Raw genomic sequence first — 57,671 nt, forward strand, 5'->3', positions numbered from 1 at the left:
AAGATTGGTTAAGTATTAATGGGGAACCTCCACTTCAACATCCAACCATACCATTACCTGTTGAACCATATCTTATAGGTGGTATCATTGAGCCAGATTTGAATGAGCAGGGATGGAAGGATACTATACGGATGAATCCAAATGAAATCACTAGGATTAGACTTCGTTTTACACCACAAGATATTCCATCAGAGGATTCTAAACCAGGTGTAAACCTATTTCCATTTGATCCTACTTTTGGTCCTGGATATGTATGGCATTGTCATATTATAGATCATGAAGATAATGAAATGATGCGACCAATGAAAGTTGTATCATGTCCTATTATTGAAAGTAATCCACAAACTTGTTGTCAGGTTGTTGTCGAGGGGAATACTCAGTTGGTACCACCTGCATTAAATAACATGCCTATTTGTCAAAGTAAGACGGTCTTCGCAGAAATAGAAAAAGTTTGTCCTGAAAAAGTTGTTATTAGTGGTTTCCTTCGCAAAAAGCTCTGTTATACTGCAATATCTGATTGCGGTATGAAAGGAGAAAATATAATTACTGACGATCTTCCTTTCCAATGCATTATTGATAGAGAAGATGCTAATGAGAATGACTCTTTCATGGTCACAGGTTCAACTGTTTTATGTGAAGTATTTGCCAAAACTCAGAATTTTGGGACACATCCTGTAACGAATGACCAAGTAGCTTATAAGTTTGTTGAAAAAGATATAGTTAAGATATGTATTAGAAAAAGTTGTTTGAATAAATAATTTTTGTTAGATAAGTAAAGATGATGGGACTGAGGGAAAATAAAAGTCCCTTTTTTTATGCTATATATACCAAATTTTTGATAGTAATTCAACATTGGAGAAATTGAGAGCTATTTACATAAATATAAGAATAGATGTAATACAATTATTGAATCTTTAGATGAAAATGATAGAGAATTCATTCCAGAATATACAAGAAAACAACTATATGAGATATCTTGTGTTACTGATTGTTTGTATTTGGAAGGTTATAAAGATTACGTTAAACTATTAGATAATTTAGGTGTAATTTAAATTATTAAAAACAAAAACATAACTAAATAATTTATAAGTTGACATTTTTCATACTTTGTGCTAGTGTGAAACTGTAATTTTATATATTTAGGAGGATTAAAAAAATGAATCAAGGTACAGTAAAATGGTTTGATGCGAAAAAAGGTTTTGGTTTTATTTCAGTTGAAGATGGTGACGATATATTTGTACATTTCTCAGCTATCAAAGACGAGGGTTTTAAAAGCTTAGAAGAGGGTGACACTGTTCAATTTGAAGTTGTTAATGGTGGAAAAGGACCTCAAGCAGCTAATGTAAGTAAATTATAATTATATATATTATAGATTGACGTAAACTGGCTGTTAATAATTCGTAAAGGTGAAGGTTATCTTAGAAATAGGATAACCTTTTTTATAATTCAGGGAAAGTCTAAATATATTAAACAGATACTTAGGCTTTCAATTATTATTTAATGCATTTCTAGTAAAGATAAATATATAAAATCATGAGCCTGTGGACTTATAGTGTTTAACCCCTATGTTCCATACTATTAGACAAGGTACAATAAATAAAATTCCAACTATAGGTGAAATCATATATAGTAGGTTGTTTGATGTATTTTTATCTAGTAAATACATAAGCGGGTAATAATTAACACATCCAAAAGGAATTATATATGTGAAGAAATTTTTAACCCACTTTTTATAAATCCCTAAAGGATATTGCCCCATTTCTCTTCCTCCATCTGTGAGTACGTTAGCAATTTCCAACCCTTGAATAGTCCAAAAGCATAAGGTAGCTGTAAGTATGAATATTCCTGAGAAAATAAAAATACCACTTATGATCATTAATAGGAATACAATTAGTTTTAAGGGACACCATCTAATAGAGACATTAAAAAGTGCCCATATCATAACTATGATACCTTGTAAGAGACGACCTATCCTGGTAAATTCAAATTTCGACCCTAACACTTGGATAATAGTTCCACGAGGTCTTACAAGAATTCTATCAAAATTCCCCGTTCTTATAAGGGCAGAAAAGTTATCAAACCCTCTGACAAAACATTCACTTATAGAAAAAACTATGTGGATAATAGAAAAACACAGCATGACTTCATAGAAACTCCATCCACTTATATTATCAAATCTCTGGAACATAAAATATATTCCAGCAAATAAAGAAAAAGGAACAAAAAATTGACCTAAGCATAACAATATAAAAGAAGTCCTATATTGTAGCTGAGACTTCAATAATATTTTTAAGTATTTTAAGAATAGTTTCATAGCAACCTCCAATCTTAACCACCTTGTACAATCACTTTTTTTAATACTTTTTTCATGCAGAATCGTCCTAGTATCACAAGCACTCCTAACCATAGTATTTGAGTTAGTATACCAACTATAGCTTCGTTCTGAGGAATATGACCTGAATAAATACGGAAAGGCATATCACATGTTACATGAAAAGGAAGTATATAAACAATACGCTTAATCCATTCAGGCATAAAAGGAATAGGAATAATTATTCCAGCAAGAAATTCTCCTAATACTCCAAATAAAAGCATTGAACCTGTCGGTGATAGAGTAACAAATACTGAAATATATATGAACATTGTTATAGAAACAACAACCAAAAGCCCTAATATAAGTGAAACACAAAACAATATGAATGTTAGGATATCAGGCGGCAATGACATCTTATAAGGTTCCGGAAGAATAAAAGCAATAAACAATATAGGGAAACTCCTAAGTAGTGCACCCGATAATCTGCCAGCAAGAAGTTTAGAAAACCATAATCCATATATTTTGATAGGTCGTACTAATTCATAAGCTATATTACCACTGGTAATCAGATCAAAGAGTTCAATATCTCTATACCAAAGCATTATGAAAACCAAAAAAGATTGTTCGAGCCAAATGTAGGTGACCGTTTGATTATAAGAAATAGGTTGACTGCTGGTATTGCTGTTGAAAAAAGCTTCAAATACCATTATGAAAATGAATCCGAAGAAAAATTGAGTAGCTATACCTGCAATAGCCGCAATCCTATACTGCATACCATTTATCAAACGCAACTTGAAAACAGATAAATAACTTTTCATATGGCATACTCCTTATATAATTTTACGATTATTTCTTCTACTGGTTCTGATTCTACATTAACGTCAATAAGGTCAAATTTACTGGATAAAGACGATATGACTTGTGATACAGATATTTTTTTCGTGTCAACAGACAGTATATTACGTTCTGTTGATGATGATAGCACAGATACACCTGTTATATTAATTGGTATGTGAGATTCGCCATGTTTGACTGTGACTGTTTTATTACCAGAGTATTTTTTCCTTAGTTCTTCCAGATTACCATCATATAATATGGTACCTTTTCCTATTAATAGGATTCTATTGGCTAGAGCTTCTATGTCACTCATATCATGTGTGGTCAGAATAATGGTTACATCTTTTTCTTTATTTATCGTCTTGATGAATTTCCGTACTGCAATCTTGGAAATGGCATCAAGACCTATGGTAGGTTCATCCAAAAAAAGTATTTTGGGAGAATGTAGTAGGGATGCAGCTATTTCACATCTCATTCGTTGTCCTAGACTAAGCTGTCTCACTGGGGAATTGACGAAATTATCGAGTTGCAGTATTTCCGTAAGCATATGTAGATTATCATCATATTCTTTTGGAGGTATTTTATATATGTCTTTCAATAATTCAAAAGAATCTATAACCGGAACATCCCACCAAAGCTGAGAACGTTGCCCAAAAACTACACCGATGTTTTTGACATGCGTGACTCTTTCTTGCCATGGGACATGACCCATAATATTACATGTACCGGAATCAGGAACCAATATACCACTCATAATCTTTATGGAAGTAGATTTCCCAGCTCCATTAGGCCCTATATAACCAACTATTTCACCTGAGTCTATAGTAAAAGAAATATCTTTGATTGCATTTACTGTAGTGTACTCTCTGTGGAAAAGTGATTTTATGGAAGCTTTCACTCCAGCTGAACGTTTGGCGACTTTGAATGATTTACAAATATCATTTACTTCAATCATTGTTGAACCTCCTCGCTAATATTTAATTTTTACAGGGAAAAATAGTATACTGCTACTACATAATTATGTCAAGTTATCTTTGGTTAAATAAATATTACTAAAACATTACAAAATTGAAACATATAGCTATAATATATACTTTGTATATCTAGGATATAATTATTATTACAAAAAGGTATATTGATATAGCCTAAGTATATTAAGGAAAAGTTAGGAAAAAAGCTTGATATATACAGTTAGAAAGTATATATTATTAGTATTAAGGCAAAATTAAGTGAAAGGAATTAGTGAAATGTTTCAGATTAGTGATATTTCCTATAGTACTAAGAAAGATTTTTACGATGACGTTATCAGTTATGCAAAAGGACTTATGTACGAAGAAAAAGATAAAATTGCAAATTTAGCTAATATATCTGCATTATTATACAATATAATGGAAAAAATAAATTGGGTAGGTTTTTATCTATATAAGAATAGTGAGTTGGTGCTTGGACCTTTTCAAGGGAAACCTGCTTGCATAAGAATTAAGATGGGAACAGGAGTCTGTGGTACTGCAGCAAGTTCTAGAAAGATTCAAGTTGTATCTAATGTACATGAATACAAAGGACATATACCTTGTGATAGTGAAACTAACTCAGAAATAGTTATTCCTATTATTCTTAATGACACATTGTTAGGAGTACTTGATATAGATAGTCCTATGATTGATAGATTTGATTGTGAAGATAGTGAATACTTAAGTAAATTGATTAAGCTTATTACTGATCATTGTGATTGGAATGAATAATAAATTAAGTAAACATTACATTATAAGGAGATGTTAAAGTGGTTTTTGAACTAGAAAAGAATTACCATGGTTTCAAATTGATTGATGAACAAGATATTAAAGAAATCAATTCAGTCGGAAGATTATTTTATCATGAAAAAAGTGGCGCAAAACTCGTTTTTATTTCAAATGAAGATAACAATAAAGTATTTTCAGTGAATTTTAGGACTCCACCTGTAGATAATACAGGATTACCTCATATACTTGAACATTCGGTTTTATGTGGTTCTAGAAAATTTCCTTTGAAGGATCCCTTTGTAGAGTTGGTGAAAGGTTCACTTAACACATTTTTGAATGCAATGACTTTTTCCGATAAGACCATGTATCCAGTAGCAAGTCTTAATGATAAAGACTTTATTAATCTAATTGATGTATATATGGATGCAGTTTTTTATCCTAATATTTATGAAAGACCAGAAATATTAAGACAAGAAGGATGGCATTATGATTTAGCTAATCCAGAAGAAGATATCACTATTAAGGGTGTAGTCTATAATGAAATGAAGGGAGCTTTTTCGTCTCCAGAACAAGTGTTGTTCAGAAAGATTCAGCAATCCCTAATGCCAGACACACCATATGCATACGAATCTGGAGGAGATCCAGATTATATACCTAATCTAACTGAAGAAGGATTCTTGGATTTTCACAAAAAATATTATCATCCATCTAACAGTTATATTTATTTATATGGTGATAGCGATGTTGTTGAAATGTTACAATGGCTAGATGATAAATATTTAAGTGAGTTTGACTCAATAGAAATAGATTCTAAGATAAATAGACAGGAACCATTTGATGAATTTGCAGAGAAAGTTGAATATTATCCTATATCTTCTAATGAAAGTGAAAAAGGTAAAACTTATCTAAGTTACAATGTGGTAGTTGGTAGTGCTACTAATAAAATGGATTATAGATCTTTTGATATTCTTGAGCATGTTTTACTGGAAGCTCCTGGAGCACCTCTCAAAAAAGCTTTATTGGATGCAGGTATAGGTAAAGATGTATTTGGTTCATTTGACAACAGCTTATTACAGTCTAATTTCAGTATAATAGCTAAAAATTCAGACATGAGTAAGAAAGAAGAATTTGTTTCTGTTATAAAAAACACATTACAAGAAATAGTTGATAAAGGACTTGACAAAAGATCAGTAGAAGCAGCCATCAACTATTTTGAATTTAAGATAAGAGAAGCGGATTATGGACGATATCCAAAAGGTATCATATATGATATGATTTGTATGGATAGTTGGTTATATGATGAAGATCCTTTCATGCATTTGTCGTTTGATGAAACCTTCGAAAAATTAAAAGAAGGTTTGAAAACCGATTATTATGAAAAATTGATTGAAAACTGTTTAATTAATAATTCTCATGGTAGTGTGCTTATAGTAGAACCAAAAAAAGGAATTTTAGCAGAACGTGAAAAGCAAATAGAGATTGAATTACAAGAATACAAGAATTCCTTAACAAATGACCAAATCAATAAACTTATAAAAGATACCATTCATCTAGAAGAATATCAAAGTGAACCTGAAACAAAAGAGTCTTTATTAAAAATACCTTTATTGAGTTTGGATGACATTAGTAAAGAACCGGAAAGATTTGATTTGGTAGAAACAGAAATTGATAATATCAAAGCATTATTATTTCCTACATTTACTAATAATATAGCATATATTAAACTACTATTTGATACTAAACAAATACCAGTTGACCTAATTCCATATATTGGGTTGGTTTCAAAAGTATTAAGTAATATGGATACTGAAAATTACAATTACGGAGAACTCTCTAATGTAATTAATATTAATACTGGAGGTATCAATTTCTCTATTAATATATATGGACAGAATGATGAACCTGAAGTATTCTTGCCTAAATTTGAAGTTTATGGAAAATGTTTTAATGATAGGATACCACAGCTTTTTGAGCTTTTTAGCGAAATAATGTTCAAGACAGATTTTACAGACAAAGGTAGGTTGTTACAAGTAATATCCGAAGCAAAATCTCGTATTCAAATGTTATTGACTAGTAGTGGACATATAGCAGCTGCTACAAGAGCAGAAAGTTATTTTTCAAATATTGCATTATATAAAGAAAATACAAGTGGTATTTCATATTATCGTTTCTTAGATAAACTTGAAACCAATTTTGAAGAAATGGCAGAAGAGATTATAAGCAATCTTAAGAAAACTATAAAATATATATTCAAGCCACAAAATCTGATTATAAATATGACATCAGAAAAAGCTGCCTATGGAATATTTGCTGGTGAAGTTAAACATTTCATTAGTAAATTAGATGATGCTACGCTTGGATTAAAAAACGTAAAGTTTGATTTTAGTAAAAATAATGAAGGATTTCTTACATCAGATAAAATTCAATACGTTGCAAAAGCAGGTAATTTCATAACTAAAGGATATCATTATTCAGGTACACTAAAAGTTTTACAGACCATTACCAGCTTAGATTATTTATGGAACAATGTTAGAATTAAAGGTGGAGCTTATGGATGCATGAATGCATTTACAAGAAATGGTAATGTGTATTTCACTTCTTACAGAGATCCTAACCTGAAAGAAACACTAGAGACTTATGACAAAATTGATGGATTCATCTCAACGTTTGACACTGATGATAGAGAGATGACAAAATATATTATAGGTACTATAAGTAACCTTGATAGACCTTTGACACCAGCTCTAAAAGGAGATAAGGCTCTTGGATCTTATATAAGTAATATTTCTTATGAAGATGTATTAATTGAAAGAAAAGAAGTATTGAATACAACAAAAGAAGATATAAGGAAGACAGCTGATTTAGTAAAATCAGTTCTAAAACAGGATAATGTATGTGTATTAGGAAATGAAAATAAACTAGAAAAAAACAAAGAATTATTTAATGAATTAAGTCATTTATTTAATTGATGGGTTCAATTTAACTATAAAAATAGATATTACCATATGCTAACGGTCATTTTATGGCCGTTGTGTATGTTATACAGGAGGAAAATTATTGGAAAAATTTAAATCAGGATTTGTTACGATTATAGGTAGACCTAATGTAGGAAAATCTACATTGATGAATCAACTAATAGGGCAAAAGATTGCTATAATGTCAGACAAACCTCAAACTACAAGGAATAAAATACAAACTATCATTACAAATGAGAAAGGTCAAATTATTTTTATTGATACGCCTGGTATTCATAAGCCTAAACACAAGTTAGGTGAGTTCATGAATAAGACTGCGATTGATACTTTTAGACAAGTTGATATGGTATTGTGGCTGGTTGAACCTAATAAAAAAATAGGTAAAGGTGATGAATTCATAATTGAACAATTAGGTAAACTAAAAACACCTGTTATCTTAATTATCAATAAGATAGATAAAATTCCAAGAGATGAAGTATTAGAAGTCATAGCTACTTATAAAGATGCTTATAATTTTGCTGAAATTATTCCTGTGTCTGCATTGAAAGGTGACAATACTACGGATATACCTGATATAATATTTGAATATCTAGATGAAGGACCACAGTTTTTTGAAAGTGACATGATAACTGATCAACCAGAACGTCAAATTGTAGCAGAATTGATTAGAGAAAAAGCTCTGCATTTATTGCAACAAGAAATACCACATGGTATTGCAGTGGTAATAGATAGAATGAAAGATAGAGATAATAAAGATATTGTTGATATCGATGCTACAATAATATGTGAAAGAGATTCCCATAAAGGTATTATCATTGGTAAGCAAGGTACGATGCTTAAGAAAATAGGAACAAGAGCAAGGATAGATATAGAAAATCTTCTAGGTTCAAAAGTAAATCTGAAATTATGGGTGAAAATCAAAAAGAATTGGCGAGATAGTGATTTCTTATTAAAAAATTATGGATTCAATAAAAATGATATAAATTAAAACTTTTGGATTATAAAAAAATATAACTTTATAGGTCTAAAGTCCTAAAAACATAAAAATTAAAACCCCGTTTTTATGCTTGATTGAGTGGTGACATTTATTTGTCAAGGGTAAAAAATCACTTTATTCATGGGAATATTTGAGGAGTATATAAAATTATTAACAGGTAAACCTATGACTATAATAAAAAATATATTTTTAGGGGGTAATAAAAATGGTTAAGAATATATTATGGAATTTGTTTGAAAATACTGGAAGTATCGATGTTTATTTAATTTATAAACAGCATGAGTCCAGAGAAAGTACTTATGGGAAGCAAAAACTAACAAGAACATATGAAAACACAAAATGTGTCAATAGTAATATTGTGTGATTGCTATGATATTATGCTAGAAGATATATTATTACTATTATTTACTAAAGCAAAAGCTATTATTTGATTTTTATCTAATGAATAAAATTAATAATAGCTTTTTTATATTATTTACATATATCAAATTACAAGGTGGAAAGTTAGAGTCATAGAAAAATCATTAAAAAATAATAAAAGTACTTGCACACGTGTACATTATATGATAGAATACTTGTGAAAGGAAGATTGTAATGAGTGTTACTATTAAAGATATAGCCAAGTTAGCAGGTGTTTCACATGCTACAGTTTCAAGAGCACTGAATGATAGCTCATTAATAAGTGATAAGACAAAAGATAGGATTAAAAAAATTGCGAAAGATAATAATTATATTCCTAATTATAGTGCAAAGAGTTTAAAACTTGATAAGTCTTATAACATTGGAATATTTCTATCAGCTCTAGAAGGTACTAGCCCATCTTTCTTTTACAGCTCAATCAAGGGTGTCAATAGATTGATGAAAGAGAGAAATTATAACTTGGTGGTTAAGGCCATAGATGACCTTAATGGTGATTATAGTATGGTTAATAGTAAACATTATGATGGACTTTTAGTTTTTAGTCAAAAAAGAGAAGATGACAGATTTATTAAATATATAGGCGCACTCAATATTCCAGTTGTAATATTAAATAGAAAAATCAACATTAAAGGTACAGCTTGTGTTTATTCTGAAGATAGGGACGGCGCTTATAAAGCAGTCAAGTATTTAATAGAGCAAGGTCATAGTAGAATCGGATTAATCAAAGGTAAAGAAGATTTCTTGAACAGTAGCGAAAGATTAGAAGGATATAAGATGGCTATGAATGAAGCTGGTCTATTAATTAATACTAAATTAATCGCTAGTGGTAAATTTGATGTAATAAGTGGTTACAAAGGCATGAATAAAATATTGGATAACAATGAGAAATTACCTACAGCTATGTTTTGTTCCAATGACGAAATGGCATTTGGTGCCATAAAGGCTATAATTGAAAAAGGATTCAGTGTGCCAGAAGATATATCTGTAGTTGGTTTTGATGATATAGAGATGTGTAAGTACATCACACCAGAACTTACAACTGTTAGAAGAGAAATAGCAATGATTGCTTATAATGGTACGGAAATATTGTTTGATATGCTTGATAATAATAGTAATAAAGAATTTTCTCATACAAAAGTAGATTGTAAGTTGAAAATTAGACAGTCAGTGCACATATTAAACAATTAATTGATTATAATATTTTGCTAATCCTGCACACGTGTGCAAAGGCGACTTTATTATACGTATAAGAAATATTTTTGGCAAGAACTTAAATATACTATTGTGATCGTTAGTTCACGTCAAAATGATATTATAAAATTTTATCATCAGAGAGGAATGGATACATATGAAAAGAATGGAAACAATCAAGAAAATCGTTGATAGCGGTGTTGTTGCAGTTATTCGTGCTGAGTCAAAAGAAGACGGTATGAAAATAATTGAAGCTGTAAAAGCTGGTGGAATTAAGGCACTTGAAATTACAATGACAGTACCAGGTGCAGTTGATATTATAAAAGAACTAACAGATTTATATAAAGATGAGGATGTTATCATTGGAGCAGGAACAGTTCTTGACCCAGAAACTGCAAGAGCATGTATCTTAGCAGGAGCTGAATATATTGTTAGTTCAAGCTTTAATGCTGATACAGTTAAATTATGTAATCGTTACAGAGTACCAGTTATGCCTGGTGTAATGACACCTGCTGAAGCTTTAAAAGCTCTAGAATCTGGTGTGGAAATTTTAAAAGTATTCCCAGGAAATGCATTCGGACCTTCAATTATAAAAGCATTCAAAGGACCTATGCCACAAGGAAATTATATGCCTACAGGTGGAGTAAGTCTTGAAAATGTTCATGAATGGATTGAAGCTGGAGCAGTAGCTGTAGGAACAGGTAGTGTTCTTACTAAAGGTGCTAAAACAGGAAATTATGAGCTTGTTACAGAAACAGCTAAAAAATTCATTAATGAAGTTAAGGAATCAAGAAAAAAATTAAATAAATAATTAATCATATTGGAAAGGATTGAATATAAATGGGTAAAAAAGTAGTTACTATGGGTGAAATAATGCTTAGACTTTCTACTAAAGGGTATGAGAGATTCACACAAGCAGAATCATTTAATGTGGTATATGGTGGAGGAGAAGCAAACGTAGCAGTATCTCTTGCTAATTATGGCTTTGATGCTCACTTTGTGTCAAAACTTCCAGATAACCCAATTGGTCAAAGTGCTGTTAATCATTTAAGAAGATTTGGTGTTAATACTGATTATATTGCAAGAGGTGGAGACAGAGTAGGTATCTATTATTTAGAAACCGGTGCGTCTATGAGACCTTCAAAAGTTGTATATGATCGTGCTGATTCAGCTATCGCAGAAGCAGATATTGAAGATTTTGACTTTGATGAAATCTTTAAAGATGCTGAGTGGTTCCATTTTTCAGGAATTACACCTGCAATTAGTAAAAAAGCGGCAGTTCTTACTGAAAAAGCGTTAATAGCAGCTAAAAAACATGGAGTAACTGTAAGTGTGGATCTTAACTACAGAAAGAAATTATGGACTCCAGAAGAAGCACAAAAAGTTATGACTAATCTTATGCAGTATGTAGATGTATGTATCGGTAATGAAGAAGATGCAGAAAAAGTTTTAGGTTTCAAACCTGGTGACACAGATGTTACTTCAGGAAGCCTTGAACTAGAAGGATATAAAAAAATATTTAAACAAATGAAAGATAAGTTCAATTTCAAATATGTTGTAACAACATTAAGAGAAAGTTATTCAGCATCTGATAATGGATGGTCAGCACTTATCTATGATGGTAACGAATTCTATCGTTCTAAGAAATATGATATTAGAATAGTAGATAGAGTAGGTGGAGGAGATTCATTCGCTGGTGGACTTATTTATGGTCTATTATCAAGTAATGATGATTTCAAATATGCATTAGAATTCGCTGTAGGTGCTTCAGCATTAAAACATACAATTAATGGAGACTTTAACTTAGTAACTGCTGATGAAGTAGAAACACTTATTAATGGTGATGCTTCTGGTAGAGTACAGAGATAATTAAGATAGATAATATAAATTAGCTAAACATATAACATTAAATATACATAAAAACGGTTCTTTTGCTTATGGTGAAAGAACCGTTTTTGCTTTATCAATAATAGTTATCATATAGAATATTTCGTAAGTTATAATAAGTCACAGAATTTTTTGTTTGTATAGTAATATTGTAAAGTAAATTTAATATTGATAAGTTTATATTTGCTTGCATTTATCATCTATAAGGTATATTATGAAAGTACTTAATACATAGTATGTGTGAGGGATGAATATGAATGGAAGATACATAAAAATGAATATTATTGTTTTAATTTTCATATCTGTACTTGTGGGTTGTAATGGAGAAAATAGCAAGAATTATAAATCAACTTTCGATACTGAAACATTTCAAGAAGACAATGATATCATAAACAGTGTACAGGAAGACAATTCTAGTAAAGATAATTATGTAAAACCCAGAGTAAAAGTAGATGATGAAGATCAAGAAACTTTAGAAACATTCAAAGTTATAGAATCCAAAAAAGATATAACAATTAATTATGATATGTTTAAAAAACAATATGCTAATTTATCAGATGATATTATTGATATGAATGATTGGTGGCTGTATACAGAATGCGAACACGATAATAAGCCATATATATATCGATTCAATACAAAGACAGGAAATAAGATTAGAGTATGCGAAGGTAATATTGAAAGAAAGAAACTTTTACAAGATAAAATATATTATGCTAATGAATCAGGGATAAAATTACTTTATAATAATCAAAAAATTAACTTAATTAATAAACCTCTAGATAAATATCAAAAGATAAAAGATGGTTATATCTATATAATATCTAATACTCTTTATCATTTTAACACTCTAACTAATACAGAAAGTATTTTAGATACATTTAATAATCCAATTATTGGTGCAAAGTTAACAGCAGATTCGAATGATGATGAAATCATATATTGCATTAAAACTGAAGATGAGATTTCGGTTAGGATTTATAATATTAATACAAGGTCCAATAAAACTATATTGGAAAATCAATTCTGCAATAATATTATTAGTTGTGGAGACAAGATTTTCTTGTTTATTGATTCCGACAAGACTATATATGTATATGAAGATGATAAGATAAAAGAATTAGTAACAACAGCTTATCCTACAAAAAACGAAATAATATATTATGATGATAGAATGTTTTTTGCTAGTGATATGTTATATATATTAGATGTTAATACTTATTCAATCAAAGCAATAAATACATATAGTAGTAAAAATCGTATTATAGATTTACAGGGACAGGACTTATATATATATGGTCGACAATTAATGCTTTACGATATTGAGCATCAAAAATTGGAAAATAAAAATATATTCTTAGATTTAGACATGGATATTAACATTGATAGTAATTCAATAATTCAAGTTGACAATGAAAAAGATATTATAAAGAAGATGGATTTTGATGGTAATAGTTATAGTAATAGTAATCTAGGGGAATTTATGAATTATTTTATAGGTGATGATTCTATTTATTTAGTAGATGATAGAGGTATCATAAGCTTGCTTGATAAAGATAACTTGGAGAAGCTAAATGTAAACAGAAAATATGATAATTCATATATATATCAAGTGGTCAATAAAGATAATAAAAAAGAATTTAGAATTGAAAGTTATGACGCATCCGTTCACCTTAATAATAATACTTATTATCCTAGTAGTAACCATACATTAATTAATTTGATTTCAGATAAGAATGCATTAGAAAAGATAGGTATAATAAATAGTGATTGGTATGATTATAACAACAAATTCATTACGTATGTTAATGAAGAAGGAACTTTATATTATTATAACAGATATACTAAAGAAAGAAAAAGTCTAAAAGTTAAGAATGTAAATAATTTAAGAGTCATCAATAACACTATTTACTATTATTCTATAGATGATAAAGCTTTGTTTTGTTATAAAAATAATAGGCATAGTAAAATTGTTGATGGAAATATAAATAAATATGAGGTATTAGGTAATAAAGTTTATTATGAAGATGATTATCTATATAGAGTAGATAAAAGTGGTAATAATAAAGAAAAGCTTAACAACTCGTTAATCAAGATGTTAATAAAAATCAAAGATAATGTGTTTTATATAAACAATGAAGATATCAATGCGCTTTATAAAATAAATAACAATACAGAGTCAAGTGAATTAATTAATATTATACCTGCTCTAACAATTGATGATTATTTTACTGATGATGAAAAATTATACATCTACTATTTAGAAAAAGACAAAGAAGTTATAAAAGAAATAAATATCAATAATTTAGAATTTACCGATAAACTATATGAAAATGAGAACTGTATTATTTTTAATGAAACGTTACAGGGCAATAATATTTCTAGCGAAATCATATTAGGAGTATATGATAAGAAAAAACGTGATTGCTTATATTATGTAAGATGGTTCGGAGGTAATCAAAAATTTAATGATAATTACTTTTATTTTACAGAAAAAGGTAATAAGTATCCTTCTATTTTGAGAATTGATATTAATAATTTTAATTTAGAAGAGATATATGAGTGTACTAAGCTTACTATTGATAAACCAATTAGTTTTGTTGCAAATGTAAATTATTTGGCGATAGAAGAAATAGACAGTGGAAATGATTTAATGGTTAATATATATGATATCAAAACAAAGGATTTATTAAATAGCTTAAATAAATATTATAAATTAGGATTTTTAATAGATGATTATATCTATTATATAAGCGAAGACCAAAAAAGCATTAATAAATATAATATCAAGGAAAATATCAATGAAACCGTCATCAGAGCAGACAATTTAATACAAGAGCTATATATTAGTGATGATACAATATATTATGGTACCATTGAAGATCTGAAAATATTATAGAAAAATATGTAAACACAATTTTGATTGAAGAAATTGTGTTACTTTTTTATTTTATCTTAATAGATAGAGGAGATGATGAATGTGTATGATGCAGAGTATTTTATTGACAAGTTAGAACTGATTCCACATGTTGAAGGCGGGTACTATAGAGAATTATACAAGAATACAAAACAAACAAGTGATAGGTCTTTATCAACTACTATATATTATCTTTTGAAATCAGGACAAGTATCTAAATTTCATAAGCTTACGTCTGATGAAATATGGTTTTATCATTATGGAGCACCTTTAACAATACATATGATTACTTCTAATGGAGAATATTGCAATAGTATATTAGGATTAGATATTGAAAAAAATCAACAACCACAGATAATCGTTCCAGCAGGTACTATTTTTGGTGCTGAAATTACTGATAATGATACATTCGGTTTGGTAAGTTGTATGGTTTCACCTGGATTCGATTTTAATGATTTTCATATGTATACAAGTGATGAACTCATTGAAGAATATCCTATGCATGAAAATATAATTAGGACACTTAATGGTTAAGTGAAAACACATTGATAGATAAAGTATTATTTGTAAAAATTCTGTTGGTGTATTGTTAAATATGTCTTGTTATTTATACAAAATTACAAGTAAAATATATTAGATAAAAAATATATATGCATTATATATAATTGATTTGACATATGTCCCTAAAATATATTATAATTATACAAAACGAATATTTACTCCGAACTTATTGACCTAAGGTTGTACTATGGATGATAAGTCGAGCAAGATATAATATTATATCTTCATAGGGTATAATTGGAAACGATTATGCCTCCCGGTGTGGAAAGGAGGGAATTAGTAAACTATGGTTTATAAACTACAGTTTTTCCCTAATGGAAGACTGTTTTTTTGTTGAAATAGGAAAGTTCTACTTTCTATTTTCCTTGAAATTTTTTATGAGTCGTAGCCTTTTGTTCCTTTTCAAACATAAGTGGGTAGATAAGTAGATATAAGTATTTTACAGGGGGAATGATAATGAGAAAATTTCTTGATAGCTATCCTATATTTGAGTTAGTTATAATTGCTATGTTGGCAGGACTTGGTATCGCAACCAAATCAATAATAACCCCATTAATACATATAGTTTCTGGGCCACTGTTTATTCCAGGTGGAGCACTTGCAGGCGGATTTTATATGATGTGGATAATAATAGGAGCAGGTATTATCAATAAAAGAGGAACAGCCACATTGATTGCATTGGTACAAGGGATTATGGTGCTTGTATCGGGAACAATAGGGAGTCATGGAATTATGAGTTTAGTAACCTATACACTTCCTGGCTTGATGGTAGATATTTGGTATTTTATATTAAGGAAAAATGGAGACGGATTAGTGGATTGTTTTTCGGGATGTATTATTGCTAATATGACTGGAACGTTTTTATCTAATCTAGTGTTTTTTCAGTTACCATTATTGTTCTTAATACTATCATTAAGTACTTCAGCATTATCAGGGAGTCTAGGAGGAATTATTTCTTATAATATTGTACGTAAATTAAAAGAACTCAGGTTATTGAAAACTGAAAGCTAGATAAAAATTTTTTGAGAAGGAGAAAAAGGTAAATGAAAAAAAATATTGGTATAATTATAGGGGTTTTAGTAGTGATAGTGGGAATCACTGCTTATATGAATATGAGAAATTCTAAATCATTGATAGCTTTACAAGAAAATGCTCAATTTTCAATTAAAGAAAACGGTAATGAGAAAGTAACATTAACACTTGACCAAATAAGAGAATTTGGTGAAACTGATTTTAAAGGTAATTACAAAACTAAAGGTAAAGATGCAGTGGAATATACGTATACAGGTGTTCCTTTCAAAAATGTATTAAAAGAAGCAGGAATATCTTTAGACGATAAAATTTCTGTAGTCGTATCTTCTGTAGATGGATATGCTGTACCTTATGATATTGAAAAAATCAAAGAGGATGATAATATTTATCTAGCTTATATGAAAGAAAAAGAAGCTCTCAAAGGAAAGGATGATGGAGGCTGTGGACCTTTCTTGGTAGTAGTCAGTAAAGATCAATTTAGCCAGAATTGGGCAAAATTTGCAGTAGAGGCAGATGTGAAGTGAGGCCTGCTGTAGAAGTAAAGAACTTGTATTTCAAGTATGAAGGACAAGATAATAATATATTGAAAGGCATAGATTTTACAATAAACAAAGGTGAGATAGTTGGTATAGTTGGACTTAGCGGAGGGGGTAAAAGTACTCTCTGCTATACTCTAAAAGGTATAATACCTAATATGGTTAATGGAACTATTGCCGGGGAAATTAATATTTTCGGTCAAAATATTAATACCATGGAAAATTACGAGAAAGTTAAGCAAATAGGAATGGTATTTCAAGATCCAGAGTTTCAATTATTTTCATCTAGAGTAGAAGATGAACTCGCATTTGCATTAGAAAATATGTGTGTACCTAGAAAAACAATTATTAGTAAAGTCGATGAAATGCTTGATTTATTAGGATTAGAGAATTATAGAAAACAAAATCCCTGCCTTTTGTCAGGAGGAGAAAAGCAATTAGTTGCTCTTGGGGCTGTACTAGTTCTAGAGCCGGAAATTATAATTTTTGATGAAGCTATGTCGCAGGTAGATAATAGTGGAAAAGAGACATTAAAAAAAGTAATATGTAATTTGCGTAATAATGGAAAAACCATAATAATGGTTGATCATGAAATGAACAATCTAGATATTGTGGATAGAATCCTATTATTGAAACAGGGTAAAATTAATATCTATGAAGGAGACATGTAGACAGTGACGATTATACGAGCAGATAATATTTATTATGGGTATAAAAAAAACAGTAGTATAATAAAAGGCTTGTCATTGGAAATTGATAATAACATAACTGCTCTTATTGGTGAAAACGGTTCAGGAAAAACTACATTGGGGAAATTATTGTGTGGAATATTCAAGCCTACACAAGGTACTGTATATATTAACAATGAACCCACTAATAATATGTCTTTAGGTGAAATAGGCAAAACGATAGGATATCTGTTCCAAAACCCAAACAGACAAATATTTGCATTAACTGTTAAAGAACAAATGCTTTTTGTTGATCAAATCATGGACAAAGATGATATAGAAAGTAAAACAAGAATGGAAAATATATTAAATTATTTTGATCTGCATGAAAAACTTAATGAGTATACTTATAGATTGAGTCAAGGAGAAAAACAGAGACTTGCTCTTGCGAGTATAATCTTAAGTAATCCTAGATATTTAATTTTAGATGAACCTACGACAGGACTTGACATAATAAGAAAGCAACGATTAGCTGATTACATAAAAGATATTAAGGTAGAAGATATAGGAATTCTTATTATAAGTCATGATATGGAATTTGTTAATGAGAATGCTGATAGAATAATTACTTTGTCAAAAGGAGAAATAATTCATGACACTAAGTAGGGACGTTGATCCACGAACTAAATTATTCATTGTTGTGTGTATGTCTTCTCTATCAGTTATTATTAGGGACGTGAAACTGTTATTTATAATCTTTGTTATAAGTATCATTGTTTGTATCATGTTCAAAAGCCCTTTGTTGATAGTATTAAGGAGATTGAAAAAATTTATATTAATTTTTCTTTTTATGATTTTGATTCAAAGTGTATTTACTAATAGTGGGACACCGATAATAATATTTTTAGATATACCTTTATTAACTGATGTAGGTATTGATAAAGCTTTTCAGTTTGCATTTAGAATGATTATCATATTAATTTCTGCATCATTATTAATGACATCTTCATCAAGAGAATTATTGCAAGGATTAGTTCAAATCAAAATTCCATATGACATAGCCTTTATGGTTATGATAGGAATCAAATTTATACCATTACTTTCTGAGGAACTAAAAGATAATCTAACAGCAATAGAACTTAGAGGAATTAATATTAACAAATTATCTATTAAAAAGAAAATAAGAGTATATACATACATATTTACACCAGTTATAGTAGGAGCAGTGATAAAGTCAAAACAAATTGCTATTGCTATGGAATGTAAAGGGTTAAGAGCATTTGATAAGAGGACAAGCTACATAAAACTCAAGTTAAATTTTGCAGATTATTTTATAATGATATTATCAACTGCTATAACCAGTTATATATATTATATATATTTATAAGGGGATGAAGTAATGAAAATATTTTCTGTATATGGTTATACTGATTCGGGTAAAACGACTACAATTGAGAATATAATTAAAGAACTAAGGAAACGAAGATTTACTGTTGGCTCAGTTAAAGAAATTCATTATGAAGAATTTGAAATAGATAAAGAAGGAACTAATACATCAAGGCATAAAGAAGCAGGATCACAATTGGTTACTGCAAGAGGTTATCATGAAACAGACATCTTGTATCAGAAGAAATTATCTGTTGAAGAGATATTATCGTTCTATAACCATGATTATGTAATTCTAGAAGGCGTAACCGATTATAATATGCCTAAAATATTGACCGCTAAGAGTATAGCAGAAATCAGAGAAAGAATAGATGATAGTGTGTTTGTCATATCTGGTAGAGTCGCTGAGCAAATAAGTGAATACGAAGGCATTCCTGTTATTAATTGCATGAAAAATATTGATGAGTTGACTAATCTGTTAATAAATAAAGTTTATGATAAATTACCTGATTTCAGCAAAAATTGTTGTAGCGAATGTGGTTATGATTGTAGAACATTAGGTAATAAAATATTAAGGGGAGAAGCTAAAAGAGAAGATTGTAGTATAAAAAACACATATACTAAGTTATATATTGATGATCGTGAAATAGATATGGTTCCTTTTGTAAGCAAAATCTTAAATAATGCTGTTTTAGGAGTTATTAAGGAATTAGACGGTTATAAAAAAGGAAGTACTATAAGAATTGAGACTAAATCTTAATCTAGTAAAGGATCCAGAATGAAAATGAATTATGAATTAATGAAAACCTTTAAAAGTCGGAAAAATAAAGTAGAACTTATTTATGATATAGACAATGGAATGAAGTTGGTTCGCAAGGAATATCTCAACTTGGAACATTGTAAGAAAAAAGAAACAAGTATTTTGAGAATATTAGAAAAACATAATGTGAAAGTTCCAAGAATTATATATGAAAATAATAATATGATATATATGACATATATCAGTGATGTAACATTATTAGACTATTTTTTGCTGATTGAAAATGATATTGTTATAGATAAGGATAAAGCAATTATAGATATTTTCAAAAAGGTGTTTTCATGGTTAGAGCAATACTATCAAATCACTTTTGAATATATGGGTAGAAGATTGATATTCTATGATATTAATTTTAGGAATTTCTTAATAAAAGATGACATAATCTATGGAATAGATTTTGAAGATAGCATTAGTGGATCTAAAGAAATAGATGGTGGACGATTTTGTGCATATTTATTAACATATAAACCTATATTGACTGAATGGAAAATCAATATTACTGCGAAAGTTATAGATTTATTAGTTGATGATTTTAAGTATGATAGAAAATCATTATTAAACGAAATAAAAAAAGAATTAGATAAAATTAATTTTAGAAGATGGGATGGACATAGAACCAGTAAAGTAAAATATATAATTAGTTTATTAGATAGTTATGCAGAATAAAAATATTAATTTTTTTAAAGTATTTTTATTCTGCATAAGTTTGTTCAAAATTATAAATATATTTATTGTAGACAGGGTTAAGACTAGAGAATTATTTTTTACGATATTTCTTTTTAGGCTTTTTTGCAACAGAATATCCAAATGTACCTAATTTCTTGCCTAGGGAGAAATAGGTTCCATGTGAATAGCATATTGGATTAGATTTATCAAGATGGAATTTATTGTTTTTGTCTATATACTGATCGTCTGCATTAACAGCGACAACTTCTGCAATAAACATATCATGAGAACCAAGTTTAACGATATCTTTAACGATACATTCTATATTAACAGGACTTTCAGCAATCAAAGGTGCATCAATTTTAGTTGCTTTTTCTATGGTAAGATTCATCTCACTGAATTTATTAATATCTTTTCCTGATTTGACGCCACAGTAATCTACTGCTTTAACTAAATTCTCACAGGTTAGATTGATAACAAATTCTTTTGTCTCTTTAATTATATTATAAGAATATCTATTTGGTCGGACAGATATATAAGTCATTGGAGGATTAGTACATATTGTTCCCGTCCATGCAATTGTTATAATATTATAATTGTCTTTATTGTTTCCGCAGGAAACTAATACAGCTGGTAATGGATAGAGCATATTACCAGGTTTCCAATTGATTTTTGCCATAATTAAACTCCTTTATTACTTATTGTACTTAAATTACCATTTGTATAAATTTCATGAAATTTATATGGTAAAAATGTTAATTTAAGCTTATTTATAAATGGAACACTTATTAATATTATATATATATAATTAAAAAAATCAAATATTTTAATTAAATATATGTAGTGTTTTATAAAGAATGCAATATCGTAAAATCAATATATATAAATAAACAGAATAGAAATAATTGACATATTTTATCAATAAGCGTAACATGGTAGGTACTAGAAAGGGGACTTTATTATAATGAAAAGCATTAAATTTAGGCTAATTTTTATTTTATCTATTATTATTATAGTGGCATGCGGTTCTTTAAGTATCATTTCTTACAATTTCAGTAAGCAGACATTAGTTAGATGTGTGGAACATAATCTTACAATCATAGCTGAAAAATCATCTCAGGTAATTGAAGAAAGAATTAATAATGAGTTAGGTAAATTAGAAGTTATAGCTGGTCGAACTAGAATAACTGATCCAAATAATACTAATGAAGATAAGTTGAATGCATTAAAAGAAGAAGTTAAGAGAAATGGATATCAATTGATGGACTTGGTAGATATCAATGGACAGGCTATTTCTACAGAAGGAAAAACATACAATATAAGTGAAAGAGATTATTTTCAGAAAGCGATAAATGGTCAATCTACAATATCTGATGTTTTGGTAAGTAAAGAGGATGGATCTCTTATTATTGCTTACGCAACACCTATAAAATATGATGGTGAAGTACAAGGGGTAGTAGTTTCATTAATGAATGCTCTCTCTTTTAGCAATCTTGTATCTGATATTACAGTTGAAGAATCTGGATATGCTTATGTTGTTAATGATAAAGGTTTAATTGTAGCTGATAAAGACGTTAATAGAGTTTATAATGTGAATTTAATAGATGAAGCTAACACTGATAAGTCTGCTAAAAAGTTAAGTAATTTGCTAGTGAAAATGATTGCCAGAGAACATGGTAGTACATCTTATACATATGATGGTAACAGAAACATGATTGGCTATGCACCTATAGAAAATACTAATTGGTCAATAGGAATTACTGCACCGTTAAACGAAGTTCTTTCAGAACTTGATGGAATGGAAAGAAGTACATTGATAACTTCAATAGTTATATTAATAATATCACTGATCTTAATGTATATAATAGGTATATATATAGCAAAACCATTGATACAGCTATCTAAAAATATTGATATCATGTCTAAATTTGACTTGACAGAAAGAAAAGATAAAAATGATAGCAAACACAAGAGTAGAAAAGACGAGATTGGATTTATATATAATTCTATTTCTGTGATGCAGAATAATTTTGTTAATCTAATTAGAAAAATTATTGACACCGTTAATAGAATTAACGAGTCTTCTTCTAACATGAATTTAACTACACAACAATCTGCGAAAGCTGCAGAAGAAGTAGCTATTACAATAGGAGAAATTGCACAAGGGGCTACGGATCAGGCAAAATATACTGAGTCTGGTTCACAGACAGTGTATGATTTAGGTAATTTAATTGAAACAGAAAATGAATGCATAGATGAAGTAAGTGATAATGCAAATGAAGTCATAAAATTAGCAGATGAAGGGTTAATTGAAATAAATCACTTATTAAAAAATACAGATTTAAGTATTGAAGCGACAAAAGAAATATCTGATGTTATTAAGAAGACAAATGAAAGCTCAATAAAAATTTCTGAGGCTAGTACAATGATAGCTTCGATAGCAAAACAGACCAATTTATTAGCACTTAACGCTGCAATAGAAGCAGCAAGAGCTGGAGAATCAGGAAAAGGTTTTGCAGTTGTTGCAGAAGAAATAAGACAATTAGCAGAACAGTCTACGTCTTCAACAAAAGATATTGATAAAGTGGTTAATGAATTAACAACTAATGCTTCTTTAGCTGTTAATCGAATGAAAGATGTATCATCAGTAGTAGATAACCAGAGAAAGAGTGTGGATGTCACTGAATCAAAATATAAACAAATCGTTGATGCTATTAATGATACAGGTGAAAGTATTAAAAAATTGAATAACATTGGTGTTGATTTACAAAGCAAAAAAGAACATATATTAGAGGTAATTCAAAACATGTCTGCTATAGCTGAAGAAAATGCAGCAAATACAGAAGAAGGAGCAGCTTCTACCCAAGAGCAGTCAGCAGCTTTACAGCAAATTGCTAGTACCAGTGAGAGTCTTTCTGCACTAGCAGCAGAACTAGAAAAAGAAGCTTCAAGATTTCAAGTTTGATAATAATATTTTTAATAAATAATCAGTTGAGTTAATCATTATAAAATCAATGAATAGACTTTGTTTAGTCAGTATACTTCATAATGAGGTATAATTCTAAGCTCTGACGGGCTTAGTTCATGACTAAACAAAGTCTTTTTTATTAAATAAGAAATAGTATTGTGATAAACAGATAAAAAAATTTTTTTATAGTTATGATTTTTGTTGTTAATTTCATAAAAATATTTACAGTTAAAGGTAATATTTATATAAAAGAGAGCTGTATATAAGTATTATATGTAATAATTAACTTGATATTATTATTAGAAATAGTACTATGCCTTATTAAATAAAGAAAAAGACAACACTTACGTTATATTTATATTGTATAATTTGACATTTTTTGCAGAATCAGGTAAAATATAACATTATAAGAGGGGGGATAGGGTGTGAAGAGTATTAAAACCAAATTAATTTTAGTTATTTCAATTATAGTCTTAATTTCGTGTTTGGCATTATCTTTTTTAGTATACAAGTACGGCAGTGATATATTACTAAATAAGACAGAAGATAATTTAGTAATAATATCTGAAAAATCATCACAGGTTATAGCAGAGAGAATAAATATAGAAAAAAAAGTACTTGAATCTATTGCATCCAAAGAAAAAATAGTTGAAACGTATGTTACCAAAAGAGAGAAAATGATTGCTCTTAATAATGAGATAAGTAAATATGGATATTCAAAAATGTTCATTTCAGATGTTGATGGAAAAGCGTATTCCAATAAAGATGAAGAGAAAGATGTATCTGAAAGAGAATATTTTAAAAAAGCATTAGATGGAGAAACTATTATTTCAGATGTACTTAAAGATGAAACGGGTAAATCTTTATTTGTTACATATGCTACTCCAATCTATAGGGGTGGTGGAATTTGTGGAATACTTATCGCTATTCAGGATATTAATGCTTTTACAGAAATGATTTCAGATATTACAATTGGTGCTAACGGATATGCTTTTATTGTCAATAAAAATGGTCAATTAGTAGCTGATAAAAGTATAGAGAGAGTTAATAGTGTCAATATGATAGACGAATCCAAGAACTCCAAACAATACAGCAAAATCGTTAATGATATGATTGAAGGATTAAGTGGTAGTGGAGAATATACTATCGATGATAACAATAATATAATGGGATATGCGCCAATAGCTAATACCGATTGGTCTTTGGGGGTAGTAGCTCCAGTCAATGAAGTACTAAAAGAATTGGATCAATTAAAAATATTAAGTTTCAGTACTACAACTATAATGTTGATAATAACTTTATTATTAGTGTATATGATTGGTTCAATGATTGCAAAACCACTAAGACATTTGGCAAAAGTTCTAAATAGGTTATCAAATTATGACTTAGCTAAGGATGATACACAAATCAGTAAATATTTTAATAGAAAAGATGAAATTGGTATTATATCCAATGCGCTTTTTAAAATGCAGAATAATTTTATTGATTTGATTACTAAAATAACAGATGCTTCTAGAGAAGTAAGGGATTCATCAATGGCTATGACAGATATTACGGAGCAGTGTGCTAATACTGCTAATAATGTTGCGGTAACTATAGGAGAAATAGCAAAAAGTTCTTCTGAGCAAGCCCATAATACTGAAGTAGGATCAGAATCAATCTATCAGTTAGGTAATCTTATTGAAGATGAACATAATGTTATGATAGAGCTTAATGATAATTCCAATAAAGCAGATGAATTAATAGATTCAGGTCTCGTGGAAATTAGCGAACTAATTAACAAGACTGAAGAAAGTGGTAAATCAGCAAAAGAAATATTTGGTGTCATTGCAGAAACCAATAAAAGTACTCAAAAGATTGGAAAAGCAAGTACAATGATTGCAGCTATAGCAGAACAGACTAATTTATTGGCTCTAAATGCGGCAATTGAGGCAGCAAGAGCAGGTGATGCAGGAAAAGGATTTGCAGTTGTGGCTGAAGAAATACGAAAACTCGCAGAACAGTCGACTACTTCTACTAAGGAGATAGATAAGATTGTTAACGAGTTAGTAAACAATGCAAAAGAAGCAGTAGTTAGAATAAAAGAAGTATCAGATATTGTTGAACAACAAGTCACAAGTGTGAAAGAGACAGAGAGAAAGTACAAAGATATTTCTTATGCTATAAATGATTCTAGCAAAAGTATTGATAAATTGAATTCATTAGGAGAAGAGCTTAAAACTAAGAAATCAGAAATATTAGATGTTATTAGTAATTTGTCAGCTATTGCAGAAGAGAATGCAGCAAGTACAGAAGAAGTAGCGGCATCTACAGAAGAACAATCTGCATCATTACAACTAATAGTGTCAACTAGTGAAAAACTATCCCAATTAGCTAATGAGTTGGATAATACGGCATCTAGGTTTAAAATATAATTAAATAAATATTTACATTAAGATGATGAAGAGGCTTAGTCCAATTTCATTAAGTTAATGATAACAAAAGAAGCTCAGATAAAAATGTTTTATTTTTGTCTTGGCTTTTTTTGTTATATCATTAAAATTTAGTGCTATCTTATAATTTTTGGATAAATCGAAAAAATAGAGTTTTATCCATGAGCTACCTTTGTTTTGTATGAATAAAAATAATATCATAAATAACAAAATAATATATATAGCATATATAGTAAAAGCAAATAAACAAAATATTAAATAAAATTTAAAGAATAAAAAAATGATAAAATAAAGTTGATTATTAACAAAAAATATAGTAATATATAGAATATATTGAACTTTACGTAATAAAATGATATTTTGGGGAGGTTTTTACTATGGTAACAAAAGTTCTTATGATTGGGCTGGATAAAGCTTTTGTAGATTCTCTTGTAGCATCCAATAAAAATTATGAGGTTTATATATTGGAAGAAAAAGAGATATATGATTCTTGTTCAGTAGAATATACAAGAAAGCCAATTAAAGAGGTGAGATTTAGCCAATATCAACAAAGTTCTGAGATTATAGATATAATTTGCAAATGGCATAAAGAAGTATCATTTAATGTAATAGTTCCAGGTGCAGAGTATGCAGTTAAAGGAACATATAAAGCTATGGATATACTTGGATTCGCTAATCCAGGACAAATAGCTGTTGAAGCTTGTACCAATAAATATAAGCTTAGGCAAATATGCTGTGCTATAGGAGTGCCACAACCTAATTTTTTAAAGGTTAATTCTACAGACCAAATAGAAAAGTTTTTTAATAAGAAACCCATTGTTATTAAACCTATTAATCGGCAAGCATCTGTCGGAGTAGTTAAAGTTGAAAAAAAGGAAGATATAGCGGGTGCGTGGGAAGAATGCTTAAATGTTTCTGAAGGTAGCAGAGTAGTAAAAAGAAGTCTCAAATGGGAATATATGGTTGAAGATTTTATTAGGGGATATGAGGTTTCAATAGAATCAATTGTTCTAAAAGGAGAGAGTTTATTCAATAATATTACATATAAAGATACAATTGGAGGAAACTATTTTGCTGAGACAGGTCATATAGTACCAGCTGAAATTTGTGATAAGGATAAACAAGCTTTGTTAAATTCTAATGAACAAATGTTAAAAGGATTAGAAGCAAAATCAGGACTTTTTCATTCTGAGTGGAAAATTACTGAAGAAGGACCAAAACTAATTGAGTGTGCTGTTCGTGCACCTGGAGATAAAATTCCTGAACTTATAAAAGAGGTATATAAATTCAACTTGTTTGAGGCATTTCTAAAAGTATTAATGGGAGAACAACCTGAAATTAATTATACCCATAATTCCTATGCAGGAATAAGATATTTTAGACCAAATCCAGGTAGACTTGTAAAGATAACTGGTGTACATATATTGAAGGATAGTCCAAATGTAATAAAATATCTTTTGAATGCGTCATCTGGTCAAATTATTAGGCCAATTAAATGTTCGTGGGATCGTATAGGGTTCTATATGGTAAGAGGAAATAGTTTAGAGGAATTAAAAAGGATAATGTTAGAAATTGAGAATGAAATAAAATTTATAATAGAGTAATAAATTATTACTAAAAACATTCTAATGTTTAGTTAAAGAAAGTATTAAATATTATTTATAGGAGGAGTAATAAATAACTATGAAAATTCTTATGATAGGACTCAATCCAAGAGTTATCTATAATATAGAAAATATTAAAGATGATATTTCATTATACATAATAGAAGAGGAAGAACTCTATAGGAATAATTTTAAGGAATTTACATCAATATTAATTAAAGGGATAAAGATAGGAGCATATCAGCAATCATTGGACTGTGTTGAAGTTGCTTGTAAATGGAATGAGATTATAGGATTTGACGCGGTAATACCTGGAAGAGAATACAGTGTATTTGCAGTAAATGAAATTGCTAAAAAATTAAGATTTCCAAGATTAGGGGATCTTGCTGCTAGTTCTATGACAAATAAGTATAAACTTAGAAATGAAGCTTATAAACTAGGCATATTACAACCTAAATATAAGAAAATTGAAAACTATAAAGAACTAATAAGTTTTTATAGAGGAAAACCAATGATTTTAAAACCAGCAAATAGGCAAGCCAGCGTAGGTGTCGTTAGGATTAACAATGGGGATGAACTCAAATCTGCTTGGCAAGAAGTTACTAATGCATCTGAGGGTAACAAAGTTGTTACAGAAAGACAACTTAAATGGGAGTATATCGCTGAGGATTTTATAGAAGGACATGAATTAAGTGTTGAAACTTTTGTTAAGGATGGACAAGTGTTATTCAATAATATTACAAAAAAACTGACAATGTCAAACAAATATTCCGTTGAATTAGGACATATAGTACCAGGTGATTTTTCTGATGAAGAGAAGAAAAGTATTATTGCGGCAAAACAAGCTCTAATACAAGGGCTTGGGGTGGAAAATGGAATTCTTCATTCAGAATGGATGTTAAACGATAAAGGTCCTTATTTAATTGAGTGTGCTGGGCGTGCTCCAGGAGATAATATACCTGAATTGTTTGAGTTATCATATGGTATTAATTTATTCCAAATATTTATCAATATTCTTAGTGGTAAGAATGCTGTTTTCCCAGATAAACCCATAGGGGTTTCATGTATATCTTATTTTACTGCACAACCAGGTAAGTTGTTGGAGGTAATCGGGCTGGATGAATTGAAAAAGATGGATGGTTTTGTAAGAGCTGAACTTTCAGTGTCGCCTGGTCATATAATTGAGCCTGTAACTAGTAACTATTCAAGGATGGGTTTTACTATCTTTACAGCTATTAGTCATAAAAAGATCTATGAGCTAATATCTGATGCTAAGAAAACTATTAAATTTAAGGTAATGTAGTGAAAGAGGTGATGACATGAATCTATATAAAAAGTTAGATAGAGCATTAGATCTGGCAAGAAAACAGTTAACACAACAAGTGAATTCGTGGGATAAATTAGAAAAAACAAATAATAAGACATTATTCCCATTTGTGACACGTAATGGTAAATGGATATGGGATGATAAATGGTCTAATGGTTTTCTTCCTGGGCAGTTATGGTTGCTATACAGCATAGATATGAATGAATTTTGGCATGAATATGCAGATATGTTTACACGAGCAATAGAGTATTATAAAAATAAAGGGGATTTTCAAGACATAGGTTATCTGTTTATATTTTCATATATAAATGGATATAAAGAAACTGGCGAACCTTATTATAGACAAGTAGCACTTGAAGTAGCTAATAATTTATTTGAATCACTTACACCTCAAGGATATCTGAAATGTAGTTGGCTAAAAAACGGTGAATGTTATCAAGGTATTGACGAATTCATGAATATTGGCATATGGCTATGGGCTTATAAAGAAACAAATGATAACCGTTATAAAAGTACAGTAGAAAAATGTATTAACAAAATGATCGACACTATGATTTCTGATGACGGAAAAACTTGTGAATATGTGAAATTCAATAGCAATGGAGAAGTTGTTGAAATATACAATAAAAATGCTGAAAGTAATAATTCTGTATGGTCCAGAGGACATTCTTGGGCAATTTATGGGTTGGTACAAGCTTTTCTATATACTGATAATAGAAGCTATCTTGAGATTATAGACAGGTTAACCAGTTTTTATGTGGATAATACAGGTAAAGATGGTGTTCCCTACTGGGATCTCTTAATAACGGATGAATTAGAAATAAAAGATTCATCAGCAGCTAGTATAGCTGCATCAGCTTTTGTACAGCTATCTATTGGTTTAAAAGAAATTAATGAAAAACAAAAGTATTATAATCTGGCTTCAAGATTATTAAATATTCTGATTTCAGAAAAATATATGACTTTTGGACAAGAAAATCATGAGGGTATTTTAATACATGCCAGTACTCCCAAAAAAGTAACTTTCACTCAAGGTGAATCTCAAGTATGGGGAGATTATTTTTTGCTTGAGGCAATAACAAGTATGAGGAGGATGAATTATGGAAATTAGTATTGGATCAATTGAGTCTAGTGATATATTGATAGTTATATCATCAAAAAATAAAAAGTTAGTAATTAATAATCTTGTTATGGAAATTGATAGTAAACTTGTAAATGACACAATTACAAAGTACCTAAGTGAATATGACCTTATAAAGTATAATCCTACTGTATATTATACAGGAGCTAATACCTGGGTTATCAATGCTCGTTGTGAAGCTGTAGTTTCATTAGTGAACAGTTATTCAGAACAATGTAATGAAGGAGGGAATAAGTGTGAAAAACAACTATTATCCAATAACAGATAGAGATAGAGTTGTATTATATGTGGCAGGATACAAACCTGGATATATTGAAAAAGCTATGACTCTAAGCATAAAAAATATTCTGTTATGCTTAGAGGATGGAACTCCACAAAACAAAAAAATTGATGCAAGATATCTAGTAAAAGGAGCATTATCTGAATTCAAAGATAGTGATAAAAATTTGAGTGTAAGGATTAATAGCGTATATACAAATTATTGGAAGGATGATTTGCAGGCAATATTATTGTATAGACCTAGTAGGATACGTGTACCTATGGTAAATAAGTGTGAAGATTTACAATTGGTAGATAAATATGTAAGAGAATTTGTTAAAGAACAAGATTATATACCTCAATATGAAGTCATGATTGAGAGTAGAGAAGGCTTACGAAACATAAAGCACATATATGATAATAATGATAATATCTATGCATTTACTATAGGTGGAGGTGATTACTATGATGATGTTAAGGATTCTAGTGAAGATCCCCAACAAGAAGTAATTGATGCAAAAAAAAGTATATGTAAGTTTTGTAAGGAGAACAATATTTATTGTTTTGATACAACATATATGAATTACAAAGATATAGAAGGTTATAAGAAGGATTGTATGCTTTCCAAGAATATGGGATTCTCAGGGAGATCAGTGATACATCCTGACCAGATTAAAATAACAATAGATACATACAGAAATTAATTGAATCAACTTAAGTTATAAAAAAGGAGGATTGATAATGTTTGAATCATATAAATTTGAATTAAAAAGAACATTAAGCAATATTGAAATAAAAAGTTTTAGTTATTTATTAATGCAGCAAACTTCGGTTCACAAGGTGTATGTTGATGAAGTTAATAGTAAAAATGTTACTGTTTATTATCTTCAAAATAAAGATATTGATGAAATAAAAAAAGAAATAGATGATTTTCTTGAGCAATATTTTATTTCTAACAAAGAGGTAGCTATTGCACTAGAAGGAAACATAATAACAAATGATTATTTGGATTATTGCTCAACATGTAAGCCTAAGAATAATACCAATATATCAATAGAATTACTTAAAAGAGGTTGGATAAAATTATTAAGAGGACATGATATGCAATTTTCAGGAGAATTAATAAGATTGTTAGAGTACTTTGATAGAAGTTATGTAAAATACATGATGAAACATTATGATAATGTTAAGGAAGTAAAATACAGTACATTAATTCCAAAATATTATATGGAAAAATTAAATTATTTTCAAAGTGCACCAAAACATCTTTTTTACCCAATGACCTTGAATAATGATACTACAAAAGATTTTGCCAATAGTATACAAAAAAATAAGGGTAAGTTGCCTAATGAGTTTAATAATTATTTGGGAACACCTAAATATGTACTCCAAAGTGCACCTTGTTTTAAGATATACTTCAGTTTACAGGATCAGGAAATTGAAGATAATCTTATATATACTGTCAAAGGTGAATGTTATAGGAATGAAGGAAAGAAAACGTATTTATTGGAAAGACTATTGAATTTTTCTATGAGAGAATTTGTATTTCTTGGTGAGCCTAATTTTGTAGTCGAAAATAGGGAAAATATATTGAAATGGACATTTGAATGGATGCAAGAATTAGGTATAAAAGGAAATTGTGCGTTAGCGAATGATCCATTTTTTATTTGTGATGATGCAAGAAAAAATTTCGAAATACCTAAGAATGTAAAATACGAAGTAAAAGCAGATATACCATATAAAAATGACTCGCTTTCAATTGCATCATTTGATACACACGGAAATTATTTTTCCAAAACATTTAATTTTAATATCAATAAAAGTAACAAGACTTGGTCTGGTTGTATGGGGCTAGGTATAGAAAGATGTACGTGGAGTTTTTTACAACAATACGGTTTAGATAATAAACAATGGCCTGAAATTATACGGAGAGAACTAAATGAAGGATATTGATATTACAGCTAAATGGATAAGTGACAAAATGAATTTTTCACTAATGGCAGAGGTAGTAAGCTGGCCTTCACCTGGACTGGTTAGTCCGATAGATAGTGGATGTCATAAGGATATGGATGTATATACATTTATTAATAGCAGTATAGCATTATCGGACTATTTTTATTTAGCAGCTAAAAAAGGTATTGATTATGGGTTGAAAAAGAAAGTGTCAAATTTATTTCATAGTCTGCAGCAGTTAGGATTAGAAGCTGAGACTAATATGTTTCAGATGACTAATGGAATTAATACACACAAAGGAATGATTTTTCATGGAATATTAATGTGTGCGGCTGCAGGAATAACATATGTGAGGGACAGAAGCTTAGAGCCTGAACATATACGCAGTTATATTAGTGAAATAGTAGAAAAAGATATTTCTAAACAGTTTGAATATGCAGTAGAATGTTCATATGACAAATTGACAACGGGACTTAAGGCGTATTGTAAATATGGTTTGAAGGGGATTAGAGGAGAGGCCATAACCGGTTACAAGAGTATATTTGAGGCAGGACTACCAGCACTGAAAGATGCAATGCTAAAAGATGTTGGACAGCGAAAAGCAATAATTCATACTCTACTTGTTTTAATGTCAAGGACAGAAGATACGACTTTGTTGAACAGAGAATTTAATATCAGTCGTATAGAATATGTACGAAATTATGCTCAAAATGTATTAAATAATGGAAGTATATTTAGTATCAATGGACAGATACAACTTAAACAAATGTGCCAAGACTTTAAAGAAAAATCTTTAAGCCCAGGTGGTTCAGCAGATCTTACCTGTGTTACATTGGCTTTATATTTATGGGATTCTGGTTATACAGAAAGGTCTGATTATTTTGAATAGAATATTGTTTGAAAAAGAACATGTTAAAGATATCCGCAATTCTTTTAATAGTAATTTGGCTATGATACAAATTATGGTAAATATGCCAGGACCAAATAAAAATATTTATCCAAGTTATGAGTTGTTTCAACTTGGTATCAAAAGTATGTTAACATATCTGAAACAAAATAATATTGATATTAAAAATATTTATATAATACATAGTGCTTTGGGAATGATAGGTTTTCTCCAGATTAATAAAGATGCAAGATATATAAAAAAAATTTGTATTATGCTAGAACAAAATAATTACTTAAGTAAATATTGGGATATTGATGTTTTTAATAAGATGGGAATAAAAATAAGTCGTAATTCAATGCAATTGGCTGCAAGAAAATGTTTTATCTGTGATAGGCCAGCAAAAGAATGTTGTTTTCTTCAAAGACATTCTACAGAACAATTAGTTGATAAGATAATAAATGATTACAATAAATTTTTATGTTGTAAAAATTGATGATGAATTGTATTTTAATATATTGAGAATTAATTAATTTTCAACAAATATTTTATGATTTTAACATCATAAGGCTGGTGATAATTAATATGAACAAAATAGTGGTAAACAATCAAATGTCTAATATTACTTTAATATCTTTATCAAGGTTTATTTCCTATTTTGGTGATGGCGTCTTTTTTATTGGTGTTAATTGGTTTATATATAATGAATCTGGTTCTATATTATTTTTAAGTTTATTTCAGGCTATTAGTGGAATACCTATAATACTATCCATACCGTTTATAGGAGTTCTGGCAGATCGTTTCTCACGAAAAAAATTAGTAATATCAGCAGATATTTTAAGATGTTTTATTATAGTATTATTAATAGTCTGTGTTAACTTCAATTATTATATTATACCCTTATTTATAGCTAAAGTTTTACTTTCGCTATTAGAAACAACATATTTTATTTCTTTTTCGGGGTTGGTAGTCGATTCTATTAAAAAAGATAATTTAGTTAGTTTTAATTCCACATCTACAATAGCATATCAATTTGGGTATTTGTTAGGGTCAGCATCAGCTGGATTTATAATAAGTATAGTCGGTAATGTTGGAGTATTAGTAGTAGATGCAATAAGTTTTATATTATCTGCTTTTAGTATCATGTTTGTCAAGAGGATAGTTACAACGAATGAATATCATAGTATTGAAAAAAAAGATAAAATAAAATATTTTACTAATATTGTTGAAGGTTTAAGGATTATAAGGTTGAATAAGGTTTTACGTTCAATAGTAATATTTAGTATACCTGGTCCCTTATTGATTTCATTAATCAATTTGCTAGAACCAGCATTCATATCTAACATTCTTAAGGGAACTGCTACTTCGTTAGGATTTGTTGATACAGCTCTTGGAATAGGTACTATATTTGGTGCTCTATTTATAGGAATACTAAAAAAAGCAAAGAAAGAAAATATATATTTGTGGCTTGGATATATTTTGGTATCTCTTGGATTTGTTGTTTTTGCAACAGTACCAACAGTATTATTAGCTATTGTAGTTAATTTTTTTATTGGTGTTTTCCATTCTGGTATAGGCATAATATATAATAGCAATATACAGTACCGCTGTGATAAAGAGTACATTGGAAGAATAACTAGTTTTAAAAGGATTATACAAAATATTTTAGCAACACTAATATTAATTGTTTTTGGAGGAATAGGTTCGTTATTAAATTACAGATATCTATTTGTTATACTATCAATAATGACATTACTAACTGGTCTATTTTGCTATTTCATTTTTAGAAAAAAATATAAATTATAATTGATGGTTAAGTTATAAGTTTAATATAATTAAATCATTGTAGGAGGTATTTATAATGACGAGTGAAGCTGTAAGGGAAAAAATAATTGATATAATTGTTAGGGATTTGGAAATTCCATTTAGAGATGAAATTAAAGAAGATACTTTAATGATTGATATTGGTATGGATTCTATATCAATAATGACTTTATTGGTATATATTGAAGAAAGTTTTGGATTGGATATAGGTGATGATTTTATAATAGACAGCAAGACACAAAAATTTGGAGATATTTTACGATACATACTATGTAAGGTTGAGATTGATTACTAAGAATGATTAGGAGGAATAACTATGTTATCACAAGATTGGATTGTCAATAGTAATTCAACATTGTTCTCAGTATCACATTGGCCACATGAAAGAGCGGAGGTAGGAGTTGTTTTAGTAGCTGGTTTTTCACAGCCTATGTGCGATATAGATTATTTTATGAGTAAAATGGCAAGGCATATGAACAAAAAAAACCTATATGTTTTACAGGTAGATCCTAGAGGACACGGAGATAGCCCTGGATATTTAGAGAATATTACCATTGAGGACCTGAGGGAAGATTTATTTTCTGCTATTTGCCATGCTAGAAATAATATTTCTGATAAAATATATTGTGTTGGTAGGGGGTTAAGTGCAACTTTATTTAGTGAGTTTTTATCAGCGGATTTAGTACAAGGCGTTGCAGGTATTAATCCGTATTGGATTAGTAATGATATTGTTAGAAAGATATCAAACAATGTTTCTACTGAAGTAATTGAGGCAGCAGATTTTTTTAATGAAAACAACGAGGATGTATCAAATAATATATACGATGATAAAGCTTCTTTTCTAGTAGCTTTAGGTGCTAATAAGGGTAATTTGTTCGGTCAAAAATTATCGGCATCTATTATAGAAGATTTAACGAAATTTAATGCAATCGAAAAATTAAAATCCTATACAGAATCCACATTATGGTTTTTTTACAGTGAGCAATGCTCTGATCATATTGTAAGGTGGGATTGTTTAAGTGACTTAAATGATACAATAGATAAAAATCATTGTGATTTTGTTAGAGATCCTCTTTGGCAGTACAATGTTATTGATCGCATATGTTCATGGATACTGGAACAATAGGATGAGAGTTTCAGGTAGTATAATTAGAGGTGATTCAAAATGCAAATACCGGTTAATATTGTAATAGATGGGAAAAACGTTATGGGAATATTACATGTTCCCCAAATATATAGAAACGTAGAGTCAACACCTGTAATCATAATGTGTTATGGACTTAATGGTAATAGGGTGGAGGTACATAGGATGTCTGTGCTTTTAGGAAGACAAGCTGAGAAAAATGGTATTTATCTTTTAAGATTTGATTATACAGGTCTTGGAGTAAGTGATGGAGAATTCTGGGAAACTTCAATACAAAAAAAAGTTAAAGATATACTTTCTGGGATTGATTTTATTAGAGGATGTTTTCATAATGAGAATATAAGCTTATTTTTATTAGGATTTAGTGACGGAGCAAGGATTGCATTGAACGTATCCAATAAAATTAATGACGTAAGTGGTTTATGTATGTGGAGTCCTGTACTTGTGCCAAATTCATCTTATTTTCGTTCAAGGACCAAAATGAAATTGTTTCGTGAACCCACTTCAAGATCAATTGTATATAAATTTTTTGGACTTTGGATGAGTACAGATTATATTAGAGAAATAAATTCAAATAATAATAGAAATGAAATTTTTGATTTTAGGGGCCCCAGTTTGTGCATATTTGGGGGCAGAGATCAATTGGTTAAGGAAACAAAGAATAAAATAATTAGTTATAACAACTTACATAATAACCCTAAGATAGTTGTAATACCAGAGGCAAAACATATGTTTGGACGGAGTGAATGGACTGACAAAGTGATAATAGAAACAATAAATTGGGTAAAAAATATCTCTACAAGAGATTCGAATATAACAGAAATATAATAAGGCTTCAATAAATATGATTTATTGTTATATATGTCTTAAAAGCAACGAAAGGATTGAATATTATTATGAGTGATGTTGTATTTTTTGCAGTCAATGAAAACATTAATAATCATGATTGTGAGAATTTAGGATTTGAAATATTAAAAGATAGATTAGTAAAAAGAGATATTTCAACTGTGATTTATCATATTCAAGTAGATAAGTTTGAAAATATGGATATAGAAAAGATTGCAAAAAAAATAATTGAATTAAATCCTCACATGGTAGGAATGGCTATTACATATAGAGATGTAAAATTACATTGCAAACTTGCTGAAAAAATAAAAAGTAAGAATCCACATATCCATATAACTGCTGGTGGTGCACTTGCTTCACATGCTTCTGTTGAATTACTAAGTCACTGTAAATATATTGATTCAGCGATAATAGGTGAAGGTGAATTAATTATTGCAAACCTAGCTAATAGTTTATTACAAAATAGAGATTTGAATAGATGTCAGGGTATTGCATGGAGAAATGAAAACAAAATTATTACCAATGATCTTCCTAAAGAAGTAGTACAACTAAATGAAAATATCTGCATAGAAAGAGAAATGATAAGTAATAATGATCTAAGATGGGCAAGAATAGAAACGGGAAGAGGATGTGCAGGTAGATGTACATTTTGTGCTGAATCACGTACTTACACTATTAATGGTCATAAAAGTTGGAGAAGTAAATCGCCTGATATGGTTATGAAAGAGATATCATATTTGATTAATACATATAATATTAAAGCTTTTGGTATTACCGATAATGCTTTTGAAGGTGTTGGAGAAGAAGGGAAAAAAAGATTGAGGGAAATATGTCAAAGGATTATTCAAGCTAATCTGAACATATATTTTACTGCCCTTTTTAGAGCTGATAGTTTTAATGAGAAGGATTATGATTTAATATTGTTGCTAAAAAAAGCTGGACTTGTAAATGTTTTTATAGGTGCAGAATCTGGTTATGAACAGACTATGCGAATATTCGGAAAAAGGGCAACAGTTAGTCAAACTCAAAAGGCAATAAACCTATTTACGAAGGCTAAAATTGCTGTATTAGTAGGTTTTATAATGTTTCAGCCATATTCAAGTCTTGAGGAATCCAGAGCAAATGTTATCTTATTAGATAAAATAAAACAGGCTCATAGGTTTAGTTTATATCAGCATCGTCTCATGCTTTTTCATGGTACACCATTATTAGAGAAATTAACAAGAGAAGGTTTATTAAGTGACGATTTTTCAATAATGAATCCATATGGATATAAAATAAAAGATACTGCATCAAAATGGCTTGTAGAACGGATTGGAGAGTATGGGACATTTACAAAAATACCTAAGGAAGTATATGTACTACAGAATTATTGTGAATTCATTGCGACTCTCATTGCAAAAATAAGTAAAGATAAGAAAATATGGACAAGTTCAGAAAAGCTTTTTAGTGATTACGAAGAAGTAAGAGAAAGTATATCTGAAATATACATAAATTTTTTAAACGAGGCAATTGATATTGCAGCTACGTCAAAAAGTGATATGCAATTTGAATTATTAAAAAAAGAAAAGCTCGATATAAAACTAATAAGTCGTAAATTACAGTTGTTGCAAGGTTCAGTAATGAGATTTATTGCTAGTAACAGAACGAATAAAGAAAATGTAAATTCTTTATTCTAATAATTAGTTTAGTAACAAGTATATGAAGTATATTACTAATAAAAGTTGAGTGGTGATTATTATTGAGAATTGAAGAATTATTTTTTGATGAATGCAATATAAACAAAAACTTTGTCATAGAAGATAATGATAATTATTGGGATTATGCTAAGTTATATGAGAGGATTATGGCGTTACGAATAGTGCTTAGACAACATGGTATAAAAAAATCAGAAAAAATAGCAATAATATGTGATAATAGTGCTAATTTTTTTATTGCATTAATAGCTGGTTTATCTATTGGTGCTGTTGTTGTACCAATAGATAAACAATTACCTATACCTACAGTAAAAGGACTAATCAGTCAGTTTGATATTAGGATAATATGTTTTTATGAAAAATATGTTAATTCAATGTTATATACGAGTAGTAATAAGATAATGGGTATACCTATGTTAAGTGAGAATCATGGAGAATGGTATAATATAAAGGATGGAGAATACTCTGCTTCTGATGATATTCTATCCGAAGAGGATCCTGCGATTATATTTCTTACATCGGGAACTTCGGGAAAGCGTAAAGGGGTGGTTCTTACTCATAATGCATTAACTGCAAATATTGAAGCGATTTATGATTATATTAATCCAAACAAAGATGACATTTTCTTTATAACCAAAACGATTAATCATGTTTCTACTTTGGTGGGTGAGCTCTTAATGGCATTAAAAGCCGGATGCAAGGTCTTAGCATATAATCCTATGGTATCACCTGTTGTTCAGATAAAGAGAATGTATACTTTAAAACCAACAATAGTATTTGTTAATCCTACTATTCTTAAGCTTCTTACGAAAGCTAATTTCTCAAATTCTCAATTATCAAGTGTTAGAAGTGTCTATACAAGTGGTGCAGTTATTGATAAAAAAACAATTATTGATGCAGAACGATTATTCAGACAAGGAAGGATTTTTAATGTTTATGGATTGACTGAAGCAGGACCTCGTGTAGCAGCACAAAACAGCAAAGATATGAATTATAAATATTGTTCAGTGGGTAAGCCTATTATGGGAGTAGAAGTAATTATAAAATCTGACAATGGTACAATTTGTAAACATGGGGAATCAGGTAATATGTATGTAAAAACTTCATCGATGATGCTAGGTTACTATAATGATGTAAAATCTACTAAGAAAAAAATTCAAGCTGGTTGGTTAGATACTGGAGATGTTGGTTATTTTGATTCAGATGGGTATTTATATGTAATAGGTAGAAAAGATGATATGATTATTCACAATGCATACAATGTTGACCCAAATTGGATAGAAAGTATTGTGAGTGATATAAAAGATATAAGTGAATGTATTGTATTTGGTATAGATTCTAATGAAGATAATAAAATTATTTGTGCTATTAAGAGAGTTAATGAAAATTCAGCTATTAATCCAAATAAGATTATTAGACACTGTCTTAACTACTTAGCACCTTATGAGTGTCCGCAAGAATTTATAGAATGGAACAATATACCTAAAACATATAATGGTAAACTTTCACGTAGATTAGCTGTTGAAAGATATTTCAAAGAGAATCGTTGAGAATCAAGAGTTAGAAAAAATCTAAGATTGGAGGGTAGAATAATGATAGATGTATCGGTGATTATTCCAGTTTATAATCAAGCAGAACAGTTAATGATAACTTTGGATTTTTTTGCTAAGCAGACTTATGATTTTAATAGATTTGAAATAATTGTTGTTGATGATGGTTCAACAGAAAGGATAATACAAAAGATTAATAATTCATATCTATCTACTCTACCATATAAAATTATTATAATTAGGCAGGGGAATAAAGGAAGAGCTGCTGCTAGAAATAAAGGTGTAGAAAAGGCAAGTGGAGAATACCTTATATTTTGTGATGCTGACAGATTTCCAAATAACAATTATATAAAATACTATGTAGATAATAAAGCATATTTATCTGAGTTTGCTATTGTGGGATGTCCTGTAGATTATTATGGTAAAAGGCATAGAGCTGATATTTGTAAAAAAGATATACAAGGAATACATAGATTTTCAAGAGAAAGTAATTACTATAAAAAAATCAGAAAGATATTTGATGAACAGGGATTAACAAAATCGCAAATTGCCTGGGTATCATATCTTGTAGGAAATTCTTGTATAAGTTTAGATAATTTTAAGAAGGTGGGAGGATTTGATCCTATTTTTAAAGATTGGGGGTTTGAGCATTTTGATTTTGCTTTTAGACTATTGAAGAAGGGTATGTATATAAAAAGTTGTCCATATATATATAATTACCATATACCACATTCCAGACCAGATGGATTCTACAAAGCAATGATAGAAAAAAGCACAGTTATCCTGAATTCTAAATATCCTAAATATGATTTTACTCCTTTCAAGTATTTTTTAAGTGGTGAGTTAGATCTGCAAAGATTTGAGCAAATCTTTAATAATAATATATGAAACATATAGGTGTATTTAAAATAATTATATATAATATAAGTTCTATATTAGATAGGGAGGTATATCATAATGCAGAAACAGAATAGAGTCTTAGTAATTCCAACAAATAGATTATGTTTGAAAGCAATGGAGAGTATAGTTAATGAACAATTATTTGTTGAAGAAAATTATCTTGATGTTGCTATGAAATATATAGTGATTGATAGTTCTCCAAGAGATGTAAGTAAAAATAATAGAAAATTAATGAACAAGATGAGAGAAAATCTTAAGAATAATAATATCTACTATTTTGATACGGATAAAATAAATACCATTTATAAAGAAATTGTTCGGGCATTAAATATTGAAAATAAAGAAGAAATACTACAATTACTAATAAATAACGAACTCTCATATGGTCTTGCAGCAAATAGACTCTCTCTTATTGCTTCATTATTTCATGCTGATTATTTACACCGCAGAGATTCAGATGTTTATCTTCAAAAATTAGATAATAGACAACTAGTAAAACCAATAGAAATTGAAATGAAATATTTAGGGAAAAAGATTTCAGAGATTGATGAAGGTATATATGGAAAAGAAAATTACCCCGAAGATGAAACTATTTATATGGTTGGGGGAGGCTATAAAGGTAATTGGGCAGTAGATTTTGAAGATTTAGCTAGAACTAAAATGGAAGCATTGGTAAAACTTTTACATTTGGTTAAGCCTTTATTATCGTATGATGATGTAAAAGAAATAGTTAAAAAACGTTTTATCCTAGGTAGCAAGGAAATGTATAAAAAAGATAATGTATTGTTTACGACGGATAATTATATTGAGGCTGGAAATTTTTCATTATATAAAATATTTAAATATATTCCTTTCTCGCCGGCTATAGAGACATCTGGTACAGATTATCTATATCATGCTTTACTGGGAAATTTACGGAAGCCTATGCTATATCATAACAGAAGGGTAATACATGGATATACTCCAGATAGAAAAGGAGCTGAACAGACTTGTATGTATCACTTACGCTTAGCTATGTATAGATGCTTATCAAGATACTATATGTTGCTTTACAAAGAAATATTGAGAGATAAAAATATATTTATGAAGAATGAATTGTTTAATCATACTGTTATTGGTAAATTTCTTATTGATATTTCTAAAAAAGATCTGAAGAGAGAACAGAAAGAGATTTTAGATGCTATGATTGATATTTACAAAGGAGTTAACGATAACAAGTACACTATTTTGGCAAATAATATAATAAAAAATAAAGATTATATTATAAATAAAAGTTCTATGGATGTGTATAATCACGGTATATTAACATTACAATGGAGTAATATAACTAAGTTTGCTGAAGAAAATAGCAGATATTTATTAAATCTATAAATATTATGATTAAGATTTATGGATGGGAAATAATATGGTTATTGTCTAGAGAACTTAATAATAAACTAAACCAAAATCTAATGAGTTTATAGGACTATCAAAAAGATAGCCCTATTTTTTATCTCAAAGTAATTTACTTAATAACGATGATTTGTTATAATCTAAGACAAGATAGAGATAAATATTAGGAGTTAGCTATGGTTGAAATAAAAACAAAAGGCATTGTTGTCAATGAAATGGCAATAGGTGAAAATGACAAAAGGTTAGTTATCATTACCAAAGAAAAAGGTAAAATAACAGCTTTTGCCAGAGGAGCTAGAAAAACAAATAGTAGATTTCTTGCAGGTTCTCAATTATTTTCTTATGGGGAATACATATTGGTAAAAGGGAAATCTTCATCCTATAATATTAAACAAATACAACTAATTGAATCGTTTCATGCAATACGAACAGATATAGAGTCACTAGCTTATGGTTTATATGTATTAGAATTTGTTAGTTATATTACTGAAGAAAATGTACCCAATATACATATCATGAGACTTATGTTGAAAACTTTACAAGTATTGATAAGTAATATTATCAATTATGATTTAGTAATGAGAATCTTTGAACTAAAAGCCATGAGCTATATTGGTTATACTCCTAATGTAGTGAATTGTGTGATTTGTGGTAATCAATATGATGAATATTGGTTCAGTATCACTCAAGGAGGTATTATATGTAAAATATGCTCTAATCAGCAGAAATCGGTTATGAAAATAAGCAATAATACCATTTATACTATGAGATATATTCTTTCTATATCTATTGATAAACTATATAGCTTTAATGTAAATGAAGGTATTAAATATGAACTAACTATGATAATGAAAAAATTTATTGAATATCATCTTAACCATAAATTCAAATCTTTAGATTTTTTATTAGAATTATAGAATAACAAATATTTTAAGGAGAATTCAAATGAAAATAACAAGATATCTAATATTTGTATCAAGTATTTTTATATGTTTATTTTTAGTTGGTTGTGCTACTAAGAAAATAGATTTTATTGCAGGAGAATCTCTGTATGAAATTGGAGATAAGGATATAGAAGTAACTTTCATCAAAAAAAATAGCAATAAATATGATAAGCAAAAATACAAACAATATATAAATAATAAATTGAGTGAGCATAAGAACGTAGATGCTAAAATAAAAAACATAAAATTATATGGAGATAATATTAGGATAACTTTGAGCTTCAAAAAAGCAGATGATTTGGATGCTGTGTTAAAAGCAGATATTTTCAATGATACATTAAAAGAGTATTTAGATAATGATGATAGTGGTTATGACGAATTTGAAGATAAGGACATATTATATAACGTACTTACTGGAGAAAAAATAACAGAAGATGAGTTAGATGAATATAAAAAATATAGATTGATTAGATTGAATTGTAATAATTCTAAAGTCAAAGTTAATGGGGATATAAAATTTGCAAGCAAACAAGGTGAAATAATAAGAAAAGATACAATTTATTTTAAAGATTATGATACCTATTACTTGTTATATAAACCTTCTACAGGAATAAAGAATTGGGTTTTATGGACTCTACTTGTTCTAATAGTCGCTTATGCTGTTTTCCTTAGCATGAAATGGCAATCTAATAAGAAAACAGCAATCAATTGTTATTATTGTGGGCAGAAAAACGATTATGATGCTATATATTGTAAAATATGTGGAAATAAGATAATACATGATATAAAGCGAAATCCTAAATAGAATTATGTAAAATCTAAAAAATGTGCTTGACAGAGAAACACTGTTTTGTTATACTTTTTCTCATATAATGACAGTTTTAGAAAATTATTTAAATAAAAAAATACCGATTCTGTAATGATGAAGAGAAGTAATTAATTAAATAAATTCTTATAGCGAGTTCAGGCAGGTGGAAGCTGAACAGAATGTAATTAATGAATGGCGCTTTTGAACAGATTATTAAGTGGATGTGTCTATCACATCAAATAGGGTGGAACCGCGGAAGATATTCTTTCGTCCCTTCTAGGGATATAAGAATGTCTTTTTTAGTGTCAAAATAAATAAAATTTATAATATTGAAAGGATGTAAAACATGGAAAAGACTATGGAAAAAGTCGTTGCCCTTGCAAAGGCTAGAGGATTTGTATATCCAGGATCTGAGATTTATGGAGGATTAGCTAATACATGGGATTATGGTCCTCTTGGGGTTGAATTAAAAAATAATGTAAAAAAAGCTTGGTGGCAGAAATTCATCAAGGAAAGTCCATATAATGTAGGAATTGATTGTGCAATATTGATGAATCCACAAGTTTGGGTTGCTTCTGGTCATGTTGGCGGTTTTAATGATCCTCTAATGGATTGTAAAAGCTGTAAAGAAAGATTCAGAGCAGATCAATTGATTGAAAATTATATGAAAGAAAATGATCTTGAAGTAGAAGATGCTGTTGATTCTTGGTCTAATGAAAAAATGAAAGATTACATCGAAGAGAATGGTATCGTATGTCCATCTTGTGGAGAGAAAAACTTTACGGACATAAGACAATTCAATTTGATGTTCAAGACTTTCCAAGGTGTTACAGAAGAGGCTAAAAACACTGTTTACCTACGTCCAGAAACAGCACAAGGTATTTTTGTTAACTTCAAGAATGTACAACGTACTTCTAGAAAAAAAATACCTTTTGGAATAGGACAAATAGGGAAATCATTCAGAAATGAAATTACACCAGGTAATTTTACTTTCAGGACAAGAGAATTCGAACAAATGGAATTAGAATTTTTCTGTGAACCAGGCAAAGATCTTGAATGGTTCAATTACTGGAAAGAGTTCTGTATGAATTGGATACTGTCTTTAGGGTTAAATAAAGAAAATATAAGATTAAGAGACCATAGTCAGGAAGAACTATCTCATTATAGTAATGCTACTTCCGACATAGAATATTTATTCCCATTTGGATGGGGTGAATTATGGGGTATTGCTGATAGAACAGATTTTGATCTAAAAAGGCATCAAGAAACTTCTGGTGCTGATTTAACATATTTTGATGATATTAAAAAAGAGAAATATGTTCCATATTGCATAGAGCCATCATTAGGAGCTGATAGAGTAACATTAGCATTTTTATGTGAAGCTTATGATGAGGAAGAATTAGAAAATGGTGATGTTAGAAAAGTTCTACATTTTCATCCTGCTATAGCACCAGTACAGATAGCGGTTTTACCACTATCAAAGAAATTATCAGAAGAAGCTAATAAAGTATATACGATGTTAGGTAAGCATTATAATGTTGAATATGATGATAGAGGAAGTATTGGAAAAAGATATAGAAGACAAGACGAAATAGGAACTCCTTACTGCTTGACATTCGATTTCGATTCATTAGAAGATAATGCAGTAACAATAAGAGACAGAGATTCTATGGAGCAAGAAAGAGTTAAAATAGATGACCTTATTTCATATTTAGGACAAAAAATAATATTTTAACATAAAATTACACAAAAAAAAATATTAAATAGACACTTTATTAGTAAATTGGATAAAATCTATTTATTAGAAGAAAAAAACAAAAAAAAATCTACTTATTTTAAGTTTTTGTGTTATAATATATGTCGGACTTACACATAAGTAAAAAATTAGCAAATAAAGACTGATAACAATTTTATGGTAATGTTAATAAAATAATTGTTAAAATTGTACAATTTGGTGATAATTTTAGTATGACTTATAATTATTAAACTTATTAACATTATATATTAATGACATAAAAACTATGAGGTTTGACCTCTGGTTTTTAATATAAATAATTTTAAGAAAAGATTATCAGGAGGTATATTTAATGAGCAAGAAATATGTTTATATGTTTAGTGAAGCTGATGCATCAATGAAAAACCTTCTTGGTGGAAAAGGCGCTAACTTAGCAGAAATGACTAAGCTTGGTTTACCAATTCCTCAAGGATTTACTGTTTCAACTGAAGCTTGTATTAATTATTATGACAATGGTGAAAAAATATCAGATGAGATAAAAAAACAAATTGAAGATGCTTTAGTAAAAGTTGAAGAGATTAATAATAAAAAATTTGGTGACAATAGCCAACCATTATTAGTATCTGTTCGTTCAGGAGCTAGAGTTTCTATGCCTGGTATGATGGACACAGTACTTAACTTAGGTCTAAATGATGTATCTGTAGAAGGATTCGCAAAAGCTACAGACAATGCAAGATTTGCATACGATTCTTATAGAAGATTTATTCAAATGTTCTCAGACGTTGTTAAAGGTCTACCAAAATCAAAATTCGAAAGAGTTCTAGATGATATCAAAAAAGAAAAAGGATATGCAAGTGACCTTGATTTAACAGCTGATGATCTAAAAGACGTTATCGCTGCATTCAAAGATTTATATAAAGAACAATTAGGTGAAGCATTCCCACAAAACCCAGAAGAACAATTAATGGCAGCTGTAGAGGCAGTATTTGGTTCATGGAATAATGAACGTGCTATCATTTATAGAAGAATGAATGATATTCCAGGTAACTGGGGAACAGCTGTTAATGTTCAAACAATGGTATTTGGTAACATGGGTGAAAGTTCAGGAACAGGAGTTGCTTTCACAAGAAATCCTGCAACTGGTGAAGCAGGAATTTATGGAGAATACTTATTAAATGCACAAGGTGAAGACGTTGTTGCTGGTATTAGAACTCCAGAACCTATAACAAGACTTGAACAAGATATGCCAAAAGTATATAAACAATTCATGGAAATCGCTACTAACTTAGAAAATCATTACAAAGATATGCAAGATATGGAATTCACTATTGAAAATGGTAAATTATATTTCTTACAAACACGTAATGGTAAGAGAACAGCAGCTGCTGCATTAAAAATAGCTGTTGATTTAGTAGATGAAGGATTACTTACTAAAAAAGAAGCTTTAATGAAAGTTGAACCAAAACAACTTGATCAAATACTTCATCCTAACTTCGATCCAGCTGCTCTAAAAGCAGGAAACGTAGTTGCTAAAGGTTTACCAGCATCTCCAGGTGCTGCAGCAGGTAAGGTATACTTTACAGCAGAAGATGCTGCTGAAGCTGCTAAGAGAAATGAAAGAGTTGTATTAGTTAGACTTGAAACTTCACCAGAAGATATCGAAGGTATGTATGCTTCAGAAGGTATCTTAACTGTTCGTGGTGGAATGACATCACATGCTGCTGTTGTTGCACGTGGAATGGGTACATGTTGTGTATCTGGTTGTGGAGACATTACAATTGATGAAGAAAAGAAAGTATTTACTGTTGCTGGACAAACTGTCAAAGAAGGAGATTATATCTCATTAGACGGTTCAACTGGTAATATTTATATTGAAGATATTAAGACTATAGAACCTGAAATATCAGGTGATTTCGCTAAGTTCATGTCATGGGCTGACGAAACAAGAACATTAAAAGTAAGAACTAATGCTGATACTCCAAGAGACGCAAGAAAAGCTGTAGAATTCGGAGCTGAAGGTATTGGACTTTGTCGTACAGAGCATATGTTCTTTGAAGAAGACAGAATCGCAAAAATGAGAAAAATGATCGTTGCTAAAGAAGTAGAAGAAAGAAAAGCTGCTTTAAAAGAATTATTACCAATTCAAAAAGCTGACTTCAAAGGTATGTATGAAGCGTTAAAAGGAAGACCAATGACTGTACGTCTTCTTGATCCACCACTTCATGAATTCTTACCTCATGATACTGAAGATATCGAAGCTCTAGCAAAAGATATGGGTATCACTTTTGAAACATTAAAAGCTACAGTTGATTCATTACATGAATTCAACCCAATGCTTGGTCATAGAGGCTGTCGTTTAGCTGTAACATATCCTGAAATAGCTGAAATGCAAGCAACAGCTATTGTTGAAGCTGCTATTGAAGTTAAGAAAGAACAAGGATATGATATCGTTCCTGAGATTATGATTCCTTTAGTAGGAGAAGTAAAAGAGCTAGCTTACGTTAAAGATATAGTAGTAAAAGCTGTTGATGCTGTAATAGCTGAAGCTGGTTCTGATATGAAATACAAAGTTGGTACTATGATTGAAATACCTCGTGCTGCATTAACTGCTGACGCAATTGCTAAAGAGGCTGAATTCTTCTCATTTGGTACTAATGACTTAACTCAAATGACATTTGGATTCTCTCGTGATGATGCTGGTGCATTCTTAGAAGATTACTACACTAAGGGAGTATTCGAATCAGATCCATTCGCTAGATTAGATCAAACTGGAGTTGGTCAATTAGTGAAGATGGCAGCTGAAAAAGGTAAAGCAACAAGACCTGACATTAAATTAGGAATCTGTGGAGAACATGGTGGAGATCCTGCTTCAATTGAATTCTGTCATAATGTAGGATTGAATTATGTATCTTGTTCACCATTTAGAGTACCTATCGCTCGTTTAGCTGCTGCTCAAGCTGCTTTAAAATAATATGTGAATAGATAACATTTAATTAAAACCGTCAGTTGTTTCTGGCGGTTTTTTGTGATATAGTGAAAATATTCGTTTGGAAAGTAAATAAAGGTAATGTTGATGATTAAATAAATTTACTCAGTTAAGGATAAATAAGTTATACTAGGTGTAAGATATTTTTGGAATTGCAAATATTTACGAAATAAAATATGGTTAAGGATTTTTAATATATGAATAACAATTGAGGTGATAGTTTTATGGATATGAAGATGGTGTTAGCTCCTATTTTAGGTGCTGGAATAGGGTATTCTACTAATTGGATTGCGATTAAGATGTTATTTAGACCTTATACGGAAAAAAGGGTGATGGGTATAAAATTACCTTTTACACCTGGTTTAATACCAAAGGAGAGAGATAGAGTAGCAAAATCAATAGGGCAGGTCATTGAGGAATATTTATTAACAGATAAAATAATAATTAATGAAATGCTTGAAGATAAGGCTAAAAAACATGTTTTGGAGTTAGTTAATGATAATATCTATACTAGTAAAGGAAACATCAATTTAAATAGTTTTATTGCAGATAATGATAATAATTTTATAGTAAATCGAATTGCAGATATCATAGGAAATAGATTGTTGGATTTATTAAATGAAGAGAACACCAAAAATAAGATACAACAATTAATAAGTAGCAGAATAAGTAATAGTTTAAGAGAGATAGATATTATAGATTTAATTAGTGAAGAGCAATTAAATGATAAGTATAACGACATAATCAATAATAATGTAAAAGATATGATAAGTAGTTTTTTATCAGAAAAAATGAGTGATGGCAACTGTATATGTGATATTATTGATGTTGAAATGATTAATAGAATAAAAGGTATGATAATAAATTATATAGATAGTATAACAGATGATATAAAAATATTTGAAAATGAGAGATTGAAGCAAAGAGTTGTTGAGCTTATTGATTCGACTATAAAAGAAAAAGTAGGGGCATTGGGAGCTATGTTTGTAAACGGTGAGAGTGTTTATAACACGATTGCTGAAAAAACAAAAGAAAAGCTTCAAGATATAGAAATTAAAGAAGAGATCAATACATTTATTAATAGCAAAATCGATGAGGTAACTAATAGGCCAATAGAAGAAATTATGACTAGTGAATCAAGAGAAGAATTGATATCATATCTGGCATGTTATTTTACTGGGATACTATCAGAAGTTAATATAATTGATATCATTTCTTTAAATGATCTTGATTTATATAGTTTTCTTGAAAAAGTTACTGGTAATGATGTAGAAGATAAAATTAATAATCTAGTTGCTGATAATTATGAAAAGATTATTAATGATGATAAGACAAGTGGCAATATTAATAATTTTATAGTTGAAATTATTAACAAAATGATAACAAGTGATATTTCTGTAAGCATTGCTGAGAAGCAACAATTAGATGCTTTTATAGTTGATAAATATACCCAATTGGTTAATAATAATATGACTAAATTAATGAAAGACATAAAATTAAGTTCAATTATTGAAAGACAACTCAACCAATTTGATATAAAAATGTTAGAAGATATAATCATTTCCATAGCTAAAAAGGAATTAAATGCCATTACATTATTAGGAGGATTATTAGGGTTTGTAATCACATTTCTAGCTGTTTTGTTATAGTGTTAAAAAGGTGTTAAATTTATTAAAAACATATTGACTTTTTACAATATCTACGATATAATTAACAAAAGTGATAATCATTATCATTCGAATTGGAGTTGATATATATGACTTTAGATGAAGGTAAAAACAAAGAAATTTTTATCGTAGATGATATTAAGCAAAATAAAAAAATGAAAAAACGTCTTCAAGATATGGGATTGACAAAGGGAACTAGCATCAAGATTTTATCAAATAATACAGGCGGTTCATTTATTCTTAATATAAGAGGTTCAAGAGTAGTAATTGGTAAGACAGTAGCAGAAAAAATATATGTTCAACCAAGCAAACATAAAGTATTTAATTTGAATGCCGTTGGCAATGCATGTTAATATGAAAATTGAATTATAACGAAATAGATTACCATAATCATAAAATTGGTAATATGATAATCTTAAATAGTCTATAAAGATACTTTAATAAGTGTCTTTTTGTATGTTTGCAGAAAGGGATATGTCAATGAACGATAATATAAAAGTTGCTTTCGTAGGTAATCCTAATTGTGGTAAGACTACCTTATTTAATGCATATACAGGTGCTAAACATAAAGTTGGAAATTGGCCTGGAGTAACAGTTGAAAAAAAAGAAGGAACTATAACATATGGTGATAATAAAATAACACTTGTTGACTTACCTGGAATATATAGTATATCACCTTATTCCATGGAAGAAATTCTTACAAGAGAATATATAATAGAAGATGACCCAGATGTAGTTGTCAATATTGTAGATGCATCAAACCTAGAAAGAAATCTGTATCTGACTTTACAGCTTATAGAGCTTGGAAAACCAGTTATAATAGCACTTAATATGATGGATGTTGCAAAAAGCAGAGGATTTGTTATTGACAAGAAAAAATTATCTAAGCAGCTGAATGTTTCTGTAGTGGAAGTGGTAGCCACTAAAAAAATGGGTCTAGATGATCTATTACAACAGATCATAGAGGTTTCTAATGAAAAAGAACAGTATAAGCCTATTGAGTTGGATTATGGTAATGAAATAGAACAGCATTTAATCAAAATAGAAAATGAGCTCAAGCTACAAAATGTTGATGAGAATATTTTAAGATGGTATTCATTAAAGATAGTTGAAAATGATAGTGAAATAATAAATAAATTGAATATAGTAGATAAATGTAATTATGAAGAAGAAATAGCTAAGATTAAATATGACTATATTACAAATTTTATTAGTAACGTACTCGTTAATTCTTTAGATGAAGACGAAACGTTCTCAGATAAGATTGATAAGATAGTTACTAACAAGTGGGCTGGACTTCCAATATTTATGGCTATGATGTTACTTGTGTTTGCTTTTACTTTTGAAGTTGGAAATTATTTAGCTAGCTTGTTAAGTGGTGTATTTCAGATATTAAGTGGTTGTATTACGGATTTATTGACTTCTGCTAGTGCAGCTGATTGGCTCATATCGTTAATAGTTGATGGGATCATTGGAGGGGTTGGTGGAATATTAGTATTCCTACCTAATATTGCATGTTTGTTCTTAGCGATATCAATATTAGAAGATAGTGGGTATATGGCTAGAGTAGCCCTTATAATGGATAAATTCATGAGAAAATTAGGACTTAGCGGAAAAGCATTTATTCCTATGATTCTTGGTTTTGGATGTTCGGTACCTGCTATTATGACAGCAAGAACTTTAGAAGATGAACGTGATAGGTTAATAACTATATTAATAACTCCTTTTATGTCTTGTAGCGCTAGATTACCAATCTATATATTGTTTTCAAATATTTTTTTCCCAGGCAATGAGATACTAATAGCATTTTCATTATATTTGCTTGGTGTTATTGTAGCTGTGTTTGTAGCAATTGTATTCAAGAAAACCATATCAAAAGGTAAGACTGCTCCGTTGATATTGGAATTACCTGCATATAAGAAACCTGCTCCAAGAACGATATTTATATTTGTTTGGGAGAAAGTTAAAGGGTATATAGTTAAGGCTGGAACAATTATTTTTGTAGCATCTATAATAATCTGGTTCTTATTAGAATTCAATTTATCAGGTAAAACAGATATAACTACAAGTTTAGGGGCATCAATAGGACAATTTATAGCACCAGTATTCAATCCATTGGGATTCGGTAATTGGCAAGCAGCTTTATCATTGATTGCAGGTATAATGGGCAAAGAGATTGTAGTGAGTACAATGTCTGTCATATATGGAATAGGAGATGTAGTATCTGACGGTAATATGCTAGCGTTATCTACTCAATTAAAATCTGCTGGTTTCACTCAACTCAGTGCATATGCATTTATGGTATTTTCTTTACTATATACGCCATGTGTTGCTACTTTAGGAGTAATTAAAAAAGAAACTAATAGTTGGAAATGGACGATATTCTCGTTTGTATATCAATTAGTGGTAGCATGGGTAGTTGCTACTGTTGTATATCAGATAGGAAATCTTATTATCTAAACCTAATAGAGCCTGCTATAAAGTGTTTTTGATAAGATTATATGATTTCTAACCGAATATAATAAAAATAAAGAGTTTTATAAACTATATAATAGAATATAATAAAATGGAATAGTCTAATGATTATTCTTTTTTTATTAAATAGGAAAGTTCTACTTTCTATTTTCATTGAAATCTTTTATGAGGCATAACCTCTTTGTTATAATTAGATATATTTCGATGATAAAAGAAAAAACTCCTAAATAAGAGGATTTTGATAAAAAATGCAGTATATAATAATTATAATACCTTTTAAATTGAAGGAAGACAGATAGTCATACTTAAGAAAGGGAGTTTTGTATTTGGGTTGTTTAAGAATTGAACAGGAAAAATTAGAAGATAGAATATTAAATGAATATGCTATGAAAAGTAAAGATACAAGAGGTAGAAAAGTTGAAGAAAGCCCATGCGATATAAGAACAGAGTATCAAAGGGATAGAGATAGAATAATGCATTCAAAAGCTTTTAGAAGATTAAAACATAAAACTCAAGTCTTCATATCTCCAGAAGGAGACCATTATAGAACGAGATTGACACATACTTTGGAAGTTGCACAGATTTCAAGAACTGTTGCTAGAGCCCTTAGACTTAATGAAGACTTAACTGAAGCAATAGCATTAGGTCATGATTTAGGTCATACTCCTTTTGGACATTCAGGAGAATATGCTCTTAATAAAGTATGTACATATGGTTTTAAACATAATGAGCAAAGTATTCGGGTTGTGGAGAAATTAGAGCAGAAGGGTAAGGGACTTAATCTAACATGGGAAGTGAAAGATGGGATACTTAATCATCCTACTGCAGGAAAACCTAGTACTCTCGAAGGGAAAATAGTAAGGTTGTCTGACAAAATAGCGTATATAAATCATGATATTGATGATGCAATAAGAGCTAAGATTCTCAGTGAAAAGGATTTGCCGAAAGAATATACGGATGTCTTGGGTATATCATTTAGAGCTAGAATAAATAATATGATACATGATATTGTTAGAAACAGTATGAATAAAAATGACATCATCATGAGTGAGGATATGGAAATTGCCATGAACAAATTACGTAAGTTCATGTTTGCTAATGTATATGTTGGTTCAAAAGCCAAGGAACATGAAATAAAAGCTAAAAACATGCTAAAGCAATTATACGAATACTTTATTGTTAATAGTGACCTCTTACCTATGGAATATAAAAATATGATTATAGACGATGAGCCTCTAGAAAGAGTGGTTTGTGATTATGTAGCAGGAATGACTGATAGATATTCCATAAATATTTTCTCAAAACTTTTTATTCCTTCATCGTGGAAAGAATTATGATATATAATAGATGGAAAAAATTTCCTTTAATGAAATTATATACATTATTTGTAATTAATTTATTTGTAAAGAATGTCAATCATTCTAATAATTTTATAGTTTAATTAAACATATTTAACAAAAATAAAATTAATTAAAGGATTATCAAAAAGTATGTCGAAAAATAATAGGTGTGCAAATAACAATACAATATTATAACAATACAATGTACAATTAAGGAAATGGAGTTTTTATATATATGTATTATCCAGAAGAATTAATTGAGGAAATTAGAATTCAAAATGATATTGTAGATGTCATATCATCATATGTACAACTTAATAAAAAAGGTAGTACTTATTTCGGATTATGCCCGTTTCATAATGAAAAAACCCCATCATTTTCTGTTAGTAGTGATAAACAAATGTATTATTGTTTTGGTTGTGGTGCTGGAGGAAATGTCTATACATTCGTTATGGAATATGAAAACTTTTCTTTTGTTGAAGCGGTTAAATTTTTAGCTGATAGAGTACATATTACTCTTCCTACAGTACAAGTTTCAGATGAAGTTAAGAAACGAATGGATATGAAACATCAATTAGTAGAAATTAATAAGGCTGCTGCCAGATATTTTTACTATCAACTAAAATCAGAAAAAGGAAAAGTCGCATTTGATTATTTACAAAACAGAGGCATTAGTGAAGAAATACTAAAGAAATTTGGATTAGGGTATTCTAATATTTTTAGAAATGATTTATATAGATATTTAAGTAAAAAATTTGACGATAGGGTACTTTCGTTATCTGGATTATTTGTTCCAGAAAAAAGTAATCCAAAAGAATATTTTGATCGATTTTGGAATCGGGTTATGTTTCCTATATTTGATGTTCATAATAGAATTATAGGATTTGGAGGTAGAGTACTTGGTGACTTTAATCCGAAGTATCTTAATTCACCGGAAACAAAACTTTTTGATAAGAGGCGTAATCTGTATGGACTTAATTTAGCTCGTTCATCAAGAAAAGAAAATATTATTATAGTTGAAGGATACATGGATGTTATTTCATTATTTCAATCAGGAATAACTAATGTGGTTGCTTCACTTGGAACTGCTTTTACTTCTGAACAAGCTTCTTTGATTAAGAGATATACAGATAATGTAGTAATATCTTATGATAGTGATTCAGCTGGAATAAAAGCTGCTCTTAGAGCAATACCTATATTGAAGGCAAAGGGATTATCAGTAAGAGTTCTTAGAGTAAAAGGGTATAAAGATCCAGATGAATTCATAAAAAATAAAGGAAAAGAAGCATTTGAAGATTTAATAGCAAATGCTACTTCTGGATTTATGTTTGAAGTTGAAGAAATGAATAAAAATTATAATCTAGATGATCCTGAAAGCAAGACAAAATTTCATAAACAGGTAGCATATAAGATTCTGGAGCTAGAAAGTGAAATAGAAAGGGATAATTATATAGATGCTTTAGCAAAAAAATATAATACAAAAAAGTCTTTGTTGGAAAAATTAGTTGCAGAGACTGGTAAAAATACTGGTATTGTATCTCCAAGGCAAGAAATCAAGAATAATAGAGAAAAGAATAAAAATTCAGAAGATGGTATAATATTAGCCCAAAAGAGTATATTAACATTAATTGCTAATAATGAAGATATCTATAAGATAGTTAAAAAGCATCTGAAAGTAACGGATTTTCTTGATGATTTCTATAGAAATGTCGCTAAAGAAGTTTACCAAGCTTATGAAAAAAATAATAAAGTCGAATATGCCGTTATAATCAATAAGTTTATAGAATTGGATGAACAAAAAAAGGTTGCTGGCATATTCAATATAAATATTGTTTTTGAGAATAAAATGCAGCTGGAAAAGATAATAAACGAAACTGTAAAATTAATAAAAGCTGCAAGTATTGATGCTAGTTCACGTACTGTAAATGATACTAATGAATTACAAAAACTTATTTTAGCCAAAAGAGAATTACAAGGGTTGCATATTTCTCTTAAGGATGGTTAGACTAGTAAACACAAGGAAAGGATGGATCCTGCGTTATGGCGAATGAAGGAAATTTAAGTAAGTTTGAAGAAAAAATGAAAGCCCTAATTGATATGGCCAAAAAAAAGAAGAATGTTCTTGAATATAAAGAGATTGAAGCTCATTTCGGAGAAATGGTAAATGATGCTGATAAAATTGAAATAGTATATGATATATTAGAAAAAGCAGGTATAGATGTACTAGGATTGATTGAAGAAGAAGAAGAACCTGTTAAAGAATTAGATTTATCATTACCAGAAGGTCTTAATATAGATGACCCTGTTAGAATGTATCTAAAAGAAATAGGTAAAGTACCTTTGTTATCAGCTGAAGAAGAAGTGGATTTGGCTATGAGGATGGAAGCTGGTGACCAAGAAGCTAAGAAAAAATTGGCCGAAGCAAATTTAAGATTGGTTGTAAGTATCGCTAAACGTTATGTAGGTCGTGGTATGTTATTCCTTGATCTAATCCAAGAAGGTAATCTTGGACTAATAAAAGCTGTTGAAAAATTTGATTATAGAAAAGGTTATAAGTTCAGTACTTATGCAACTTGGTGGATTAGACAAGCTATAACAAGGGCTATAGCTGACCAAGCTAGAACAATAAGAATTCCTGTGCATATGGTTGAGACTATTAATAAGTTAATTAGAGTATCAAGACAATTATTACAAGAGTTAGGAAGAGAACCTGCTCCTGAAGAAATAGCAGAAGAATTGGATATGCCTGTAGATAAGGTAAGAGAAATATTAAAAATATCTCAAGAACCTGTTTCGTTAGAAACACCAATCGGTGAAGAAGAAGATAGTCATCTTGGAGATTTTATAC

The 57,671-nt window shown here is 29.4% G+C and carries 50 protein-coding genes, 1 riboswitch and 1 other annotated feature (2 of these 52 cut by a window edge); of the genes, 46 read left to right on the top strand and 4 right to left on the bottom strand.

The genetic code is table 11. The features are described 5' to 3' along the window. Positions 1–758, top strand: partial view of a multicopper oxidase family protein gene (locus QMG30_RS17570; protein WP_309298654.1) — the 3' portion only. Its footprint begins 1,447 nt before the window's first position; the window shows 758 of its 2,205 coding nt (coding positions 1,448–2,205); its start codon lies off the left edge, out of view; its stop codon occupies positions 756–758. A gap of 398 nt (positions 759–1,156) precedes the next feature. Next, positions 1,157–1,357 carry a cold-shock protein gene (locus QMG30_RS17575; protein WP_281817611.1) on the top strand — a complete coding sequence of 67 codons (201 nt, stop codon included), beginning with the start codon at positions 1,157–1,159 and terminating at the stop codon, positions 1,355–1,357. 174 nt (positions 1,358–1,531) lie between these two features. Here the strand turns inward: QMG30_RS17575 and QMG30_RS17580 are convergent, their stop codons facing one another. From QMG30_RS17580 to QMG30_RS17590, 3 genes are read right to left on the bottom strand one after another with little or no spacing between them, the layout of a single operon-like run. Beyond that, positions 1,532–2,314 carry an ABC transporter permease gene (locus QMG30_RS17580; protein ID WP_281817613.1) on the bottom strand — a complete coding sequence of 261 codons (783 nt, stop codon included), beginning with the start codon at positions 2,312–2,314 and terminating at the stop codon, positions 1,532–1,534. Positions 2,315–2,328: 14 nt separating this feature from the next. After that, a complete protein-coding gene (locus QMG30_RS17585; RefSeq protein ID WP_281817614.1) occupies positions 2,329–3,132 on the bottom strand; it encodes an ABC transporter permease in 804 nt (267 codons plus the stop codon). Beyond that, entirely contained in the window at positions 3,129–4,106 is a 978-nt protein-coding gene (locus tag QMG30_RS17590; protein ID WP_281817616.1) for an ABC transporter ATP-binding protein, read from the bottom strand. The genes QMG30_RS17585 and QMG30_RS17590 overlap by 4 nt, the downstream gene beginning before the upstream one ends. A gap of 292 nt (positions 4,107–4,398) precedes the next feature. Between QMG30_RS17590 and QMG30_RS17595 the strand changes: the two genes are divergently transcribed. From QMG30_RS17595 to QMG30_RS17670, 16 genes are all read left to right on the top strand, one after another. Beyond that, positions 4,399–4,893, top strand: a complete 495-nt coding sequence (locus tag QMG30_RS17595; protein WP_281817617.1) for a GAF domain-containing protein — start codon at positions 4,399–4,401, stop codon at positions 4,891–4,893. Between the two features lie 38 nt (positions 4,894–4,931). Continuing rightward, on the top strand, positions 4,932–7,859 hold the full coding sequence (locus tag QMG30_RS17600; protein ID WP_281817619.1) for an insulinase family protein: 2,928 nt from the start codon (positions 4,932–4,934) through the stop codon (positions 7,857–7,859). Positions 7,860–7,947: 88 nt separating this feature from the next. Then, positions 7,948–8,853, top strand: a complete 906-nt coding sequence (era, locus tag QMG30_RS17605) for a GTPase Era (RefSeq protein WP_281817622.1) — start codon at positions 7,948–7,950, stop codon at positions 8,851–8,853. A gap of 214 nt (positions 8,854–9,067) precedes the next feature. Continuing rightward, positions 9,068–9,226, top strand: coding sequence for a YqzL family protein (locus QMG30_RS17610; protein WP_281817625.1), 159 nt, complete (start codon positions 9,068–9,070; stop codon positions 9,224–9,226). Positions 9,227–9,456: 230 nt separating this feature from the next. After that, entirely contained in the window at positions 9,457–10,470 is a 1,014-nt protein-coding gene (locus tag QMG30_RS17615; RefSeq protein ID WP_281817628.1) for a LacI family DNA-binding transcriptional regulator, read from the top strand. A gap of 160 nt (positions 10,471–10,630) precedes the next feature. Then, positions 10,631–11,284 carry a bifunctional 4-hydroxy-2-oxoglutarate aldolase/2-dehydro-3-deoxy-phosphogluconate aldolase gene (locus QMG30_RS17620; RefSeq protein WP_281817630.1) on the top strand — a complete coding sequence of 218 codons (654 nt, stop codon included), beginning with the start codon at positions 10,631–10,633 and terminating at the stop codon, positions 11,282–11,284. A gap of 29 nt (positions 11,285–11,313) precedes the next feature. Further along, a complete protein-coding gene (locus QMG30_RS17625) occupies positions 11,314–12,342 on the top strand; it encodes a sugar kinase (protein WP_281817631.1) in 1,029 nt (342 codons plus the stop codon). A gap of 271 nt (positions 12,343–12,613) precedes the next feature. Next, positions 12,614–15,259 (top strand): DUF5050 domain-containing protein, encoded by a 2,646-nt coding sequence (locus tag QMG30_RS17630; RefSeq protein ID WP_281817633.1) that lies wholly within the window; start codon positions 12,614–12,616, stop codon positions 15,257–15,259. An 81-nt stretch (positions 15,260–15,340) separates the two neighbouring features. Continuing rightward, positions 15,341–15,811, top strand: a complete 471-nt coding sequence (locus QMG30_RS17635; RefSeq protein WP_281817635.1) for a cupin domain-containing protein — start codon at positions 15,341–15,343, stop codon at positions 15,809–15,811. A 173-nt stretch (positions 15,812–15,984) separates the two neighbouring features. After that, a riboswitch (molybdenum cofactor riboswitch) is annotated at positions 15,985–16,126 on the top strand. 168 nt (positions 16,127–16,294) lie between these two features. Further along, on the top strand, positions 16,295–16,849 hold the full coding sequence (locus QMG30_RS17640) for an ECF transporter S component (protein WP_281817637.1): 555 nt from the start codon (positions 16,295–16,297) through the stop codon (positions 16,847–16,849). Positions 16,850–16,881: 32 nt separating this feature from the next. Then, positions 16,882–17,394 (top strand): molybdopterin-dependent oxidoreductase, encoded by a 513-nt coding sequence (locus QMG30_RS17645; RefSeq protein WP_281817638.1) that lies wholly within the window; start codon positions 16,882–16,884, stop codon positions 17,392–17,394. Continuing rightward, positions 17,391–18,077 (top strand): ABC transporter ATP-binding protein, encoded by a 687-nt coding sequence (locus QMG30_RS17650; RefSeq protein WP_281817639.1) that lies wholly within the window; start codon positions 17,391–17,393, stop codon positions 18,075–18,077. The genes QMG30_RS17645 and QMG30_RS17650 overlap by 4 nt, the downstream gene beginning before the upstream one ends. A 3-nt stretch (positions 18,078–18,080) precedes the next feature. Continuing rightward, positions 18,081–18,740 (top strand): energy-coupling factor ABC transporter ATP-binding protein, encoded by a 660-nt coding sequence (locus tag QMG30_RS17655; RefSeq protein WP_281817641.1) that lies wholly within the window; start codon positions 18,081–18,083, stop codon positions 18,738–18,740. Further along, positions 18,727–19,461, top strand: a complete 735-nt coding sequence (locus tag QMG30_RS17660; RefSeq protein WP_281817642.1) for an energy-coupling factor transporter transmembrane component T family protein — start codon at positions 18,727–18,729, stop codon at positions 19,459–19,461. Before QMG30_RS17655 ends, QMG30_RS17660 begins: the two co-directional genes overlap by 14 nt. A gap of 12 nt (positions 19,462–19,473) precedes the next feature. Next, a complete protein-coding gene (gene mobB / locus QMG30_RS17665) occupies positions 19,474–20,220 on the top strand; it encodes a molybdopterin-guanine dinucleotide biosynthesis protein B (RefSeq protein ID WP_281817643.1) in 747 nt (248 codons plus the stop codon). 24 nt (positions 20,221–20,244) lie between these two features. Then, positions 20,245–20,946, top strand: a complete 702-nt coding sequence (locus QMG30_RS17670) for an RIO1 family regulatory kinase/ATPase domain-containing protein (RefSeq protein WP_281817646.1) — start codon at positions 20,245–20,247, stop codon at positions 20,944–20,946. A gap of 91 nt (positions 20,947–21,037) precedes the next feature. Here QMG30_RS17670 and QMG30_RS17675 read toward each other — a convergent pair whose 3' ends face one another. Continuing rightward, positions 21,038–21,625: a flavin reductase family protein gene (locus tag QMG30_RS17675; protein WP_281817647.1), complete on the bottom strand. Its 588-nt coding sequence runs from the start codon at positions 21,623–21,625 to the stop codon at positions 21,038–21,040. A gap of 285 nt (positions 21,626–21,910) precedes the next feature. Between QMG30_RS17675 and QMG30_RS17680 the strand changes: the two genes are divergently transcribed. The 28 genes from QMG30_RS17680 to rpoD form a co-directional block, all read left to right on the top strand. Then, positions 21,911–23,911, top strand: a complete 2,001-nt coding sequence (locus QMG30_RS17680) for a methyl-accepting chemotaxis protein (protein ID WP_281817648.1) — start codon at positions 21,911–21,913, stop codon at positions 23,909–23,911. A 428-nt stretch (positions 23,912–24,339) separates the two neighbouring features. Then, on the top strand, positions 24,340–26,328 hold the full coding sequence (locus QMG30_RS17685; RefSeq protein ID WP_281817650.1) for a methyl-accepting chemotaxis protein: 1,989 nt from the start codon (positions 24,340–24,342) through the stop codon (positions 26,326–26,328). Positions 26,329–26,723: 395 nt separating this feature from the next. Beyond that, positions 26,724–27,950 carry an ATP-grasp domain-containing protein gene (locus QMG30_RS17690; protein WP_281817653.1) on the top strand — a complete coding sequence of 409 codons (1,227 nt, stop codon included), beginning with the start codon at positions 26,724–26,726 and terminating at the stop codon, positions 27,948–27,950. 79 nt (positions 27,951–28,029) lie between these two features. Continuing rightward, the gene (locus QMG30_RS17695) at positions 28,030–29,253 is read left to right on the top strand and encodes an ATP-grasp domain-containing protein (protein WP_281817656.1); all 1,224 of its coding nucleotides are present in this window, start codon (positions 28,030–28,032) and stop codon (positions 29,251–29,253) included. Positions 29,254–29,269: 16 nt separating this feature from the next. After that, positions 29,270–30,388 (top strand): glycoside hydrolase family 88 protein, encoded by a 1,119-nt coding sequence (locus QMG30_RS17700; RefSeq protein WP_281817657.1) that lies wholly within the window; start codon positions 29,270–29,272, stop codon positions 30,386–30,388. After that, positions 30,378–30,686 (top strand): hypothetical protein, encoded by a 309-nt coding sequence (locus tag QMG30_RS17705; protein WP_281817659.1) that lies wholly within the window; start codon positions 30,378–30,380, stop codon positions 30,684–30,686. The genes QMG30_RS17700 and QMG30_RS17705 overlap by 11 nt, the downstream gene beginning before the upstream one ends. Further along, complete coding sequence (locus QMG30_RS17710) at positions 30,655–31,380, top strand: HpcH/HpaI aldolase/citrate lyase family protein (protein ID WP_281817660.1); 726 nt, start codon at positions 30,655–30,657, stop codon at positions 31,378–31,380. Before QMG30_RS17705 ends, QMG30_RS17710 begins: the two co-directional genes overlap by 32 nt. 37 nt (positions 31,381–31,417) lie before the next feature. Beyond that, positions 31,418–32,629 carry a hypothetical protein gene (locus QMG30_RS17715; RefSeq protein WP_281817661.1) on the top strand — a complete coding sequence of 404 codons (1,212 nt, stop codon included), beginning with the start codon at positions 31,418–31,420 and terminating at the stop codon, positions 32,627–32,629. Then, the gene (locus QMG30_RS17720; RefSeq protein ID WP_281817664.1) at positions 32,616–33,518 is read left to right on the top strand and encodes a triphosphoribosyl-dephospho-CoA synthase; all 903 of its coding nucleotides are present in this window, start codon (positions 32,616–32,618) and stop codon (positions 33,516–33,518) included. The genes QMG30_RS17715 and QMG30_RS17720 overlap by 14 nt, the downstream gene beginning before the upstream one ends. Further along, positions 33,511–34,011 (top strand): citrate lyase holo-[acyl-carrier protein] synthase, encoded by a 501-nt coding sequence (citX, locus tag QMG30_RS17725; RefSeq protein WP_281817666.1) that lies wholly within the window; start codon positions 33,511–33,513, stop codon positions 34,009–34,011. Before QMG30_RS17720 ends, citX begins: the two co-directional genes overlap by 8 nt. 89 nt (positions 34,012–34,100) lie before the next feature. Further along, positions 34,101–35,321 carry an MFS transporter gene (locus tag QMG30_RS17730; protein ID WP_281817668.1) on the top strand — a complete coding sequence of 407 codons (1,221 nt, stop codon included), beginning with the start codon at positions 34,101–34,103 and terminating at the stop codon, positions 35,319–35,321. 55 nt (positions 35,322–35,376) lie between these two features. Beyond that, positions 35,377–35,634 carry an acyl carrier protein gene (locus tag QMG30_RS17735; protein ID WP_281817669.1) on the top strand — a complete coding sequence of 86 codons (258 nt, stop codon included), beginning with the start codon at positions 35,377–35,379 and terminating at the stop codon, positions 35,632–35,634. Positions 35,635–35,655: 21 nt separating this feature from the next. Further along, positions 35,656–36,465, top strand: coding sequence for an alpha/beta fold hydrolase (locus QMG30_RS17740; protein ID WP_281817671.1), 810 nt, complete (start codon positions 35,656–35,658; stop codon positions 36,463–36,465). 39 nt (positions 36,466–36,504) lie between these two features. Then, a complete protein-coding gene (locus QMG30_RS17745; RefSeq protein WP_281817673.1) occupies positions 36,505–37,311 on the top strand; it encodes an alpha/beta hydrolase in 807 nt (268 codons plus the stop codon). Positions 37,312–37,379: 68 nt separating this feature from the next. Beyond that, positions 37,380–39,008 carry a B12-binding domain-containing radical SAM protein gene (locus QMG30_RS17750; protein ID WP_281817675.1) on the top strand — a complete coding sequence of 543 codons (1,629 nt, stop codon included), beginning with the start codon at positions 37,380–37,382 and terminating at the stop codon, positions 39,006–39,008. Between the two features lie 62 nt (positions 39,009–39,070). Continuing rightward, on the top strand, positions 39,071–40,576 hold the full coding sequence (locus QMG30_RS17755; protein ID WP_281817676.1) for a class I adenylate-forming enzyme family protein: 1,506 nt from the start codon (positions 39,071–39,073) through the stop codon (positions 40,574–40,576). A 42-nt stretch (positions 40,577–40,618) separates the two neighbouring features. Next, entirely contained in the window at positions 40,619–41,464 is an 846-nt protein-coding gene (locus QMG30_RS17760; protein ID WP_281817678.1) for a glycosyltransferase family 2 protein, read from the top strand. A 69-nt stretch (positions 41,465–41,533) separates the two neighbouring features. After that, positions 41,534–42,847 (top strand): DUF6271 family protein, encoded by a 1,314-nt coding sequence (locus QMG30_RS17765; protein ID WP_281817680.1) that lies wholly within the window; start codon positions 41,534–41,536, stop codon positions 42,845–42,847. Between the two features lie 197 nt (positions 42,848–43,044). Next, on the top strand, positions 43,045–43,785 hold the full coding sequence (recO, locus tag QMG30_RS17770; protein ID WP_281817682.1) for a DNA repair protein RecO: 741 nt from the start codon (positions 43,045–43,047) through the stop codon (positions 43,783–43,785). Positions 43,786–43,813: 28 nt separating this feature from the next. Then, a complete protein-coding gene (locus tag QMG30_RS17775; RefSeq protein ID WP_281817683.1) occupies positions 43,814–44,617 on the top strand; it encodes a hypothetical protein in 804 nt (267 codons plus the stop codon). 105 nt (positions 44,618–44,722) lie between these two features. Then, positions 44,723–44,898: a binding site (T-box leader), on the top strand. 68 nt (positions 44,899–44,966) lie between these two features. After that, on the top strand, positions 44,967–46,355 hold the full coding sequence (locus tag QMG30_RS17780) for a glycine--tRNA ligase (protein WP_281817685.1): 1,389 nt from the start codon (positions 44,967–44,969) through the stop codon (positions 46,353–46,355). 352 nt (positions 46,356–46,707) lie between these two features. Next, a complete protein-coding gene (gene ppdK / locus QMG30_RS17785; RefSeq protein ID WP_281817686.1) occupies positions 46,708–49,326 on the top strand; it encodes a pyruvate, phosphate dikinase in 2,619 nt (872 codons plus the stop codon). A gap of 239 nt (positions 49,327–49,565) precedes the next feature. Continuing rightward, complete coding sequence (locus QMG30_RS17790; RefSeq protein ID WP_281817689.1) at positions 49,566–50,990, top strand: DUF445 family protein; 1,425 nt, start codon at positions 49,566–49,568, stop codon at positions 50,988–50,990. Positions 50,991–51,097: 107 nt separating this feature from the next. After that, positions 51,098–51,361, top strand: coding sequence for a FeoA family protein (locus QMG30_RS17795; RefSeq protein ID WP_281817690.1), 264 nt, complete (start codon positions 51,098–51,100; stop codon positions 51,359–51,361). A gap of 127 nt (positions 51,362–51,488) precedes the next feature. Beyond that, complete coding sequence (gene feoB, locus QMG30_RS17800; RefSeq protein ID WP_281817691.1) at positions 51,489–53,468, top strand: ferrous iron transport protein B; 1,980 nt, start codon at positions 51,489–51,491, stop codon at positions 53,466–53,468. A gap of 341 nt (positions 53,469–53,809) precedes the next feature. Continuing rightward, positions 53,810–54,820 (top strand): deoxyguanosinetriphosphate triphosphohydrolase, encoded by a 1,011-nt coding sequence (locus tag QMG30_RS17805; protein WP_281817693.1) that lies wholly within the window; start codon positions 53,810–53,812, stop codon positions 54,818–54,820. A gap of 238 nt (positions 54,821–55,058) precedes the next feature. Further along, the gene (gene dnaG / locus QMG30_RS17810; protein WP_281817694.1) at positions 55,059–56,828 is read left to right on the top strand and encodes a DNA primase; all 1,770 of its coding nucleotides are present in this window, start codon (positions 55,059–55,061) and stop codon (positions 56,826–56,828) included. Positions 56,829–56,863: 35 nt separating this feature from the next. After that, positions 56,864–57,671, top strand: the 5' portion of a protein-coding gene (rpoD, locus tag QMG30_RS17815; protein ID WP_281817696.1) for an RNA polymerase sigma factor RpoD. 269 nt of this gene lie beyond the right edge of the window; only the first 808 of its 1,077 coding nucleotides appear in the window; it begins with the start codon at positions 56,864–56,866; the stop codon falls past the right edge of the window.

The organism is Vallitalea longa (assembly GCF_027923465.1).
GTDB lineage: Bacteria > Bacillota > Clostridia > Lachnospirales > Vallitaleaceae > Vallitalea > Vallitalea longa.

What these genes read in the sequence shown, in the direction of transcription:
- QMG30_RS17610 (WP_281817625.1), top strand. Translation starts at nt 9,068, where the DNA reads ATGGTTAAGAATATATTATGGAATTTGTTTGAAAATACTGGAAGTATC.
- QMG30_RS17780 (WP_281817685.1), top strand. Translation starts at nt 44,967, where the DNA reads ATGGAAAAGACTATGGAAAAAGTCGTTGCCCTTGCAAAGGCTAGAGGA.
- QMG30_RS17790 (WP_281817689.1), top strand. Translation starts at nt 49,566, where the DNA reads ATGGATATGAAGATGGTGTTAGCTCCTATTTTAGGTGCTGGAATAGGG.
- QMG30_RS17670 (WP_281817646.1), top strand. Translation starts at nt 20,245, where the DNA reads ATGAATTATGAATTAATGAAAACCTTTAAAAGTCGGAAAAATAAAGTA.
- QMG30_RS17795 (WP_281817690.1), top strand. Translation starts at nt 51,098, where the DNA reads ATGACTTTAGATGAAGGTAAAAACAAAGAAATTTTTATCGTAGATGAT.
- QMG30_RS17750 (WP_281817675.1), top strand. Translation starts at nt 37,380, where the DNA reads ATGAGTGATGTTGTATTTTTTGCAGTCAATGAAAACATTAATAATCAT.
- QMG30_RS17740 (WP_281817671.1), top strand. Translation starts at nt 35,656, where the DNA reads ATGTTATCACAAGATTGGATTGTCAATAGTAATTCAACATTGTTCTCA.
- QMG30_RS17715 (WP_281817661.1), top strand. Translation starts at nt 31,418, where the DNA reads ATGTTTGAATCATATAAATTTGAATTAAAAAGAACATTAAGCAATATT.
- feoB (WP_281817691.1), top strand. Translation starts at nt 51,489, where the DNA reads ATGAACGATAATATAAAAGTTGCTTTCGTAGGTAATCCTAATTGTGGT.
- QMG30_RS17580 (WP_281817613.1), bottom strand. Translation starts at nt 2,314, where the DNA reads ATGAAACTATTCTTAAAATACTTAAAAATATTATTGAAGTCTCAGCTA.
- ppdK (WP_281817686.1), top strand. Translation starts at nt 46,708, where the DNA reads ATGAGCAAGAAATATGTTTATATGTTTAGTGAAGCTGATGCATCAATG.
- QMG30_RS17645 (WP_281817638.1), top strand. Translation starts at nt 16,882, where the DNA reads ATGAAAAAAAATATTGGTATAATTATAGGGGTTTTAGTAGTGATAGTG.
- QMG30_RS17575 (WP_281817611.1), top strand. Translation starts at nt 1,157, where the DNA reads ATGAATCAAGGTACAGTAAAATGGTTTGATGCGAAAAAAGGTTTTGGT.
- recO (WP_281817682.1), top strand. Translation starts at nt 43,045, where the DNA reads ATGGTTGAAATAAAAACAAAAGGCATTGTTGTCAATGAAATGGCAATA.
- QMG30_RS17590 (WP_281817616.1), bottom strand. Translation starts at nt 4,106, where the DNA reads ATGATTGAAGTAAATGATATTTGTAAATCATTCAAAGTCGCCAAACGT.
- QMG30_RS17675 (WP_281817647.1), bottom strand. Translation starts at nt 21,625, where the DNA reads ATGGCAAAAATCAATTGGAAACCTGGTAATATGCTCTATCCATTACCA.
- QMG30_RS17760 (WP_281817678.1), top strand. Translation starts at nt 40,619, where the DNA reads ATGATAGATGTATCGGTGATTATTCCAGTTTATAATCAAGCAGAACAG.
- QMG30_RS17640 (WP_281817637.1), top strand. Translation starts at nt 16,295, where the DNA reads ATGAGAAAATTTCTTGATAGCTATCCTATATTTGAGTTAGTTATAATT.
- QMG30_RS17720 (WP_281817664.1), top strand. Translation starts at nt 32,616, where the DNA reads ATGAAGGATATTGATATTACAGCTAAATGGATAAGTGACAAAATGAAT.
- QMG30_RS17630 (WP_281817633.1), top strand. Translation starts at nt 12,614, where the DNA reads ATGAATGGAAGATACATAAAAATGAATATTATTGTTTTAATTTTCATA.
- QMG30_RS17585 (WP_281817614.1), bottom strand. Translation starts at nt 3,132, where the DNA reads ATGAAAAGTTATTTATCTGTTTTCAAGTTGCGTTTGATAAATGGTATG.
- QMG30_RS17620 (WP_281817630.1), top strand. Translation starts at nt 10,631, where the DNA reads ATGAAAAGAATGGAAACAATCAAGAAAATCGTTGATAGCGGTGTTGTT.
- QMG30_RS17700 (WP_281817657.1), top strand. Translation starts at nt 29,270, where the DNA reads ATGAATCTATATAAAAAGTTAGATAGAGCATTAGATCTGGCAAGAAAA.
- QMG30_RS17775 (WP_281817683.1), top strand. Translation starts at nt 43,814, where the DNA reads ATGAAAATAACAAGATATCTAATATTTGTATCAAGTATTTTTATATGT.
- QMG30_RS17595 (WP_281817617.1), top strand. Translation starts at nt 4,399, where the DNA reads ATGTTTCAGATTAGTGATATTTCCTATAGTACTAAGAAAGATTTTTAC.
- QMG30_RS17615 (WP_281817628.1), top strand. Translation starts at nt 9,457, where the DNA reads ATGAGTGTTACTATTAAAGATATAGCCAAGTTAGCAGGTGTTTCACAT.
- QMG30_RS17705 (WP_281817659.1), top strand. Translation starts at nt 30,378, where the DNA reads ATGGAAATTAGTATTGGATCAATTGAGTCTAGTGATATATTGATAGTT.
- QMG30_RS17625 (WP_281817631.1), top strand. Translation starts at nt 11,314, where the DNA reads ATGGGTAAAAAAGTAGTTACTATGGGTGAAATAATGCTTAGACTTTCT.
- dnaG (WP_281817694.1), top strand. Translation starts at nt 55,059, where the DNA reads ATGTATTATCCAGAAGAATTAATTGAGGAAATTAGAATTCAAAATGAT.
- QMG30_RS17730 (WP_281817668.1), top strand. Translation starts at nt 34,101, where the DNA reads ATGAACAAAATAGTGGTAAACAATCAAATGTCTAATATTACTTTAATA.
- QMG30_RS17735 (WP_281817669.1), top strand. Translation starts at nt 35,377, where the DNA reads ATGACGAGTGAAGCTGTAAGGGAAAAAATAATTGATATAATTGTTAGG.
- QMG30_RS17660 (WP_281817642.1), top strand. Translation starts at nt 18,727, where the DNA reads ATGACACTAAGTAGGGACGTTGATCCACGAACTAAATTATTCATTGTT.
- QMG30_RS17695 (WP_281817656.1), top strand. Translation starts at nt 28,030, where the DNA reads ATGAAAATTCTTATGATAGGACTCAATCCAAGAGTTATCTATAATATA.
- QMG30_RS17745 (WP_281817673.1), top strand. Translation starts at nt 36,505, where the DNA reads ATGCAAATACCGGTTAATATTGTAATAGATGGGAAAAACGTTATGGGA.
- QMG30_RS17690 (WP_281817653.1), top strand. Translation starts at nt 26,724, where the DNA reads ATGGTAACAAAAGTTCTTATGATTGGGCTGGATAAAGCTTTTGTAGAT.
- QMG30_RS17680 (WP_281817648.1), top strand. Translation starts at nt 21,911, where the DNA reads ATGAAAAGCATTAAATTTAGGCTAATTTTTATTTTATCTATTATTATT.
- QMG30_RS17765 (WP_281817680.1), top strand. Translation starts at nt 41,534, where the DNA reads ATGCAGAAACAGAATAGAGTCTTAGTAATTCCAACAAATAGATTATGT.
- mobB (WP_281817643.1), top strand. Translation starts at nt 19,474, where the DNA reads ATGAAAATATTTTCTGTATATGGTTATACTGATTCGGGTAAAACGACT.